57 protein-coding genes (2 of these 57 only partly in view) are annotated in these 55,917 nt (G+C 66.9%); 24 read left to right on the forward strand and 33 right to left on the reverse strand.

Annotation, left to right across the window (positions count from 1 at the left end; translation table 11 throughout):
• The 4 genes from LGY53_RS18335 to LGY53_RS18350 all read left to right on the forward strand — a co-directional run.
• Positions 1–421, forward strand: the 3' end of a protein-coding gene (locus LGY53_RS18335; RefSeq protein ID WP_225727989.1) for an MBL fold metallo-hydrolase. Its footprint begins 722 nt before the window's first position; the window shows 421 of its 1,143 coding nt (coding positions 723–1,143); its start codon lies off the left edge, out of view; its stop codon occupies positions 419–421.
• A gap of 33 nt (positions 422–454) precedes the next feature.
• Positions 455–703 (forward strand): antitoxin, encoded by a 249-nt coding sequence (locus LGY53_RS18340; RefSeq protein WP_225727865.1) that lies wholly within the window; start codon positions 455–457, stop codon positions 701–703.
• A gap of 52 nt (positions 704–755) precedes the next feature.
• A complete protein-coding gene (locus tag LGY53_RS18345; protein WP_225727866.1) occupies positions 756–3,014 on the forward strand; it encodes an ATP-dependent DNA ligase in 2,259 nt (752 codons plus the stop codon).
• Positions 3,015–3,104: 90 nt separating this feature from the next.
• Positions 3,105–3,284, forward strand: coding sequence for an antitoxin (locus LGY53_RS18350; protein WP_167471879.1), 180 nt, complete (start codon positions 3,105–3,107; stop codon positions 3,282–3,284).
• On the opposite strand, the gene LGY53_RS18355 is transcribed toward LGY53_RS18350, so the two are convergent.
• Positions 3,274–3,912 carry a cysteine hydrolase family protein gene (locus LGY53_RS18355; protein WP_225727867.1) on the reverse strand — a complete coding sequence of 213 codons (639 nt, stop codon included), beginning with the start codon at positions 3,910–3,912 and terminating at the stop codon, positions 3,274–3,276. The genes LGY53_RS18350 and LGY53_RS18355 overlap by 11 nt on opposite strands.
• Positions 3,913–4,122: 210 nt before the next feature.
• On the opposite strand from LGY53_RS18355, the gene LGY53_RS18360 reads away from it, so the two are divergent.
• The gene (locus tag LGY53_RS18360; protein WP_225727868.1) at positions 4,123–5,331 is read left to right on the forward strand and encodes a lipase family protein; all 1,209 of its coding nucleotides are present in this window, start codon (positions 4,123–4,125) and stop codon (positions 5,329–5,331) included.
• Positions 5,332–5,519: 188 nt separating this feature from the next.
• Here the strand turns inward: LGY53_RS18360 and LGY53_RS18365 are convergent, their stop codons facing one another.
• From LGY53_RS18365 to LGY53_RS18385, 5 genes are all read right to left on the reverse strand, one after another.
• Positions 5,520–6,263, reverse strand: coding sequence for an ammonium transporter (locus LGY53_RS18365; protein WP_308102922.1), 744 nt, complete (start codon positions 6,261–6,263; stop codon positions 5,520–5,522).
• Positions 6,264–6,454: 191 nt separating this feature from the next.
• Positions 6,455–7,132, reverse strand: coding sequence for a hypothetical protein (locus tag LGY53_RS18370; protein WP_225727869.1), 678 nt, complete (start codon positions 7,130–7,132; stop codon positions 6,455–6,457).
• Positions 7,133–7,178: 46 nt separating this feature from the next.
• Positions 7,179–7,916, reverse strand: a complete 738-nt coding sequence (locus LGY53_RS18375) for an energy-coupling factor transporter transmembrane protein EcfT (protein ID WP_225727870.1) — start codon at positions 7,914–7,916, stop codon at positions 7,179–7,181.
• Positions 7,913–10,030, reverse strand: a complete 2,118-nt coding sequence (locus LGY53_RS18380) for an ABC transporter ATP-binding protein (protein WP_225727871.1) — start codon at positions 10,028–10,030, stop codon at positions 7,913–7,915. The genes LGY53_RS18375 and LGY53_RS18380 overlap by 4 nt, the downstream gene beginning before the upstream one ends.
• Before the next feature lie 70 nt (positions 10,031–10,100).
• Positions 10,101–11,564, reverse strand: a complete 1,464-nt coding sequence (locus LGY53_RS18385; protein ID WP_225727872.1) for an NAD(P)/FAD-dependent oxidoreductase — start codon at positions 11,562–11,564, stop codon at positions 10,101–10,103.
• An 84-nt stretch (positions 11,565–11,648) separates the two neighbouring features.
• Between LGY53_RS18385 and LGY53_RS18390 the strand changes: the two genes are divergently transcribed.
• The gene (locus LGY53_RS18390; protein ID WP_225727873.1) at positions 11,649–12,719 is read left to right on the forward strand and encodes an AraC family transcriptional regulator; all 1,071 of its coding nucleotides are present in this window, start codon (positions 11,649–11,651) and stop codon (positions 12,717–12,719) included.
• Between the two features lie 17 nt (positions 12,720–12,736).
• Here LGY53_RS18390 and LGY53_RS18395 read toward each other — a convergent pair whose 3' ends face one another.
• Positions 12,737–13,516, reverse strand: a complete 780-nt coding sequence (locus LGY53_RS18395) for a metallophosphoesterase (protein WP_225727874.1) — start codon at positions 13,514–13,516, stop codon at positions 12,737–12,739.
• Between the two features lie 159 nt (positions 13,517–13,675).
• Positions 13,676–14,110: a MarR family winged helix-turn-helix transcriptional regulator gene (locus LGY53_RS18400; protein ID WP_225727875.1), complete on the reverse strand. Its 435-nt coding sequence runs from the start codon at positions 14,108–14,110 to the stop codon at positions 13,676–13,678.
• Positions 14,111–14,160: 50 nt separating this feature from the next.
• Between LGY53_RS18400 and LGY53_RS18405 the strand changes: the two genes are divergently transcribed.
• On the forward strand, positions 14,161–14,772 hold the full coding sequence (locus LGY53_RS18405) for a TIGR03086 family metal-binding protein (protein WP_225727876.1): 612 nt from the start codon (positions 14,161–14,163) through the stop codon (positions 14,770–14,772).
• A 70-nt stretch (positions 14,773–14,842) separates the two neighbouring features.
• Here the strand turns inward: LGY53_RS18405 and LGY53_RS18410 are convergent, their stop codons facing one another.
• Positions 14,843–15,610 carry an RNA pseudouridine synthase gene (locus LGY53_RS18410; RefSeq protein ID WP_225727877.1) on the reverse strand — a complete coding sequence of 256 codons (768 nt, stop codon included), beginning with the start codon at positions 15,608–15,610 and terminating at the stop codon, positions 14,843–14,845.
• Between the two features lie 21 nt (positions 15,611–15,631).
• Positions 15,632–16,639 (reverse strand): adenylate/guanylate cyclase domain-containing protein, encoded by a 1,008-nt coding sequence (locus tag LGY53_RS18415; protein WP_225727878.1) that lies wholly within the window; start codon positions 16,637–16,639, stop codon positions 15,632–15,634.
• 59 nt (positions 16,640–16,698) lie between these two features.
• Here LGY53_RS18415 and LGY53_RS18420 point away from each other — a divergent pair, with 59 nt between their 5' ends.
• Positions 16,699–17,535, forward strand: a complete 837-nt coding sequence (locus LGY53_RS18420; protein WP_225727879.1) for an alpha/beta fold hydrolase — start codon at positions 16,699–16,701, stop codon at positions 17,533–17,535.
• A gap of 4 nt (positions 17,536–17,539) precedes the next feature.
• On the opposite strand, the gene LGY53_RS18425 is transcribed toward LGY53_RS18420, so the two are convergent.
• Together LGY53_RS18425 and LGY53_RS18430 are read right to left on the reverse strand one after the other, a co-directional pair.
• The gene (locus tag LGY53_RS18425; protein ID WP_374111200.1) at positions 17,540–18,208 is read right to left on the reverse strand and encodes a hypothetical protein; all 669 of its coding nucleotides are present in this window, start codon (positions 18,206–18,208) and stop codon (positions 17,540–17,542) included.
• 123 nt (positions 18,209–18,331) lie between these two features.
• On the reverse strand, positions 18,332–18,937 hold the full coding sequence (locus tag LGY53_RS18430) for a PadR family transcriptional regulator (RefSeq protein ID WP_225727881.1): 606 nt from the start codon (positions 18,935–18,937) through the stop codon (positions 18,332–18,334).
• A gap of 120 nt (positions 18,938–19,057) precedes the next feature.
• On the opposite strand from LGY53_RS18430, the gene LGY53_RS18435 reads away from it, so the two are divergent.
• The 4 genes from LGY53_RS18435 to LGY53_RS44440 all read left to right on the forward strand — a co-directional run bounded on the left by LGY53_RS18435 (position 19,058) and on the right by LGY53_RS44440 (position 22,434).
• Positions 19,058–19,516, forward strand: coding sequence for a hypothetical protein (locus LGY53_RS18435; RefSeq protein WP_225727882.1), 459 nt, complete (start codon positions 19,058–19,060; stop codon positions 19,514–19,516).
• 151 nt (positions 19,517–19,667) lie between these two features.
• Positions 19,668–20,393, forward strand: a complete 726-nt coding sequence (locus tag LGY53_RS18440) for a ParA family protein (protein ID WP_225727883.1) — start codon at positions 19,668–19,670, stop codon at positions 20,391–20,393.
• Positions 20,393–21,244 carry a hypothetical protein gene (locus LGY53_RS18445; protein ID WP_225727884.1) on the forward strand — a complete coding sequence of 284 codons (852 nt, stop codon included), beginning with the start codon at positions 20,393–20,395 and terminating at the stop codon, positions 21,242–21,244. The genes LGY53_RS18440 and LGY53_RS18445 overlap by 1 nt, the downstream gene beginning before the upstream one ends.
• A gap of 278 nt (positions 21,245–21,522) precedes the next feature.
• Positions 21,523–22,434, forward strand: coding sequence for a C40 family peptidase (locus LGY53_RS44440; RefSeq protein ID WP_374111198.1), 912 nt, complete (start codon positions 21,523–21,525; stop codon positions 22,432–22,434).
• 100 nt (positions 22,435–22,534) lie between these two features.
• Here the strand turns inward: LGY53_RS44440 and LGY53_RS18455 are convergent, their stop codons facing one another.
• A complete protein-coding gene (locus tag LGY53_RS18455; protein ID WP_225727885.1) occupies positions 22,535–23,053 on the reverse strand; it encodes a helix-turn-helix domain-containing protein in 519 nt (172 codons plus the stop codon).
• Between the two features lie 76 nt (positions 23,054–23,129).
• Between LGY53_RS18455 and LGY53_RS18460 the strand changes: the two genes are divergently transcribed.
• Positions 23,130–23,555 carry a nuclear transport factor 2 family protein gene (locus LGY53_RS18460; protein WP_225727886.1) on the forward strand — a complete coding sequence of 142 codons (426 nt, stop codon included), beginning with the start codon at positions 23,130–23,132 and terminating at the stop codon, positions 23,553–23,555.
• 127 nt (positions 23,556–23,682) lie between these two features.
• Here the strand turns inward: LGY53_RS18460 and LGY53_RS18465 are convergent, their stop codons facing one another.
• The gene (locus LGY53_RS18465) at positions 23,683–24,426 is read right to left on the reverse strand and encodes an ABC transporter permease (RefSeq protein WP_225727887.1); all 744 of its coding nucleotides are present in this window, start codon (positions 24,424–24,426) and stop codon (positions 23,683–23,685) included.
• Positions 24,427–24,484: 58 nt separating this feature from the next.
• Entirely contained in the window at positions 24,485–24,907 is a 423-nt protein-coding gene (locus tag LGY53_RS18470) for a nuclear transport factor 2 family protein (protein ID WP_225727888.1), read from the reverse strand.
• Between the two features lie 134 nt (positions 24,908–25,041).
• Between LGY53_RS18470 and LGY53_RS18475 the strand changes: the two genes are divergently transcribed.
• Positions 25,042–25,914: a LysR substrate-binding domain-containing protein gene (locus tag LGY53_RS18475; protein ID WP_225727889.1), complete on the forward strand. Its 873-nt coding sequence runs from the start codon at positions 25,042–25,044 to the stop codon at positions 25,912–25,914.
• Between the two features lie 6 nt (positions 25,915–25,920).
• On the opposite strand, the gene LGY53_RS18480 is transcribed toward LGY53_RS18475, so the two are convergent.
• Complete coding sequence (locus LGY53_RS18480; RefSeq protein WP_225727890.1) at positions 25,921–27,552, reverse strand: FAD-dependent oxidoreductase; 1,632 nt, start codon at positions 27,550–27,552, stop codon at positions 25,921–25,923.
• 136 nt (positions 27,553–27,688) lie between these two features.
• Here LGY53_RS18480 and LGY53_RS18485 point away from each other — a divergent pair, with 136 nt between their 5' ends.
• The gene (locus tag LGY53_RS18485) at positions 27,689–28,315 is read left to right on the forward strand and encodes a TetR/AcrR family transcriptional regulator (protein WP_225727891.1); all 627 of its coding nucleotides are present in this window, start codon (positions 27,689–27,691) and stop codon (positions 28,313–28,315) included.
• Here LGY53_RS18485 and LGY53_RS18490 read toward each other — a convergent pair.
• From LGY53_RS18490 to LGY53_RS18535, 10 genes are all read right to left on the reverse strand, one after another.
• Entirely contained in the window at positions 28,312–28,995 is a 684-nt protein-coding gene (locus tag LGY53_RS18490; RefSeq protein WP_225727892.1) for a GntR family transcriptional regulator, read from the reverse strand. The genes LGY53_RS18485 and LGY53_RS18490 overlap by 4 nt on opposite strands.
• Positions 28,996–29,059: 64 nt before the next feature.
• The gene (locus LGY53_RS18495; RefSeq protein ID WP_255664934.1) at positions 29,060–30,415 is read right to left on the reverse strand and encodes an amino acid permease; all 1,356 of its coding nucleotides are present in this window, start codon (positions 30,413–30,415) and stop codon (positions 29,060–29,062) included.
• Positions 30,416–30,506: 91 nt separating this feature from the next.
• The gene (locus LGY53_RS18500; RefSeq protein ID WP_225727894.1) at positions 30,507–31,508 is read right to left on the reverse strand and encodes a proline racemase family protein; all 1,002 of its coding nucleotides are present in this window, start codon (positions 31,506–31,508) and stop codon (positions 30,507–30,509) included.
• The gene (locus LGY53_RS18505) at positions 31,508–32,950 is read right to left on the reverse strand and encodes an FAD-dependent oxidoreductase (RefSeq protein WP_225727895.1); all 1,443 of its coding nucleotides are present in this window, start codon (positions 32,948–32,950) and stop codon (positions 31,508–31,510) included. Before LGY53_RS18505 ends, LGY53_RS18500 begins: the two co-directional genes overlap by 1 nt.
• Positions 32,951–33,050: 100 nt before the next feature.
• Positions 33,051–33,374 (reverse strand): (2Fe-2S)-binding protein, encoded by a 324-nt coding sequence (locus LGY53_RS18510; protein WP_225727896.1) that lies wholly within the window; start codon positions 33,372–33,374, stop codon positions 33,051–33,053.
• 95 nt (positions 33,375–33,469) lie between these two features.
• Positions 33,470–34,768: an FAD-binding oxidoreductase gene (locus LGY53_RS18515; RefSeq protein ID WP_225727991.1), complete on the reverse strand. Its 1,299-nt coding sequence runs from the start codon at positions 34,766–34,768 to the stop codon at positions 33,470–33,472.
• 38 nt (positions 34,769–34,806) lie between these two features.
• Positions 34,807–36,261: an aldehyde dehydrogenase (NADP(+)) gene (locus tag LGY53_RS18520; RefSeq protein ID WP_225727897.1), complete on the reverse strand. Its 1,455-nt coding sequence runs from the start codon at positions 36,259–36,261 to the stop codon at positions 34,807–34,809.
• Positions 36,262–36,288: 27 nt separating this feature from the next.
• A complete protein-coding gene (locus LGY53_RS18525; RefSeq protein WP_225727898.1) occupies positions 36,289–37,185 on the reverse strand; it encodes a dihydrodipicolinate synthase family protein in 897 nt (298 codons plus the stop codon).
• Positions 37,186–37,336: 151 nt separating this feature from the next.
• Positions 37,337–37,732 carry a hypothetical protein gene (locus LGY53_RS18530; RefSeq protein WP_225727899.1) on the reverse strand — a complete coding sequence of 132 codons (396 nt, stop codon included), beginning with the start codon at positions 37,730–37,732 and terminating at the stop codon, positions 37,337–37,339.
• Between the two features lie 39 nt (positions 37,733–37,771).
• Positions 37,772–38,200 (reverse strand): DUF2231 domain-containing protein, encoded by a 429-nt coding sequence (locus LGY53_RS18535; protein ID WP_225727900.1) that lies wholly within the window; start codon positions 38,198–38,200, stop codon positions 37,772–37,774.
• Between LGY53_RS18535 and LGY53_RS18540 the strand changes: the two genes are divergently transcribed.
• A complete protein-coding gene (locus LGY53_RS18540; RefSeq protein WP_225727901.1) occupies positions 38,187–38,570 on the forward strand; it encodes a hypothetical protein in 384 nt (127 codons plus the stop codon). The genes LGY53_RS18535 and LGY53_RS18540 overlap by 14 nt on opposite strands.
• Before the next feature lie 5 nt (positions 38,571–38,575).
• Here LGY53_RS18540 and LGY53_RS18545 read toward each other — a convergent pair whose 3' ends face one another.
• The 3 genes from LGY53_RS18545 to LGY53_RS18555 form a co-directional block, all read right to left on the reverse strand.
• The gene (locus tag LGY53_RS18545; protein ID WP_167471913.1) at positions 38,576–38,800 is read right to left on the reverse strand and encodes a ferredoxin; all 225 of its coding nucleotides are present in this window, start codon (positions 38,798–38,800) and stop codon (positions 38,576–38,578) included.
• A gap of 11 nt (positions 38,801–38,811) precedes the next feature.
• Positions 38,812–40,014 (reverse strand): cytochrome P450, encoded by a 1,203-nt coding sequence (locus LGY53_RS18550; RefSeq protein ID WP_225727902.1) that lies wholly within the window; start codon positions 40,012–40,014, stop codon positions 38,812–38,814.
• Between the two features lie 78 nt (positions 40,015–40,092).
• A complete protein-coding gene (locus tag LGY53_RS18555; RefSeq protein ID WP_225727903.1) occupies positions 40,093–40,716 on the reverse strand; it encodes a TetR/AcrR family transcriptional regulator in 624 nt (207 codons plus the stop codon).
• 496 nt (positions 40,717–41,212) lie between these two features.
• Between LGY53_RS18555 and LGY53_RS18560 the strand changes: the two genes are divergently transcribed.
• From LGY53_RS18560 to LGY53_RS18575, 4 genes are read left to right on the forward strand one after another with little or no spacing between them, the layout of a single operon-like run.
• Positions 41,213–43,108, forward strand: coding sequence for an SCO2524 family protein (locus LGY53_RS18560; RefSeq protein ID WP_225727904.1), 1,896 nt, complete (start codon positions 41,213–41,215; stop codon positions 43,106–43,108).
• Positions 43,109–43,112: 4 nt separating this feature from the next.
• Positions 43,113–44,027, forward strand: coding sequence for an SCO2523 family variant P-loop protein (locus tag LGY53_RS18565; RefSeq protein WP_225727905.1), 915 nt, complete (start codon positions 43,113–43,115; stop codon positions 44,025–44,027).
• Positions 44,028–44,029: 2 nt separating this feature from the next.
• Positions 44,030–45,076: an SCO2522 family protein gene (locus tag LGY53_RS18570; RefSeq protein WP_225727906.1), complete on the forward strand. Its 1,047-nt coding sequence runs from the start codon at positions 44,030–44,032 to the stop codon at positions 45,074–45,076.
• Positions 45,073–46,104, forward strand: coding sequence for an SCO2521 family protein (locus tag LGY53_RS18575; protein WP_225727907.1), 1,032 nt, complete (start codon positions 45,073–45,075; stop codon positions 46,102–46,104). The genes LGY53_RS18570 and LGY53_RS18575 overlap by 4 nt, the downstream gene beginning before the upstream one ends.
• Positions 46,105–46,112: 8 nt before the next feature.
• Here LGY53_RS18575 and LGY53_RS18580 read toward each other — a convergent pair whose 3' ends face one another.
• The gene (locus LGY53_RS18580) at positions 46,113–46,976 is read right to left on the reverse strand and encodes a hypothetical protein (RefSeq protein ID WP_225727908.1); all 864 of its coding nucleotides are present in this window, start codon (positions 46,974–46,976) and stop codon (positions 46,113–46,115) included.
• Between the two features lie 173 nt (positions 46,977–47,149).
• Here LGY53_RS18580 and LGY53_RS18585 point away from each other — a divergent pair, with 173 nt between their 5' ends.
• From LGY53_RS18585 to LGY53_RS18600, 4 genes are all read left to right on the forward strand, one after another.
• Entirely contained in the window at positions 47,150–47,518 is a 369-nt protein-coding gene (locus LGY53_RS18585) for a hypothetical protein (protein ID WP_225727909.1), read from the forward strand.
• A gap of 5 nt (positions 47,519–47,523) precedes the next feature.
• Positions 47,524–51,756, forward strand: coding sequence for a type VII secretion protein EccCb (eccCb, locus tag LGY53_RS18590; protein ID WP_225727910.1), 4,233 nt, complete (start codon positions 47,524–47,526; stop codon positions 51,754–51,756).
• Positions 51,757–51,855: 99 nt separating this feature from the next.
• Entirely contained in the window at positions 51,856–52,758 is a 903-nt protein-coding gene (locus tag LGY53_RS18595) for a TIGR03620 family F420-dependent LLM class oxidoreductase (RefSeq protein ID WP_225727911.1), read from the forward strand.
• A gap of 98 nt (positions 52,759–52,856) precedes the next feature.
• Complete coding sequence (locus LGY53_RS18600; RefSeq protein ID WP_225727912.1) at positions 52,857–53,603, forward strand: alpha/beta hydrolase; 747 nt, start codon at positions 52,857–52,859, stop codon at positions 53,601–53,603.
• Positions 53,604–53,757: 154 nt separating this feature from the next.
• Here LGY53_RS18600 and LGY53_RS18605 read toward each other — a convergent pair whose 3' ends face one another.
• The 3 genes in view from LGY53_RS18605 to prpD are tightly spaced (each overlapping or abutting the next) and all read right to left on the reverse strand, a layout consistent with a single transcriptional unit that may run on beyond the window.
• Positions 53,758–54,867 (reverse strand): bifunctional 2-methylcitrate synthase/citrate synthase, encoded by a 1,110-nt coding sequence (locus LGY53_RS18605; RefSeq protein ID WP_225727913.1) that lies wholly within the window; start codon positions 54,865–54,867, stop codon positions 53,758–53,760.
• Complete coding sequence (gene prpB, locus LGY53_RS18610) at positions 54,867–55,781, reverse strand: methylisocitrate lyase (protein WP_225727914.1); 915 nt, start codon at positions 55,779–55,781, stop codon at positions 54,867–54,869. Before prpB ends, LGY53_RS18605 begins: the two co-directional genes overlap by 1 nt.
• On the reverse strand, positions 55,778–55,917 hold the final stretch of the coding sequence (prpD, locus tag LGY53_RS18615; protein WP_225727915.1) for a 2-methylcitrate dehydratase PrpD. It continues 1,366 nt past the right edge of the window; only the last 140 of its 1,506 coding nucleotides appear in the window; its start codon lies off the right edge, out of view; its stop codon occupies positions 55,778–55,780. Before prpD ends, prpB begins: the two co-directional genes overlap by 4 nt.

A 55,917-nucleotide genomic window follows, 5' to 3' on the forward strand; every position in this document is an offset into this window, starting at 1 on the left:
GCGCAACACCACGCTGTGGGCGTCCTGGTCCATCGTGGGGCCGGCCAAGCGGGTGTACTTCGGCGGCGACACCGGATATACCAAGGCCTTCGCTAAAGCGGGCGCAGCGCTCGGGCCGTTCGACCTGACGCTGCTGCCGATCGGCGCGTACGACGACCGCTGGCCGGATGTGCATATGAATCCGGAGGAGGCGGTGCGCGCGCACGCCGACCTTTGTCTCGGCGAGGCGGGCTATGGGCACCTGGTGCCGATTCATTGGGCGACGTTCAACCTGGCCTTCCACGGTTGGTCCGAACCGGTGCGCCGAATGGTCGCGGCCGCCGAATCCGCCGGGACGCGGGTCGCGGTGCCGATGCCGGGTGAGCGGGTAGTCCCCAATGGCCTCCCACGGCGGGAATCGTGGTGGGAGGATGTGGGGTGAATAACCTAGTTCGGCGACAGGAAGGAATAAGGGATGAGCTTCGCGGATACCCTGAAGGGCCTGGTCGGCAAGGGTAAGGACGCGGCGGCCAAAAACGCCGACAAGATTCATGACGCGGTCGATAAGGCCGGCGATTTCATCGACGAGAAGACCGGGCACAAGTACACCGACAAGATCGAGCAGGGCAAGCAGGCGGCCAAGAACGCGGTACCCGGCGAACAGCCGGGTGAGTCGCAGCCACCGGCGCCCGAGCCGCCCGCCGAAGGTGAACCGCAGCCCTGATCCGCGCGGCGGGGACCGCGAGTTTGTCGGTCCCCGCCATTAAAATCCAGATATGGTGGTGCGCCGGAAATTCGGCGATATCGAGGTTGAGCTGAACAACCTCGATAAAGTGCTGTACCCGGCAACAGGTACCACCAAGGGTGAGGTGATCGCCTATTACACCGCGATCGCACCGGCCATGCTGCCGCATATTGCGGACCGCCCCGTCACCAGGAAGCGCTGGCCCAACGGGGTCGACGAATCGTCCTTCTTCGAAAAGAATCTCTCCGACCACGCGCCGTCATGGATTCCGCGGCGCGCCGTCGAACATTCGCGGGGCAAACAGGTCGTTTATCCGCTGATCGATTCGGTGGCCGGACTGGCCTGGATCGGGCAGCAGGCGGCGTTGGAAGTCCATGTGCCGCAATGGCGTTTCGACGGTTTGGCGCCCGGGCCCGCCACCCGGCTGGTTTTCGATCTCGACCCGGGGCCGGGCGCCGGGTTGGCCGAATGCGCGGCCGTCGCGCTGGCGGTCCGGGATATGGTCGAGGACATCGGCCTGCACGCATTCCCGGTGACCAGCGGCAGCAAGGGAATTCACATCTATGTTCCGTTGGACCGGGTGCTGAGCCCGGGTGGCGCGTCGACGGTGGCCAAACAGGTGGCCACGAATCTCGAGAAGCTGCGACCCGATCTGGTGACCGCGACGATGGCGAAGTCGGCACGCGGCGGCAAGGTGTTCCTCGACTGGAGCCAGAACAACCCGTCGAAGACGACCATCGCGCCGTATTCGATGCGCGGCCGAATGCACCCGAATGTGGCGGCGCCGCGCACCTGGGCCGAGATCGAGGACCGGAAACGGCTGCGACACTTGGCCTTCGACGAGGTGCTCGCGCGCTTCCGAGACGATGGCGATCTGCTTGCCGAACTGGACACCGCGCCGCGACCCGATGCGCTCGCCAAATACCGTTCGATGCGCGATCCGGCGCGCACGCCCGAGCCGGTACCGGCCGCGGCTCCGCCGGCCGGGCCGGGCAATCGCTATGTGGTGCAGGAACATCACGCCCGCCGCCTGCACTGGGATGTGCGGCTGGAACGCGACGGTGTGCTGGTCTCGTGGGCGGTGCCGAAGGGGCCGCCCACCTCGTCGGATCAGAACCGGCTCGCGGTGCACACCGAGGATCATCCGCTGGAGTATCTGGAATTCCACGGCGCGATTCCCAAGGGGCAGTACGGCGCCGGGGAGATGACGATCTGGGATTCCGGGACCTATGAGACCGAGAAGTGGCGCGACGACGAGGTGATCGTCGAATTCCACGGGCAGCGGCTGAGCGGACGGTACGCGTTCATCCAGACCAACGGCAATCAATGGCTGATGCACCTGATGCGGGAACAGGTCCGTCCCGAACCGGAAGGTAATGGGACACAAGAGGTTTCACGTGGTTCCGCGCCGTTCCCGCGCGGGTTGGAGCCGATGCTCGCGACGCAGGGTGAGGTGGCCGAACTCGGCGACCGCGACTGGTGTTTCGAGACGAAGTGGGACGGGTTCCGGCTGATCGCCGAGATCCAGTCCGGCACGCTGACTTTGCGTAGCCGCAGGGGCAATGTGGTGACCGATCGCTATCCGGGCATCGGTGCGTTGGCGCGCGAACTCGCCGGGCACGATGTGGTGCTCGACGGCGAGGCGGTGGTGTTCGACGACCACGACGTGTCCATGCTCGGCCTGCTGCAGGCGGATGCGGCGCGGGCCGTCTTCGTGGCCTTCGACGTGCTGTATCTGGACGGCACTTCGCTTGTCCGCAAACGGTATTCGGACCGGCGGCGGGTGCTGGAGGCACTGGCGGCCAACGCGCCATCGATGCGGGTGCCGCCGCGGCTGGACGGGCCGGGCGAGCGGGCGCTGCGCTACAGCCAGGAGCATGGGCTGGAGGGCGTCGTCGCCAAACGCAAGGATTCGGTGTATCTGCCGGGCAAGCGCGGACATTCGTGGGTCAAGCAGCGCAACTGGCGCACCCAGCGGGTGGTGGTGGGCGGCTGGCGGCGCAGCGACGCACGGGAATTCAAATCGCTGCTGATCGGGATACCGCACGAGGGGCGGCTGTACTACGTCGGCCGGGTCGGCACCGGATTCGACGATTCCGATATGCGGGATCTGGCCAAACAGCTGCGCCGGCTGGAACGCAAGACCAGCCCGTTCGACAACGACCTCACCAAGGAAGAGCGCGAGGCGGCCGTCTGGGTTTCGCCGAAAATCGTTGGCACCGTGCGATTCATGAACTGGACCGAGGCCGGTCGGCTCTGGCATCCGGCCTGGCTCGGCACGGTCGAATAGCGACTGTGACCGGGCTCGCTGGTGGCGAGCGGGATTGCGGCCCCATTCGCTCGGTAGGGTGCGTGCAGATTCGAGAACGAGGAGCGCGCAGTGGATTTCAAGAGCCTGGCGAACAAGGCGTTGGACCTGGCCCAGCAGAACGCCGACAAGCTGGATGTCGTCATCGAGAAGGCGGGCGATCTGGTCGACAAACAGACCGAGGGCAAGTTCGCCGACAAGATCGAGACCATCGAGGAGGCCGCCAAAAAGGCGCTGCGCGCTAAGGATTGAGCAGCGGCGTGATGGTGGCCGTATCGGTGACGATCGCATTGCCCTGGAATGCGAAATCGTCGTAGGCGCGGGCCATCGCGGCCGCGTCCCGGCCGTCGCAGGCGTCGCGCACCACGATCGGGATGAAGCCCAGATCGGTAGAGTGTGTGACGGTCGGCGCGATACCGATCTCCAGCGCGACACCGGCGATCGCGTACGCGCCGATACCGAGATCGCGCAGCGTCGAGGCCAGCGGGGTGCCCTCGAACGCCGACATCGAGGTCTTGTCGAAGACGATCTCGTCGCCGCGCGGCCGCAGCTCGGGTATCAGCTCGAAGCCCGGCGTATCGCGCAGCAGGATCGGCTTCAGATCGTCGACCGAGTCGACCTGCTGCCAGGACATCGCCATCCGCAGCGCGAATACGCCGCTGAGCCGGCGCGGCAGGAAGAAGTGCCGCAGGAAGATCACCGGATAGCCGCCGCGGCGCGCCGACTCGACCAGGTGGACGACGTTGTCGACCACCGGCTTGGTGTCCTCGAGCTGAGCCAGCACGCCGACCTGCATGTCGTAGACGATCACCGCGAGTCGGTGCGGTGCGCACACGTCGGCGAGTTCCTCGGGAATTTCCAGTCCGTTGCCACGTCGCATGGTGGGCTCGTCTCTCCTCGGCACCGATCACCGTCGGGCGGCGATTCGGTTGCGCAGCGGGCACTTTCGGAACACTCTAACTCTCGATTCCGCGGAAAATCGGCGACGCCGGGGGTTACCTTCGGATAGCCATTGCCTATCCATTCCGACCGGCAGTAATGTTATGGCCTCGAGGCCGGGGGCGGGCCTCATCGAACACTGGAGGCCCGGATGCGGCACAGTGCATTCATACGAGTATTGGCCGTCGCGGCCTTGCTGGCGTTCGGTTCGATATCCCCGGCGCATGCGCTGCCGTACCCGGATGACGACCCGTTCTACGCGGCGCCCGCCGATATCGGGTCCTATTCGAACGGCGCGATCGTGCAGGCCAGGCGGATCGCGATGTTCGGTCTGCCGCTGCCGGTTTCGGCGTGGCAGGTGAAGTACCGGAGCACCGACTCGTCCGAGCGGCCGGTGGCGGCGGTGACGACGGTGCTGACGCCGCTGCTGCCGTGGTTCGGGCCCGGCGCCCGGCCGCTGCTGTCATATCAGATCGCGGAGGACAGCCTCGGGACCCGGTGCGCGCCCTCGTACGGGCTCGGCGGCGGCTGGGATCTCGGCGGGATCAACACCTACATCGACACCCCGTTCATCGCGACGGCGCTCGGCCACGGCTGGGCGGTGGTGACCAGCGACTACGAGGGTCCGCAGTCCCGGTTCCTGGACGGCGTCGATTCGGGGCGGTTGGTGCTCGACGGCATCAGGGCGGCCCGCGCACTCGCGCCCGACGGTGTGAACGACGCGAGTCCCATTGGGGCATGGGGATATTCGGGCGGCGCATTCGCTACGCTGTGGGCCGCGCAGTTGCAGCCGCGATACGCGCCGGAGGTGCGGTTCGCCGGTATCACCTCCGGCGGTGTGCCCGCCGACTGGCCGGCGATAGCGCGCGGTGTCGACGGCACCGCCCAGGCCGGGCTGGCCATGCTGGTGCTCATCGCGACGGCCCGCAACGACACCGGCAACGGGGTGCTCGAGCTGCTCAACGATCGTGGCCGGGCACTGGTGTCGAACGAATCCGGTTCTTGCGGTGGGGATTTGGTTGCGAAATATGTCAACGCGCACGCCGACGACTTCGCGCGGGCGCCGGGTCTGTTCGCGAACCCGGTTTTCAAGGCGGCCACCGATATTCAAGAACTCGGCGCGGTGGCCCCGCAGGCGCCGCTGTACCTGTACCACAGCAACAGCGATGACGTGATCCCGGTCGCCGGGTATACGGCGCTGGTGAACCGCTACTGCGTGGCGGGTGCGAATATCGCCTACAAGCACTCGCCGATCCCGGGACACAACCCGGCCGCCGTCGGCGAAGCCCCCGGCGCATTCGGCTACCTGTCCGACCGGTTCGCCGGGATACCGGTTCCGGCGGGCTGCCGGGGCGATTGATCGAATTACCTTGGTGGGCGGCCCATTTCGCGAGTAGCCGGTTCGCGGACGCGGCGCCGATGAGCACGGGTTGCGCACAAGGCGGCGGCCACACACAAGGCAGCAGAAAAGCCAAGGCGCGCACCGAAATTCGGTGCGCGCCGCGGCTTCAGCTGGTGTTGGGCCGGGTTATGGGCGACCCGTGGCGATTACTTGCGGTCGCTCGGTTCCGACCATTTCGTGGTGCCGGGCGGCGCGGCGAGGGTGCCGATCAGGTCGATGCCCGCGATCAGCAACGTCGGGCCGCCGACAATGATGGTGCCGATGATGCCGCCGACCGCGGCACCGGCGATCACGCTGGCGATCACGCCGGGGCCGGCGACGATGCCGGTGAGTCCGACGAGGGCGCCGATCGCGGTGCCGATGAAACCACCGATGGCGGTGGCGATGCCGAACTGCGAACTGAACGCGTTCATCGCGCGCTGGTTCTCGGCGTTCGAGGCGATCGGCGCCGCGGTGGCGGGCCGGGCCTGCGTGTAATCCTTGACCGCGGTGAGCTCGAGTACCCTGCCGTCATCCCGTACCGCGTGCGGTAGCGGGAATTCGAGCCCATCCTGCCGGAAGGACAGCGGGAGGGTAACGACAGTGTTGCCCGCCTCGTCCTTGATATCGACGTTGTTGCCGGACATTTGGAAATGTCCGTTGGTCAGTGTGGTGACGACGGTGTCGCCGACCAGCTGTGCCTGGTACCCGATCTCTGGGGTGGTTGCCGGCTCGGCGTGCGAGACGCCCGCGCCGACCGCGACAGCGGCCACGAGCGGGGCGGCAACCGCAGTGATCTTGCGGAGTATCATCGGGTGTTCCAATCTAGATTCATCAGGTCGTGCCAGATTTAGCGAACGCTTCGCCCGTCGGGTTTTCTTCCCCCAGTTTCGAATTCCCCCCGGTTCCAATTACCCAGTGTGCATATGTCCGGTGGCCATATGTCCAGTGCCCATGCGAAGCGTGATCTGATCCCAGCAACCAGCTGCTGCGGTGCTCAACTCTACCCCGATGTGAAACGCCACTCACTCGATTTCGTGTGGTGTCGTCCAGTTCGACCGGGCCGAAAGATGTTATAGCCGTTCGGTATACGTGCAGCGCGTCACTTCAGGACGTTGATCGCGCGGGCGATGACCAAGGCGGCGAGTACCAGGGACGTAGCGGATTGCAACATCATCGAGAGCTTGGCCCAGCGCGACATCGGCATCACATCGGTCGGGCTGAAGGCGGTCGCGTTGGTGAATGCCAGATAGAGGTAATCGGTGAACTCTGGTTCCCAGTCCGGCCGGGTCAAATCGGGATTCTGCATCTGGGCGAACAGGAAGTCCGGCAATAGTTTCCTGGCATGTGCGCGGGCCGCCGGGCCGCCGCGATCGAATTCCCAATACAGCAGGGCGAAGACCAGCACATTGGTGATCCAGATGGACCCGCCGGAGCCGAGCAGCTTCGCGGGTTGATTGCTGAGCACGCCGGTGAGCAGCCCGTCCACCAGCAGAGCCGCCGACCACACATTGGCCAGGCCGAGCAGACCGGTCAAGACCAATCCGAGGGCGCGCAGCAGATCCGATTGGTGATTGATGCGCACCGGGTTCGCGGCGAACAGAATGATCAAGAGCAGCAGTTCCAGCGTCGGCAGCGGCCACCATGGATCCATGCGGAATTCGCGAGGCAGCGCCACCTGCAGCGCCACCATGCATACGACGGCCAGCGTCGCCACGATCCGCGATTCGCCCGCGGTCTTCCGCTGCCAGGCCGGTACGTCGTCGTCGGCGCTCGTCATAGCGCCAGTATCGTCCGTATTGCGGTGTGTCGCAGCCGGACACCCCTCAGAGCAGCAGCGTCGACGTCACCGCCACGAGGCAGACCGCGATCACCAACCCCAGCGCGATCGCGTCGGCGCGGCCCGGCGTCGTCGGATGCGCGGTGAGCTGGCCGGTGCCGCCGCGCGCGGTGATGGCCTCGCCGAGTTCGCCCGCGCGCCGCGTCGATACGGCCATGGCGGCGGTGAGCAGGTCGATCATCGGATTGTCCGCGGCGCGGTAGAGGAAACTGTCCTTGGGCCGGAGCTTGCGCGCGGCCCGCAGCACCCGCATCTCCTCCAGCAGCAGCGGCAGCCCGCGCAGGGTGAGCGCGATGACGACGGCCCATTCATCCACCGGCACACGGAGTTTGCGCAGCGGTGCGCCGAGAGTGGCCAGGGCGGGCGCGATTTCACCCATAGGGGTGGTCCAGGCGACGATGAACGACGCGGCCACCATCATCAATCCGAAGAGCACGACCTGCACATAGCGGATCACCGCGTCCACGCCCGCGGGAGCGGTGGTCAGACCGCTGAAGATCAGCAGACCCCAGAACCACAGCGGCGGCCGCGGCAGCGTGCCGAGCGGCAGCCGAGCCGTAAGGCAAACGGCCGCAAGGAAAATCACCATCAGCCCGAGCACCGGCCAGGACGGAAAGAACATCAGCACCAGGCTGATCAGGAAAACCGCGATCATCTTGGTGCCCGCCCACAGGCTGTGCACCGGGCTGGCGACCGGAACCTCCCGCAGCAGCACGGTATTCATCGGCGGCCTCCCTGATCGATGTGCAGCGCGGAATCGATGGCCGGACGCGCCGTGGCCCTGGACGAATCCGGTTGGCGCACCGGATCTTTGGCTGCCTCTCGGACCGGCTCGGCCTCCAGGATGCGCCCTTCCTCCAGGTGAACGGTGCGGTCGCACACCGCGGACATATCCGCGACATCGTGCGAGATGACGATCAGCGTGAGACCGGAATCCCGCAGGTGCGCAAGCAATTCCACGATATCGGTGCGGCCCGTCGGATCCAGGCCCGCCAGCGGCTCGTCGAGCACGACAACCGGCGCGTGGCTGGCGACGATGGCCGCGAGCACCACCCGCTTGGCCTGCCCGCCGCTGAGTTCCTCGATCGAGCGCGCGGCCAGCGCCCGATGCAGGCCCACCGCGTCCAGCGCCCGGCCGACCGCGCCGGATCCGGTGGCCCGGCCGCCCCAGTCGGCGATTTCCGCGCCGACCGTCTCCTTCTGCAGCTGCAGGCGGGAATGCTGGAAGGCCAGCTCCACCCGGCCGATCTGTTTCGCGACCGGTTTGCCGCCGAGTTCGCAACGGCCGGAACTCGGTTCGAGCAGTCCGGCGATGATCCAGGCCAGAGTCGACTTGCCGGAGCCGTTGCCGCCGACCACGAGCAGTGCCTCACCGCGCCGCACCGACAGCTCGACACCGTGCAAAGCCGGTGCCTCCCAAGGGGTTCCGCGATTGTAGGTGTAGCGGACGTCGTGCAGCCGCAGGATCGGATCACCCATCGGCCTGCGCCGCTGGGCGCGCACCGGCTGCGGCCATGCGGGCAGCTGGGTGACGGTGCGCCCGTTCGCCAGATGGATCACCCGGTCGGCGGCGGCCGCATCGGCCTCGTGGTGGGTGACCAGCACCACCGCCATCGGATGCCGCCTCGGCAGCTCGGCGAGCAGGGCGACCAGGTCGCGGCGGCCCTCCGGATCGATCATCGAGGTGGCCTCGTCGGCGATGAGCAGCGCGGGCCTGCGGGCCAGCGCCGCCGCCACCGCGAGCCGCTGCTGCTGGCCGCCGGACAGCGTCGCGGTCTCCTTCTCGCCCATGCCGTCCAGGCCGACCTCGCGCAGCAGCCCGTCCACATCGACCTGCCCGGCCAACTCCAGCGGCAGACCCCAGACGACGTCGTCGGCCACCCGCACGCCGAGCGTCTGGCTCTCCGGCCGCTGCAACACCATCGCGGTGCCGCCGAGATGGCCGAGCCCGGCCGAACCGGGCCGGTCCACCGCGCCCCCGGTGGGCGGCAGACCGGCGAGCAGCCTGGTCAGCGTGGATTTACCGGAGCCGTTGTGCCCGACCACCGCGACGAATTCGCCGACGTCGACGCTCAATTCGATATCCCGCAGCGCATCGGTTCTGGCGCCCGGATAGCGGAAGGACGCGCCGCGCAAGGTGACCGGCAGCGGCGCGATGGGCCGGTCGTCGGGCGGTGCGTCGAGCCGGTCGGCGCCGGGCAGCCAGGTCAACCGGTCCAGCACCGCGCCGAGCACGTACCAGGAGAACATCGCGGTGGTCACCACACCGAATGCGACGCCGCCGCCGACGAAGGCCCACCACCAGTGCAGCACGGTTTCGGCGGCATCCATCGCCGCTCGGCCGAGCGGCGCCAGCTGCGGCTGCTTCGCCGCAAGCTCCTGAATGCCGCGCGCGGAGTTGCGGATGTTGTCGAAAAGCAGGTTACGGGCCCGCGCGAGCACCAGCAGGCCGACGATGGACAGCGCGGCCCAGGCCAGCGCCGTCAGCGCGGAGAGCCCGGCCACCGCGATCACGCCGCCGCGTCTGCGTTTGACGATGCCGACAACGCCGGCGACGGTGGCCGCCGCGACGATGCCGGTGGCGGTCAACAGCCCGGCGACCACGAAGGAGACCAGGGTGGCGGCCATGGTCGTGGTGACCAGCGCGCGCAATCGGTGCCGGTAGGCGAGTAGTCCGAGCGGGACGGCGGCGACCAGATTGAGGCCGGCCGCGATGGGGATCACCGAGCCGACGGTGACCAATCCGATGGTGACGCCGCCCAGTACGGCGCCGGTGGCCAGCTCGATCGGACGCAGCGGTCCATGCTCGATCGGTCCGGTTCTGGGCAGTGCACTCACGGAACAAGTCTGCCAGCTCGCGTCGTCCGGCACTCGGGCGTTGGGGTTTACCGGATCTTGTCCGCGAACCTCATGCGGCTCGGGTGATGGCGAAGTCTGCGGGGTCGAGCCTGCGGGTCCGGCGCCGGTAACTCAACTGGGAGCCCGGCCAGTTGTTGGTGATCCGGCCTGCGGAGTTGCGATACCAGCTGGTGCAGAAGTTCCACGGGGTGCGGTTCAGCCGTTGCTGCAGCGCGGTATTGAACCGCTCCTCGGGTTCCGGCCGCACCTCCAGCGTGTGACCCGGGCGGTCGGCCAGCAGTCGCACGGCCTGGCGGATGTAGCGGGCCTGCGATTCGATCATGTAGATGATCGAGCCGACGCCGAGGTTGGTGTTCGGGCCGTAGACAAGGAACATATTCGGGAAGTTCGGCACCGTGATACCCAGGTGCGCGTGCGCGCCGTCCTGCCACTCGTCCGAGAGTTTGCGCCCGCCACGGCCGTAAATGGCCATGGGCCAAAGGAATTCGGTGCCCTTGAAGCCGGTGCCGTAGATGATCACATCGGCCTCGTGCACCGTGCCGTCGGCGGTGCGCACGCCCGCCGGGATGATCTCGGCGATCGGGGTGGTCTCCACCTCGACGTTCGGCTGGGTCAGCGCCGGGTAGTAGTCGTTGGAGAACAGCCCGCGTTTGCAGCCGATCGGATAGTCGGGGGTGAGTTTCGCGCGTAGCTCCGGATCGGTCACCTGGTCGTGGAGGTGGTGGAGCGCGATCGCGGCGACCCAGCGGGTGATCACCGGGAATTCCACCAAACCCAGCGAGACGAATTCGGCGATCGCCCACCAGCCGAAGCGCTCGACCAGTAGCGCGCCCGGCACGCGGGCGAAGAGTTTGTGCTGGATCGGCTTGTAGTCGGTATCGAATTTGGGCAGCACCCATGCCGCGGTGCGCTGGAACAGGGTGAGCTGGGCGACTTCCGGCTGGATCCGCGGGACGTATTGGATGGCGCTCGCGCCGGTGCCGATGCAGGCGACGCGTTTACCGGTCAGGTCGATGTCGTGATCCCATTCGGCCGAGTGGAAGGATCGTCCGGCGAAGGTTTCGATGCCGGGCAGGTTGGGCAGCGCCGGGCGGGAGAGCTGGCCGACCGCGGAGATCAGCACGTCGGCGATATGGGTCGCGCCGTCGGCGGTGCGGACCGTCCACTGGCCGGTCGGATCGTCGAATTCGGCGTCGGTCACGTCGGCGCCGAAGACGATATGGTCGAGCAGCCGGTGCCGCTCGGTGACCGTGCGCAGGTAGCCGAGAATCGCCTGCCAGTCCGAATACCGTTGTGGCCAATCCGGTTTCGGCTCGTAGGAGTACGAGTAGAGCGGGGACGGCACATCGCAGGCCGCGCCGGGATAGGTGTTCTCCCGCCAGACGCCGCCGAGCGCGGTCGACCGCTCCAGGATGGTGAAGTCGGTGAAACCGTTGCGCTGCAATTCGATCGCCATACCGATGCCGCCGAATCCGGCACCGATGATGATGATCGATGGATGCCTGCCCGTCATGTGGCACTCCTCACATCGCTTGGCTGAGTTCCACTGTAGGTGCGCATGCACGGATCAATAGAGATATTCGGCCATAATGACCTGGTGGTCCGGGCAGATACCGAGCGGGTGCTCGATCCAGGGATCCGCGATTGGAACTTCAGTCGCGGTATAGCCAGCGTCGCTCTGATGGTCGGCTACGCGGCGGAATACGGGGTGCCACCGGCCAAGATGCTCACCGGAACCAAGCTGACCGAGGCGCAGCTGCACGATCCGGACCTGCAGATCGACGCGTCGACCGAGCTGGCCGTCATCCGCAACCTGGTGCGCGAACTCGGCGCCCGGCCCGCGCTCGGCATGGAACTCGGGCAGCGCTACCGGATCACCACCTTCGGCATCTTCGGCTTCGCCTGCGTCAGCAGCCCGACCCTCGGCGAGGCCATCTCCTTCGCGCTGCGCTATCTGGAGCTGAGCTTCACTTTCTGTCTGCCGGTGGCCGAATGGCGGTCCGGCGAATTCGTCGCCGCGATCCATGACGAGCTGATTCCGGCCGATGTGCGGCAGTTCCTGGTGGAGCGCGACGTCACCGCCATGTATCAGGTGATGACCGATCTGCTGGGCAGGCCGCTGCCGCTCACCAGCGCCGAATTCCGTTTTCCGGAACCGGATTACGCGGATCGGATCGAGGCGGTGATCGGGGTGACGCCGCGCTTCGGCCGGCCGCGCAACCTGTTCGCCTTCGATCCCGCGGTGCTGGATCAGCCGCTGCCGCAGGCGAACGAGCACACCTGGGCCATGTGCCTGGCCCAGTGCCGCGACCTGGTGCACCGGCGGCGGGCCCGCACCGGCATCGCCGCCGAGGTGCGCGAACTGCTGGTGCCGGGCAGCGACGGATATGGCGCTCCGCCCGGAATCGACAGTGTGGCAAAGCATCTCAATATGAGCACGCGCACGCTGCGGCGGCACCTCGACGCGGCGGGCACCAGCTATCGGGCGCTGCTGGACGAGGTGCGCAGGGCCTTGGCCGAGGAAATGCTTTCCGCCACACCGCTTTCGGTGAGCGATGTGGCGATCCGGCTCGGCTATGCGGAATCGTCGACGTTCATCTACGCGTTCAAGCGGTGGACCGGACTCACCCCGGCGGCCTACCGGCGGGATCGGTTACTGCGGCGCTGAACTGGTCGCTATCCCTGTCAACTCTGCGGGCTGTCTAGGCGGCCGCCCATCGGGACGCTGCGGAAATGGGTTGTCAGGCCGTGATTCTCGTCGATGATGTGCAGGGCGACGGCCGGATCCGGCGCGTAGTCCATGACGTGGTCGGGCAGCTCGAGCTCCCACATCGCGCCGAGCACGGAGGCGGTGCTCGGCGCGACCAGCAGCGGGCGGCCCGCGAAAGTCGTTGTGGCGCAGGAATGTGCGTGCCCGGTGAGCACGCCGATGATCCGATCGTCACCGGCGACGACGGCGGCCAGCCTGCCGGGATCGGCGAGTGCGATCTCGTCGACGACCGGGCTGAACAGATGCGCGGGCGGGTGGTGCAGTGCCAGCAGCACCGGGCCGTCGGCCGGTGCGGCGGCGAGGGTTTCGCGCAACCAGCGGTAGGTGTCGTCGGTGAGCCTGCCACTCGGCTCGCCGGGGATGCTGGAATCCAGCATGACGATGGTCAGCGTGCCGACCTGGTGCACCCGGTTGATCGGCTCGGCGGTGCCGGGCAGACCGAGCAGCACGCTGCGGAAATTGGTGCGATCGTCGTGGTTTCCCGGAATGGCGATGACCGGGATATCGCTGGCGAAAGTGGTTTCCGCTTGGGCATATTGCTCGGGTTTACCGGCATCGGCGATATCGCCGGTCACCAGGATGACATCGGGCCTGCGGCGCAAACCGGCGAGGAAGTCGAAGACGCGTTTCGCGCGCGCGGCGTTTCGCGCGCCGAGATCGAAATGGGTATCGCTGACCTGAGCCACCAGGATCATCGGCGTTCGCTTTCTCTGGGGGATCGCTCCATTGCGTCAGAGTGTGCCGGATCGGGTGTGCGGCACGCCTTTCAGGCTAGATGACCTGCGTGTTACGCGTCGTCATGAGGCTCGCCACCGGGCGGAACCCAATGACCGGTCTGTGTCGGTGGGCACAGCTCATTCCTGCTGGTTGACGATGTCGTGCAGGGTTTGCAGCGCGCGCAGGAAGGCGCGGCGGTCCGCGGCGGGAAGATTCGCGAGCAGCACTTCCTCCTGCTCCTGGATTTCGCGCTGGGTGCGGTCGCGCAGTACGCGACCCTCCGGCGTCAGGGAGACCATATTGACCCGGCGGTCGGCCGGATTGGGTTCGCGGCGGATCAGCCCGCGCCGCTGCAGGTCGTCGAGTATCGCGATGATCCGGGTTTTATCGGCGCGGGTGGCCTTGGCCAGGGCGGCCTGGGTGTAGATCGGGTCGTCGTCGAGCCGCAGCAGCACGACATAGGCCCACATGGACAGGCCGTTTCGGTCGAGTATGGGCTGCTCGGCCACCATCAGCGCGTGGCCGAGCGGCGCGATCATCGCGGCCAGGTCGGGTCGGGTCACTTCAGGCATGGGTCGAAAATACTGCTTGCATTTAATAAGCTCATGCTTATGATAAGCGCATGAGTACGATTACGGATGCGGATCTCGTCGCCATGCACGCCAGGTCCCTGCGACTGACCACCGACCTGGTCGAGACGGTGACCCCCGATCAGCTGAACAACGAAACCCCCTGCGCCGGTTGGAATCTACGCGACCTGCTGACGCATATGACCATCGAGAACCACGGCTTCGCGGAGTCGGCCCGTGGCCGTGGCGGAGACATTTCCCTATGGCAGACAAGGGAACTCGCCGACCCCATCGGCGAATACCTCACCGTCTCCGCGGACCTGCTCGACGCGTTCGCCGTCGATGACATCTCCGAGCGCGAGTTCCTGCTGCCGGGAATCATGCCGGGCGTCCCGTTCAAGGCCGAGCACGCGGTGCGGTTCCAGCTGGTGGACTGCGTGGTGCACGCATGGGATGTGGCGCGATCGATCGGGAAGAACATCGAGCTCGACTCCGATCCCGAAATGGCCGACGAGACGCTGGCGATCGCCAGGATCGTGCCCGGCGGTGCGGATCGGTTGAAGGAGGGTGCGGCGTTCGGGCCGATACTGGAGGTGCCGGAGGGGAGCGGCAAGCTCGACGAGATTCTGCTGCTGTTGGGCCGGGATCCTAAGTGGGGCAATTGATTTAGGGCTGGATAGGGGTTCTCCCCGGCCCGGGGGGTGTTGGGGGTTTGTAGCGGCAACCAGGCGTCGACTACCGGGCGAGCAGTGCCGCACCCTGCTCGAGTAAACCGGCAGCCTCGTCGGCTCCGACCCCTACCGGCGTCCAAAAGTCCTCTCCCGGAACGGCTTCCATATCCAACACCGGCGGCGTGCGCCAGGAAGCGGTGAGGCCGAGCCGCCAGGAATGCAGGTGGGTGCGGGGCTGCGTCCCGGTCCGGTCGAACAGCGGATCGCCGACGATCGGGTGGCCGATCCAGGCCAGGTGCACCCGGATCTGGTGGCGGCGACCGGTGATCGGGCGCAGCGCGAGCACGGTGCGGGACTCGGTGCGCAGCAGCGTCGCGAATTCGGTGATCGACGGATAGTTCTTGCCGCTCAACAGATCCGATTGCCGAACGAACCAGCGGTCGTCTTCGGTGCGGATCGACTCGCGGGGCGCGGCGATACGCACCCGGTTCTTGCGGCCGACGCTCAGCGGCAGATCGATCACCCCGCGGTCCGGCAGGCCGGTCGAATCCACAACCGCCAGATACGATTTGGTCGCCGTCTGCTTGTTGAACTGCCTGGTCAGCTCGCCGTGTGCGGGTAATTCCTTGGCCAGCAGCACAAGACCGGATGTCACCTTGTCGATGCGGTGCACGGGGTAGAGGGTTTCGCCGCTGGCGGCGGCCAGCTCGACGATATCGGTGTCGTGCCGCTCCCCGGTGACCGAGATCCCCGCGGGTTTGTTCAGCGCGAGTACGCCCGCGTCTTCCAGCAGCAGGCAGCGGGCGCGCAGCTGTGACCAGTCGATATCCACTCGGTGGAGTTTATGGGCCCGCTACTTCTCGTCGGCGCGCAGCAGGTGTGGGCGCAGGCGGCTGAAGCCGCGGACCCGGACGCTGCGCAGATTGCGAATGGTGAATTCGGGCTCGTTCGCGAGTTCGGCGGCGGCGTGGTCGTCGACCAGGATGGTGCCGGGGCGGGCGACGCCGGTGAGCCGCGAGGCGATATTGACCACCGAGCCGTACAGGTCGCCGAAGCGCTGCAGGACCGGGCCGTACGCGATGGCGACGCGCAGCTCCGGGGTGCCCGCGACCATCATGGTCGACTCCTGGATGGCCAGCGCGATCCGGGCCGCGTCGATGGCGTGCTCGGCCGCGAACATCACCTCGTCGCCGACGTTCTTGATCACCCAGCCGCCGTTCTCGGTGATCGCGGCGGTCGTGGTGGATTCGAACGCCTCGAGCAGCATGGATAGCTCGTCCGGGTGCAGATGCCTGGTGAGCCGGGTGTAGCCGACCATATCGGCGAAGCCGACCGCCAGCTCCCTGGTGGAATCCTCGGCGATCACCGCACCGTCGAAGGAACGGGCGAGCGCCGCGGCCAGATGCCGCCGCCACGCGTAGGTCTGGAGTTCCTCCAGCACCGCGATGGTCGCCTCGGTCGCGGTTCTGGCGATCTCGGCCGGATCGCGGTCGGGTTCGGCGGCGCGGGCCGAGGTGATCCTGGTTTCGATCTCGGCGAGCACCAGGTCGGCCTGCCATTCCGCGAGCCGGGCCATGCTCTGGCCGAGGGTGCGGGCGGCGGCGGACTGCTGGCGGATATCCGAGGACGCCACCACGTTGAGGCTGCGGAAGTCCCGCACCGCAACCACATCGGCATCGGTGTAGTCGTCGGTGTCGTCCGGATTCGCCGGGAAGCCGAGTGCCATCCACAGCCGCTTGGACACCTCCGGCGATACGCCCGAGCGCTCGGCCACCCCCGCGCGGTTGTACCGGCGCGTGCCGCCCAGCAGATACGACTCCACCACCGACTGCACGAGCTCGGCCATCTGGTTGTCCACCATGGTCGGTACCTTACGACCAAGGCATGACGCACAGGCGATGCTCGGATGGAGGTGGCGCGATGCCGGGTTCGGCGCAGGCCGTGACGACAGGGGAGATGAATGTGCGCTCCGACGGTCCGGCGGATGCCGCGACCGTGCTGCTGATCCACGGGTTCGCCGCTTCGCTGCACTGGTTCGACCGGGTCACCGAATTGCTGGTGCCCGCGTACCGGGTGCTGCGGGTCGATCTGCGCGGGCACGGCCGGACCGGCGGCCGGTTCGGGTTCGATCCCGAATCACAGTCCCGCGCAATAGTTTCCGTACTCGACGCGCTCGATATCCGGGATGCCGTGGTGCTCGGGCATTCCTTCGGCGCCGATGTTGCGCTGGCCGTCGGGCGGCGCAGCGAGCGGGTGAGCGCGGTCGGAATCATCGGTCAGGCACCGGATTTCAGCTATTCGAAGCTGCCCGCCGCGGGTGTGCTGCTGACGCTGCCGGTGCTCGGGACGCTGGTACACCGGATCACGCCCGCCGCCGCGATCCGCTTCGGCATGCGGACGGCCTTCGCGCGCGGCTTCCGGGCGCGTGATGTTTTCGATCGGCCGGACCGGCCGGTATTGGATTACCGCGCAATGCATCCCGGAATGTTCCGCGAGGTGCTCGTCGATCGGCCCGCGCGGTTGCGGGGCGAACCGCTGGACGCGCAGCTGCGTGCGATCGGCAAGCCCGCGTTGGTGATTCACGGCAGTGACGATCAGTTGTACGACACCGCGCGTACCGTCGCCCGGTATGCGGCGGCGGGCGCGCGGGTCGAGGTGGTCGACGGGGCCGGGCATTCGCCGAATATCGAGCGGCCCAACGAGTTTGCTCGTCTTGTCGGTGAATTCCGCACCGAGACCGGGTTGCGGGCCGGCTAGGTGCTCAGCTGCCTACGAATTCGCGGTCGCCGTATCGAACGTCCGCCACATTCCAGTCGCCGCCGAGTTCGGTGACGAACCGCTGGGCGAGTGCGTAATCGGCGATATCGGCGACCAGGATCAGCCGGTCGTCCTCGGTGACCGAGCCGCCGACGAGCCGCTGCCTGGCGACCGGGTCGGCGACCAGTGCGTCGTGGAAGCGCCGCACATCGATACCGGGCACGGTTGCGGTGAATGCGTCGACGCCGGGCGCGTCCGCGGGCAGCGGTTCGAAGGTGAGCACCGACTCCTGCCGGAATTGCGCACGCACCTGATCCGCGAGGTTGTGCAGGTCGGGCCCGGTGACGCAGGCGAGATGGAATTCGCGCGAGCGCTCATAGGTGGTCTGCCGCTGGTCCTCGGACCAGAACACGCCGCTGACCAGCGTGGAGCCGACGGGCAGCGCGACATTGGCCGCGACGATGCCGTCCACCTGCAGTTCGAAGCCGTCCAGGCGGGTGCGCAGTCGCTCGTCGGCCGGATCGGTGATGGTGCTCGTATTGTCGGTGGCGAACAGTTCCGCGGTGGGGCGCAACGGATTTCCCGCGGCACATGAGGCGGGCCCGGCCTGGGCCTGCGCCTGCGTGGCCACCGGGACGAGCACCAGAGCGGCCACCGCCGCGATGCGGGACAGCACAGTCGAACGGACACTACCCATGCGCGGATCTCCGTATTCTCGGACCTGCCAAGCCGATTCGACGGTCGATTATGCGTTACCGGCGCGCTTTCCGCAGGGGTTTCGGTCCGCTGAGCGGACTCACGAGTTCTGGTACTGCGCAAGGGATTCCCAGGACCAGGTCAGCTCGCCGGATGCCAGATCCGCGACTACCCCTTCCAGCCAACGCAATTCGGCCTCGATGACGGTGCGGTTGTATTCGTCCTCCAACATGGTCACCCGGGGCAGACCCATCGCGGTGGCCTGTGCGGCGGCGTCGTCCAGCTCGGTGAGCATGGCGCGCAACGCCTTTGCCCGGCGGTCCAGTTCGACCCGCGCGGCGTCGGGGCCGAGCAGCATCACGAACGAGAGGGCCGCGGGGAATTCCGGGAATTCGTAGCGGGGTTCGCCGATCATCTCGGTGATCCAGCCGAGGCATGCGGCGCGGCCCGCATCGGTGATCTCGTACACCGTCCGCTCCGGGTACTGCTGGTCGCGCCCGGTCTCGCGGACGGCGACGAGCCCGGCCTCCTGCAGCCGGGTAATCGTCTTGTACAGCGCGGCGCGCTGGGCGACGTTGACGACCTTGTCCTTGCCCCACTCCTTGATGCGCCGCTGGATCGCGTAGGGGTGCATGGGCTCCAAGTGCAGGATGCCGAGCAGTGCCATGGCCAGGGGGGAGCGCTTGAACTGCGTCGATGCCGTCATACCCGCATTCTACTGGTTGCTCAACTACTAGGGCTTCAGAAACTAGTTGCAAAGCAACTAGTAGTTGTGCCACTATTGGTTCATCGGCGGGAACCACCCCGCGAGTGAGAGGAACCGGACATGACCACTGAGACCGTCAAGATCCACGTCGACCACGAGACCACCAAGCGGCTCGGCGACTGGACCAGCGCCACCGGCTTCGACGTCAAGGCCCGCTACGGCAGCGTGGTGATCGATCTGCGCTCGCCGCGGATCGAGGGCGACGACCCGATCGAGGTGCATGTGAACCTGGACCACGCGATGGTCAAACTGCTCGTCCCGGAATACGCTGTGATCGACCAGACCGAACTGGAATGGACCGGCCGCGGCAAGGTGAAGGATTTCGCCCGCCCGCAGCAGGCCGCGGGTCGGGTCATCCGGCTCACCGGCGCCAGCGCGAAGAGTGAATTCCGGGTGCACCGCGGCGGCATCGCCATTCTGTCCGCACTGTTCTCGCGGGAGTTCCTGGAGGACGCGCGCCGGGCGAATAAGGAGGGCCGCACACCCACCCTGCTCGACCCGGAAAACGCGCCGCGTTGAACCGGATACGCATCGAATTCGGCGGTCCCGCAGTGTGTCCAATTGGACACACTGCGGGACTCGCGGTGTCATGCGAGCAATGACAGGTCGCGGCCGGTAGCCGTGTAAAACTCTCCACCACACGGTATTCCTCAGCATCGGAGGACGGTCCATGACGAATTCTGTTGCGCAACTCGATCTGCCGAAACCGCTCGTCATCACGCTCGGGAATCTCAAAGGGGGCGTTGGCAAGACGACCTCGGCCTTCTTCCTGGCCTCGTATTTCGCGCTGGTACACGAACTTCGCGTGCTCGTCATCGACGCCGACCCGCTCAGCCAGACCGGATATTCCTGGTATCGGCGGCTGCAGAAGGGTGAGGTCGAGGTCCCGTTCGAATTGATCGCCTTTCCGTCCCGGCACGTGAACGACTGCATCACCGACAATTCGGCAAAGTTCGATGTCATCATCGTCGACGCGGGCGGTGAATCGGCGGAGATCTTCAAGGCCGCCATACCGCAGAGCGATGAGCTCATTCTGCTGACGAGCGTCAGCCCGTCGGAGGTCAAGCGGGTGCCGAGTACCTATAAGGCCGCCGAGGAGGCGGCCGCGGGCAGCGGCCGGGAAATCCGGGTGCGCGTCCTGATGACCAAGGTTCCGGTGACCATGAAGAACGGCGTGAACGTCTCCACCGAATATCGGGTGCAGCGGGCGAATCTGGAGGATGCCGGATACGACGTTTTCGATTCGTATCTGAGCGCGTGGAAGTGGTACCGCGAGGCGGCCGACGGCGAGGTCGGCGACGGCGCCGAGAATCCGATCGCGGACCTGGGGGAGTATCGGCAGGTCGGTGACGAATTGCTGAGCCCGTACCGGGCGGTGATGGAGGTGTCGGCCTGATGCCTCCACAACGCAGGAAGGGTTCCATCGGTGGCGCGCCGAATTCGGCCGCGCGCACCGTCAATCCGTTGAGCGACAAGGCCGAGCACACCCCACCGGTTTCGCCGCTGCGCGACGCCGAATGGCGGCCCGCGAAAATCACGCCCGCCGCCGAGGATGCGATATTCACCGGTGTGAACGTGCTCACGATGCCATTGCCCGCGGCGGGCGACGGACCGCTGAGCGATCAGGAGCAGGCCCAGCTTTCGGCGTGCGAATCCTCGATCGATAAATTGCGGATGGCGTTCTGGGCGGCGGGCCGGGCGCTGCAGATCGTGCGCGACGGCCGGCTCTACCGGCAGAGCCACGGAACCTTCGACGATTATGTGGAGCAGCGCTGGGATATGCAGCGCTCGTACGCGCACAAGCTGATTCGCGCCTGGCCGCTGGCGGCGCGGCTGCATCCGGTCGCCCCTGCGATAAACGAGGGTCAGGTGCGCGAATTGCTGCCGGTGGCCGCCGAATACGGCGAGGATGCGGCGGTGACGGTTTACACCACCATCGCGAATTCCGGGGATGCGAAGGTCACCGCGAGTAAATTGCGCGCGGCCGTTTCGGTGCTGCCGGATCATTTCGACGAGGCCGAGGTGGTCGAGCGGCTGCGCGCATGGCTGCGCGGCGATCTGGTGGACGAACCGCGCGGCGAATCGGGTGACCGAGTGCTCGATCTGTTCTCCACCGTCGAATCGCGGCTGGCCGCGCTGACCCGACGGGTGGTGCGAGGATCGAGTAACGACCCGGCGGCGGCCCGCGAATTCGCGGCGAAACTGCGTACGCTGGCCGAGCAGATCGAGGAGCAGATCACGGCCTGAATCGGCGAAAACAGACGCCCCGCAGCGGAATAGGACGCTGCGGGGCATCTTTTTGCCCAGGATTAGTTATTGATTCGTTACCACGAGAACGTGTGTCGAAACTTTGTGCGCCCCTGAATGTGTCGAATGATGACTGGCTGGATCCGCTGGACTGCACGAGATCTCCGTGATGGTTTTCGAAATCGTTTCGAGGTCGAGGTGGGAAGTCCCGCGACGCCACGCACCTGCGGCGCCACGGCCTGCCGCGGCCATCGATGTGAGCATCGGAGGACCGCATCATGGCATCAACCGAAGACGTCCGATTATCGAGGTTCCTGCATCAGCTGCTGCTCTGGGTCTTGGCGGCCGGAGCGTTCGTCGCGGCGCTGTTCCTCGCATCCCTCATGACCAGCGGGCACGCATCGGCCCAGCCGCCGATACTGCCCGGTATCGGGATCGTGAAGCCCGCCATTATCGAAATCCCGGCCATCGAAACAACTCCCGTTGTCATCACCGATGCGTCCGCTGTCCCGGCTCCGAACATCGAGAGCCACAGCTCCGAAAGTCGGGTCGATGTGCCCGCTGTTCCGGCTCCGATCACCGAGAGCCGTGGCTCCGAAATTCCGGTCATCGCAACGCCTCCGGTGGAGCTGCCGGTCGCGGCCGCACAGAATGTGCCCGGCCTGCCCGGATCCCCGCTCGCGCTGCCCGGCATCGAACTCTCGGTGCGCGCAGGCGTGCCGGGCATCGAATTCACTACGCCCGTACGGATTCCCGGACTGGAGCTGGCGCCGGGCCAGCGGATCGAACTGCCCTTCCTCTCCGGCGCTCCCGGCTTGCGGCAGCCCGCGCCCGCGGTGGCGCCGAAGTCGAGGGGTGAGCGCGCCGTCGAGGCCGCGCGCGGCAAACTCGGCGCGGCGTACGGCACCGGCTCGGCGGGACCCGATTCTTTCGACTGCTCGGGTCTGGTCCAGTGGTCCTATGGGCAGGCGGGTGTCGAGGTGCCGCGCACCAGCTACGACCAGTTGGCCGGCGGTACCCCGGTGGGCCTGGACGAACTTCGGCCCGGCGATGTCGTCTCGTTCTACGGCGGCGGACACTCCGCGCTCTACGCGGGTGACGGCAAAGTGATCCACGCGTCGACGCCCGGCCGCGGCGTCGAGCTCTCGCCGATGTCCGAGATGCCCGTCGCGGGCGCCTGTCGGTACTGAATCACCCGGTGGCCGAATCGCTTCGGTTCGACACCGCACGAAAGACGCAGTGGTGCACCCTCGGTGGGGAAGCCGATCGTGCCGCAGCAGGTAGCTGGTCTCAGGTTCGTGTTGTGCTGGAGTTCCGCGGGTCGGTGAGGAATTCGCCGATCAGTGCGGTGCCCGGTCCCGGCCGGGCGCCTGGTCCGGCTGTCGCATAAGTGTTCTCGTGGTTCAGTTCGCCGCCGCATTCGGCGCACACCATGCGCGCGCTGGTGTGCCGTCCGCAGTCGGTGTGCGTGATGAGCGCGGGCGGACCGTCCGGGGCGGCCCATTTGTCGCCCCAGGCGAGGATGGCCGCGATGACCGGATAGAGGTCGTAACCCTTTGCGGTGAGCACATATTCGTGACGCACCGGAGCGGATCGGTACTCGCGTCGCTCGACTATGCCGTTGCGCTCCAGGGTTTCCAGGCGGGTGGACAGCACGTTGGTCGCGATGCCGAGGTCGCGGCGCAGATCCTCGAACCGGGTCATCCCGGCGAAGAGGTCGCGCACGATCAGCGGGGTCCAGCGCTCGCCGATGATGCCGGTGGCGCGGGCGATCGAACAGGCGATATCGCCGAACGGTTGGCGGGGCATGGGCCGATCCTAGTCGATTGCTTTTTGAAAGTGACTAGGTAAAGTTGCTTGCAAAAAGCAACTCATGGGAGTGGTGATGGTGACGGAAACCGATGTGGTCGCGGCATTCTGTGCGGCGGCGCGGCGCAACGATGTGGACGGCATGGTCGCGGAGCTCACGCCGGACGCCGAACTGGTGTCACCACTGTCCAGCCGGATCGTCATCCGTGGGCGGGACGATCTGCGCATCGCGCTCGGGGTGATCTACGGATCGCTGACCGATCTGCGCTGGACCGAGTTCATCGGTTCGGGAAGTACCCGGGTCGCGGTGAGCGAGGCCGGGATCGGCCGCTTCGGCATCACCGACGCGATGATCATCGAGCTGGCCGAGGACGGCCGTATTCGGCGCATTCGTCCGCATTTGCGCCCGTGGCTGGGTACGACGGTGTTCGCGTTGCGGGGCGCGGCGAAGCTCGGCAGGTATCCGGGGCTGATGCGTCGCGCGTTGCGGCCTGCTGGGTAGTGAAAACTGTTGCAACACAGTTTAACTGGAAAGATTAGCTAGTGATATATACGAAATATGTTGTGGCAAAATGTATTTGGCAGAATAAGTCTGCCTAGGCTCGGCCGAGCTCCTGCGAGGTGCGCGCCTAGCGGTGACGGCGGACCTTGGTACGGGCGACGAGTTCGATCGTGACCGCGACGGAACAGGATTGAGCGAGCAGAAGTCCGACCAGCACCAGGATCTGCACGGCGCCCGCCTGGTAGGCGGAGCCGCTTGCGACCAGCACGCCGACGAAAGCGCCTGGGAGCGTGACCAATCCGACGGTCCGGGTCTGATCGATGCCGGGTAGGAGCGCATCGGCGGCGGTGCGGCGGATGACCTCCATACGCGCGTCCCGGTCGGTGAGGCCGAGGCTCAGCGCGGCCTCCACCTCGCCCCAGCGCTGTTCGATCGCGTCGAGCGCGCGGCGGGCGGCCAGCGAGGTCGCGGTCATCGCGCCGCCGAGGACGATGCCGCCGATCGGCACCAGCGCAACGCCCTTGATCGGAACCACCCCGCTGGCCAGCATCATCGGCAGCACCGCCGCCATACCCGCGGCGAGCGCCAGCGCGAGCCACACCGCGGTGCGACCCGAACCGGAGCGCCGCGCCGAGGTGAATACCGCCGCGACGAACATCACCGCGAGCACCAGCAGCGAGGACCACAGGTGCGCGAGCGCGGCGGCAAGTATCAGCGCGACCGCCGCCAGCTGCGTCGCGCCGCGCGTGGCGGCCCGCGGCGGCACCCAGGCCGAGTCGAGTTCGGCGAACCAGTAGACCGCCGCGGCGGCGGCGACCAGCACCGTGCACAGCGCCGCCAATGCGATGCCGGGCGTCGCGACCGAATTCACCGCGCACTCACCTCCGTGCCTCGGAATCGGGTCTGAACCGGGCAATCGTAGGCAGTGGTCAGGCCTGCGGATCGCGCAGTGCCCGCTCCCAGTTCTGGGCGTTGGCGTATTCGCGCACGGTGACGATCTTTCCGTCCGCGACCCGGAACACCGCAATGTTCTTGTTGTGGTACGGGTTTCCGTTGCGGACGGTGCCCCACGAGCTCCATTCGACCGTCACCTGGTCGTCGGCGGCGAAGAAATTCGTCACCTCGATCCGAACCTCCTTATCCGGATCGAGCAGGGCGAATGCGGTACCGAGGAAGCCGTCGACGATCTGGTCACGCCCCGTCCAGGTGCCCGAGATCGGCAGATCGCCCGGGTACCAGAAGGTTGCCTCATCGGCGAAGCTGTCCCGGACGATATCGTTCTCGCCCGCCTTCAGCGCGTCGAAGTAACGGCGAACGACCTGCTCGGCGCCGAGGATCTGCGTGGTGGTCATGGTCTTACCTCCCTTTCGAGGGCTTGTTGCCCGGTGTTTGTCGCTGAGACCAGTTCACCTCGGCGGGCGGTTGTGAACAATGAGCACTCCACTTCTAGACTCATCAGCATTCGTGATCAATGCGAGGAGTTGGTATGGAGTTGCGTCAGGTGCGGTACTTCCTGACCGTCGCCGAGGAACTGCATTTCGGGCGGGCCGCGCGGCGGCTGCACATCGTCCAGCCCGCGGTGAGTCAGCAGGTGCGGCGGCTGGAGCGGGAACTCGGGCTCGACCTGTTCGACCGCACCACCCGCACCGTGACGCTCACCCCGGCCGGCCACGCCTTCCTGCCGCACGCGCGCACCATGCTTGCCGCGGAACAGGCTGCGCTGGAAGAGATTTCGTTACTCCGATCGGATGCGGTGCTGCGCATCGGCACGAATGTCGGGCTCGGTTCCCGGCTGGACCGGGTATTGGCCACGCTGGCCGAACGGGAACCGCGGCTGAGCGTCGAACTGGTCAGCGCGTCGCCCGCGGCCCGGCTGGATCTGGTGCGCAGCGGTGAGTTGGATGCCGCGTTCATCCGTGGCACGACCGCCAGCTCCGGCCTGGATCTCCTTCCGGTGTGGGAGGATTCGCTGGTCGCCGCGCTGCCCGCGGCGCACCCGCTGGCCGAAGGGGAATCCGTCGCGCTGGCCGAGCTGGCCGCATTGCCGCTGCGCATCGTCACTCGCGAACAGAACCCGTACCTGGTGGACCTGGTGGTCGAGGCCTGTCGCGCCACGGGCTCCGAACCTGTTCTCGGACCGGCCTTCACCACCGATCAGGACACCCTGGCGGCCATCGGCAATGGCAAGCCGAGTTGGACCGTCTTCTACGCGGCGAAGGCCGAGGTGTTGTACGCGCCGCGAATCGCGTTCCGCCCCATCGTTTCTCCGGCCCTGACCATCCAGACCTATCTGGCGGTCCGGCCCTCGGCCGCCGCGAGTCGGCTCGCCCCGCTGCTGGCCGCCTGCGACCTCGCCTGAGCCGATTCACCCCACCTCGGCGTTCTCCCTGGCGAGGATGGCGAGCAGCACCTGTCGCAGTGCGTTTTCCGGATCGGTGACGGATTCCGGGGCGCGCCAAGCGACGAAACCATCGGGCCGGATGAGGGTTACGCCGGTGGCGGTGATGCCGAAGCTGTCGAGGAAACGGCCTTCCGGGTCGGCGGCATCGACGCCGACCCGGACGATGTCGAGTTCGATACCCGTTGCCGCGGCGACCTTTTCGGCCGTCGCACGCCAGTCGGCGCCGTCCTGGCCGATGAGCACGCTGAAAGTGCCCGTGCACAGTTCGGTAGTGGAAAACCGGACACCGTCACGTTCGAGCCAGACATGTGGAGCGCGCAGACCGGGGCATCCGCTCGGTATGCGCGGATCCCAGACCGGCTCGTCCGAGATGGATTGCTCGGCGGCGACGGCGGTCGAGTTGTACCGGTAACCGAAGATCAGCAGGATGTTCTCGCTTTCCGAGATATCTTCCTGACCGGCCGTGAACCGGCTGTGCAGCAACTGGATCGCGGTGGACAGGGTGAGCCGCGCGACCGGGCGGCGCTCGTCCTCGTAGGTGTCCAGAAGTTCCGGTCCCGCTTGGCCTTTGAGCACCGCCGTGAGCTTCCATGCCAAATTGTGCGCATCGGCGATGCCGGTGCTCGCGCCGAATGATCCGGTCGGCGGGACGATATGGGCGGCGTCGCCCGCGAAGAACACCCGGCGGTCGCGGTACCGGCGGGCGACCCAACCGCCCATGGTGGTGAGCGAAACCTTTTGCGGCCAACCGGGAACCGGTGATACGAGGGTGAGTTCGAGCTCCGGGTCGCCGATCGCGGCGCGGACCGACTCGATGCACCGCTCCTCGGTGAATATGTCTGTCCAGTCTCCGGTTTCGGATTCGTATGGCAAAGCGAGCTGCCACCGGCCCTCCTGCCGCAATGGCAACAGCGCGGAGCCCCGCGTGGGTGCGTCGAAGTAGCCGAGGGTGAACCGGCGACCGCGCAGGTGTGTGGTGAGGTCGGCGTCGAAGACGATGAATGCGAGGCGCATCGACGGCATGGATTCGTCGACGCCGATGCCGAGCCGGTTGCGAACCCCGGCGTGGCTACCGTCCGCGGCGATCAGATAGTCGGCATCGATCGCGTACTCGTTTCCGGTGGCGCGATCGCGGACGACGGCCCTGACCTCGGCGTCGGTGACCTCGAACGAGGTCATTTCGCTGTGGAACCGCACGTCGGCACCGTCGCGTTCGGCGTGGGCGCGCAGGATGATCTCCAACTCGTCCTGGTCGATGTGCGCCCATTGGGCCGGGCTGACCTCGGGGTCGATCCGTGCGCCGGCGGCCATATCGATGCGGAACCGCTCCGGGCCGACCAGCGTCTCGGCACCGATCATTTCCGGGAACTGCAACAGAATCGACTGGTGTGCAAGGATTTCCGGCTCCAGGCCGAGTGCGCGGTAGATCTCCATGGTGCGCGGGTTGAACGCGCGGGCCTGCGGCATTATCGCGGTGCTCGGATGCCGTTCGACCAGGATGGGGCGGATCCCCTGCCTGGCGAGGAATAGTGCGGCGGATAAGCCGGTGACGCCGCCGCCGACGATGAGGACGGCGGTTTTCTGGGTTTCGGTCATTGGGATGCTCCTGATCAAGGTTTCGGCGATCAGCCGAGTGCTCCAATGATCATTCGATTAGTCCGCAGTGTCAACTGTTTGTTTGATTAAGTTGTGTGACTGATTGAACTTGTCAGGTGAGGTCTATACTCTCGTGGTGCCCCCGTCGAAACCACGCCGATCCCCCGGTCCGCAGGACCGTCAGCGCGATCCGGAACGCACCCGCAAGCTGATCATCGATGCGGCGGTCGCCGAATTCGCCGCGCACGGTTTCGCGGGCGCGCGGGTGAGTGCGATCGCGGCACGGGCCGGGGTCAATCAGCAGCTGATCTCGTACTACTTCGAGGGCAAAGAGGGCCTCTACCAAGCCATTTCGGAGAAATGGTGGGAGCGCGCCGGTGAGTTGGCCGCGCCGGATATGACATACGCGGCGAAACTGCGCGCCTTCGCGCTGGAGCAGCTGCACAATCCGGACGGCGTGCGCCTATTCGCTTGGGGCGGCCTCGAATACGCCGGTCCGGCGGACGATCCCGATCATGAGACACGGTCCGAGCGGCTCCGGTCCGATATCGATGACCTTCGTGACCGGCAGGCGGCGGGCAAGCTGCCCGCGGAGATCGACCCGGTCTGCCTGAACGTCATGCTGATGTCCGCCGCCATGGCGCCTACGCTGCTGCCGCAGGTGATCGAGGGTACCGGCGGCGTCGATCCGCGCTCGCCCGAATTCCTGGCGCATTTCGCGGACCAGGTCGCGCTGTTCGTCCGGTTGCTCGGACTCGATTAGCTGCCGCTCGCGGCCCAGATGCCGCGCACATGTCCGATATGGCGGCGGATCAGCTCCTCGGCCCCCGCCGCATCGCCTCGCTCGATCAGGTCGAGCACCTCGACATGCTCGTGCGCGGACGGAATCAGCTTGCCCTGTTCGGCGAGCGGGCGGACACCGTAGAGGCGGGAGCGGGCGCGCAGCGAGCGCACGGTTTCGACCAGTTCGTTATTGCCCGCGAGACCCAGTAAGCGGCAGTGGAATTCGGTGTCGATGGAGATGTATGTGATGAAATCCAGCTCTATCGCTGCCTTTTCGATGCCATCGGCGAGCGCGCGCAGCTCGGCGAGTATCGGTCCGGGGATACCGGCCTCGGCGACCTTGCGCACCGTCGGCGCCTCGATGAGCAGGCGGATCTCGGCCAGGTTGTCCAGCTCCTGATCGGATGGCTCACGAACGCGAAAACCCTTGTTGCGCAGGGTTTCGAACAGGCCCTCCTTGGCGAGATCGATCATCGCCTCGCGCACCGGGGTCGGCGAGACGCCGAACTGCTCGGCCAGGCCGGGTGCCGAGTAGACGACCCCGGGGCGCAGTTCGCCGGTGATCACCGCGCCCCGGAGCTTCTCGATGATCTCGTCGCGCATGTTCCGCCGCGGCAGGAACGACGTCAGCATCGAGACCGGTGTATCGGTGGCGGACATCGTGACTCCTCGTGGCAGACGGAATTCGGTTGCAATGGTACAAGCGCGTCGAGCAGGTGATATGTCACATTTCGGTGTGCAGACGGGAGTGTCGGTAGCTGAAGCCCACGTACACCGCGAGCCCGAGCACCAGCCAGATCAGGAACCGCAGCCAGGTCACCCAGGTGAGATGGGCGACCAGCCAGATCGAGAAGCCGATGCCGATCAGCGGCACCACCGGCACCCACGGCGTGCGGAACGCGCGTTCGGCGTCGGGCCGGGTGCGGCGCAGCCGCATGACGCCGAGCGCGACGACGATGAAGGCCATCAGAATGCCGACGTTGGTGAGCTCGGCCGCCTCCCTGATCGGCAGGAAGCCCGCGATGAGCGCCGAGACCACGCCGACCGGCCAGATCACCCGCGACGGCACCCGGCGACGGCTGGACTTGCCGAAATAGCTGGGTAGCAACCCATCCCGGCTCATCGCGAAGCCGACCCTGGTCACCGCGAGCATATTCGCGAAAGCCGAAGTGGTGACGCCGATTACCGCGCCGACGGCGATCACCAGCCCGAGAATGCCGAGGCCGATACGGTCGAATGCGCTGGAAAACGGTGCGGAGACCGCGATATCGGTGTAGTTGACCATGCCGACGATCACCAGGCAGACCAGCAGGTAGACCAGCGAGGCGATGCCGAGGCTGATCATGATGGCCTTGGGCATCAGCCGCTTGCCGTCGGTCGATTCCTCGGCGGCCGCGCTCATCGCGTCGTAACCGTAGACCGCGAAGAAGGCAAGTGCCGCACCGGATACCGCGCCGCCCATGCCGAACGGGAAGAACGGTGTGTAGTTGCCCGCGTTGATGTGCAGCGCACCGGCCACCACCACGATGGCGACGATGACCATCTTCAGCGCGACGAGTCCCGTTTGCACCCGGGCGGATTCGCGGGTGCCGCGAGAGAGCAGGAAGGCGAGCAGCAGACACAGCAGCGCGGCGAAGAGATCCACTCGGTGGCCGGAACCGGTGCCCGGGGCGCCGAGCGCCCAAGTGGGCAGGTCGAATCCGAAGTAGTGGGTGATGTAGTTGAGATAGCCCGATACCGCGATCGCGACGACGGAGACGATGGCCGTGTATTCGAGCAGCAGATCCCAGCCGATCATGAAACCGATGACCTCGCCGAGGGCCACATAGGAATACGTGTATGCCGAACCGGAACGCGGCACCATGCCCGCGAATTCGGCGTAGCAGAGTCCGGCGGCGCCCGAGGCGACGATGGCGATCGCGAAGGAGATCAGCACGGCGGGACCGGCGATCTCATTGGCCACCACGCCGGCGAGGGAGAACACACCCGCCCCGACCAGCCCGCCCAGGCTGAGCGCGACCAGCTGCCATAGGCCCATACTCTTCTTGAAATCGGCGGATTCGGCGACGGTTACCGGCATCCGTCGCAGGGTATTGCGCCAATTGATCGGTGGGCGCTGGGTTTTGGTCACGGCGGTCACTTCGTTGTTTCCTTTCCGGGGTGACGGTGCGCTAGAAGGCGAAGCCCTCTTGGAACGGATCCGTCGGGTCGAGCAGATAGTTCGCGGTGGCGGTGAGCCAGGCGCGGCCGGTGATGGATGGGACGACCGCGGGATGGTCGCCGACGGTGGTGACGCCGACCGCCTTGGCGTAGAAGGTGGTGCCGATGAAGGAGTCGCTGCGCAGCACCTGGTCCGCGGTCAGCAGGCCGCGGGCGTGCTGACGAGCCAGCAGCGCGGAAGTTCCGGTGCCGCAGGGGGATCGGTCGAACCAGCCGGGGTGGATCGCCATGGCGTTGCGGGTGTGTGCGGGCGTCGAGGCCGGATCCAGGAACATCACGTGCTTGCAACCCGCGATGGCCGGGTCGACGGGGTGGACGGGACGGCGGGTTTCGTTGATGGAGTGCATGATTCGCAGTCCGGCATCGAGAATCCGGTCCTGCTCGGCGCGGTCGAACGGTATGCCGAGCTTGCCGAGATCCACTATGGCGTAGAAGTTTCCGCCGTAGGCCAGGTCGTAGCGGACGGCGCCGAGGCCGGGCACCTCGACCTCGCTGTCGAGGCTGTCGCAGTAGGCGGGCACATTGCGCAGGGTGACCGAATCGGCGTGGCCGCCGTGCACCGCGACCTCGGCGACCACCCGTCCGGCGGGGGTATCCAATCGGATTTCGGTGATCGGCTCGGAAATCGGCACCATACCGGCCTCGACCAGTGCGGTCGCCACGCCGATGGTGCCGTGTCCGCACATCGGCAACAGCCCACTGACCTCGATGAACAGCACGCCGTAGTGGCCGTCCGGCGTGGTGGCGGGCTGCAGGATGGCCCCGCTCATGGCGGCGTGGCCGCGCGGTTCGTTCACCAGCAGGCGGCGCAGGCCGTCCAGATGTTCGGCGAAGTAGGCGCGTCGCTCGGCCATGGTCGCGCCGGGTACGGTGCCGATTCCGCCGGTGACCACCCGGGTCGGCATGCCCTCGGTGTGCGTATCGATGGCGGAAATGATTCTGTCGCTTCGCATCAGGGCTGTCCTTCGGTGTCGAGTTCGGCGAGCTCACGCAGGCGGATCGGGGCGGCGAACGGGCGGAGAGCCGGGGTGGCCGCGGCGAGGCCGGTGACCGCCGCGCCGTCGGCGTATTCGGCGTCACGGCAATCGCGGTGCAGGGCGGCGATATTCGCGGCGCAGATCCGGCCCTGGCACGGGCCGAGTCCGGCTCTGGTCGCGAGTTTCGTTGGACGGTAGGCATTTCCGGCGGCCTGAGCCCATGCCGCGGTGAGCTCGCCTCGGGTGGTGCCCTCACAGCGGCAGATCACCGTTTCGGGCCGCGCCCAGGTGAGTACGCCGGGGCGGATCGGGTGGGCCGCCGCGAGGCGCGCGACGAACTGTCGTGCGGTGCGGTGCCGGGCCGCGAGCGCCCGCCGGGCGGCCGGATCGGCCCCCGCAGCGGCGAGTCCGGCGACCGCGCCCTCGACGGCGGCCACCTGTGCACCGCCGATGCCGGTGAGTTCTCCTGCCGCCCAGACTGATTCGTTGGTCGTGCGCTGCCGGTGGTCGACCTCGACGAACCCGTCGGCCGTCAACCGCGCGCCCGCGGCCACCGCGAGCTCATGCTGCGGGGTGAAACCGTGCGAGACCGCGACCGCGTCGACCGCGATGGTGGTGTGGCTGCCCGGAATCGGCATCCAGTTCGGGTCGAGCCGGGCGACGGTGGCCTCCTCCACCCGGTCGTCACCGGCCACCGCGACAACGGCGTGGCCGGTCCGCAACGGAATGCGGTGTCGCACACCGGAAGCGAGGTATTCGGCCAGCTCGATCGCCTTGCCCGCGCTGTGCCGCAGCTCCCATGGCCGAGCGGCCCAGTGCCGCAGGATGTTCCGGCCCTGATTGGCCTCCAGCACCCGCACCCGCGCGCCGCCGGTCACCAGCGACTTCGCGACCGGCAGCAGGAACGGTCCGGTGCCGGAGATCAGCACGTTCCGGCCGACCAGCACCCGCTGCGTCTTCGCCAAAGTCTGTGCGGCGCCCGCACTGTAGACGCCGGGCAGATCCCAGCCGGGGAACGGGCACACCCGGTCGTATGCGCCGGTGGCCAGTACGAGCGCGTCGCCTTGAATCAGCCGATGCGTCCGTTGCTCGCCCTCGATGCCGAGCAGTACCCGGACCGCCGGGCAGCCCGTGGTCGGTTCGATTCGGAAAACGGTTGCCCACGATAGGTATTCGCATCGTGGGTGGCCGGTCAGCAGCTGTGCCCGCCGGTCCGCCGCCCGATATCCGTGGCCGATCGTGAGCGGTCGCCGCACGCCGTAGGCCGCGGGTATCCGCCGGTTGTATTGGCCGCCAAGGGTTTCATTCGAGTCGATGAGGGTGACGAACGCGCCCGCGCTCAGCGCGGATTCGGCCGCCGCTGTGCCAGCGGGCCCGCCGCCGATGATCACCACATGTCTGCGTGCGGTATTCGTCATGACGGTGACCTCCGATGTGCGGTGCGAGGCCCGAGGGCGTCCATACCTGGTGAAGTTGCCGCGATTTCGGCACGCGGCAGCGGATTTACGAGCGATCGACTCATGCGGCGCCTCCGCCGGTATGCCCGGTGCGGGACTGCGTGATCACCGCGTCGCCGTCGCGGGCCGGACGACGGCAGAGCCGGATATCCGGAACATCGTTGACCGTGGCGACGCAGTCGAAGCAGATGCCGATGCCGCAGAAGACGCCGCGGTCGGTGCCGGTCGGCGCTGTGCGCCAGTGCTCGCGCCCGTTGGCGAGCAGCACCGTGGCGAGGGTCTGGCCGTGGACGCCGGAATATTCGGTGCCATCGACGGTGATGGTCAGCGGGCGGTCGTCGCGGCCTACGGGATCGCGGGCCGGGTCGATTGGATGCGGACTCATGGTGATCTGTTCCGTTGCGGTGGAATGGTTTACAAGTGCGCCGGCGATCGGCGGCGTTTATGGCACGGGCTGCGCTGCCGGACCCTGCGCATGGCTCATGGCGCGGACCGCTCCGCGGCGAATTCGGGGCGCTCGGAATCCTTTTCCGGCAGGCCGAGTACGGCCGGGCGGTCCACGGTGAACTCGGAAATACCCGGTTCGGTTGCGCCACCGGCGATCGCGGCGGCGATCAATTCGGCGGTGCCGATCGACAGGCCGATGCCCGCGCCCTCGTGGCCGGTCGCGTGCCAGAGGCCGGGGAGCCTCGGATCGGGGCCGATCACCGGGAGGTGATCGTCGACGTATGGGCGGAAGCCGCCGTATGCCCGCATGATCGCGACGTCGGCGAGCACCGGGTACAGGCGAATTGCCCTGCGGGCGATGGCGGCCAGGCTGTCGGAGTGCAGGCGATCGTCGAAACCGCATTGGCGGCGGGAAGAGCCGAGCAGCACCGGCCCGCCCCTGGTGGATTCGACAACGGCGGAGGCTTGCAGTGTCGCGTCCGAACTGCCGACGGCGCCGACGTAATCCGCGTCGTAGACCTTGTGGAAGACGGTCGGCGGCAGCGGCGCGGTGATCAGCACGTCGCCGCGGCGCGGTTTGACCGCGATCGGCGCGCCGAGCAGCGCGGACACCGGGCCGGACCACGGCCCGGCCGCATTGATGATCACGTCCGCGTACCGTGGACCCTTGCCGGTCTGTACGCCGATCAGCCTGTCGCCGTGCATGATCGGGCCGGTGATCGCGCATCCGGTCGCCACCGTCGCGCCCGCCGCGCTGGCGGCGGCGAGCAATGCCGTTGCGGCGCCTGCGGGTTGGACCTGGGCGTCGTCCGGGTAGTGCACGGCCATGGTGACGTCTCTGGTGAGCGCCGGTTCGGCGGCGGCGAGCTGGGCCGCGTCCATCTCGGTGCAGTGGACCCCGGCCGAACGCTGCCCGGCGGCGAAGTCGGCGAGGGCCGCCGCGCCATCGACGGTTGTCGCGACGACTATGCCGCCCTTGGGTTCCCATTCGACCGCGGCGGCGTGCTCGGGCACCCGGGCGTCGAGATCCGCGAGCACATCGGGCCACAATCGCCTGGACAACTGCGCGAGCCGCAACTCCGCGCCCGGACCCTTATCGGAGACGAGCACATTGCCCTCACCGTGCGCGGTGGTGCCCGAGGCGATGCCGCCGCGCTCACACACCAGCACCGCCGCCCCCGCCGAGCTGAGCCGATAAGCCAAGGCGCAGCCGATCATTCCGCCGCCGATGATCAATATGTTGATTCCACGAAGCTCTTCCGAGTCGATGAACGCCGACGTATCGGATCGCCCAGGCGCCACGCCGTCCGTGTCCGCGCCGGCGGAGTTCATCCGCACGTCAGCATGATCGGGAGAAATGTCCGGCTCGCTCATCGCGGTCGGGTTCCGTTCACCGAACGCGGTATCCCCAATGGGTTTTCGTCGCGCAATGGCGGCGGCAGCAGCGCGTCGGGCACCGACTGGTAGACCACCGGCCGGAGGAAGCGGGAGATCGCCGCGGTGCCAACCGAAGTCGTGGTCGGCGCGGTGGTTGCCGGGTACGGGCCGCCGTGCTGCTGCGCGTATGTCACCGAGACCCCGGTGGGCCAACTGTTCCAGAGCACTCGGCCCGCCGCCGCGGTGGCGGCGGTGAGCAGCGCAGCGGCGGTGTCGTCGGCCGCGTCGCCGAATATCGACACCGTCAGCTGTCCGTCGAGTGCTTCGGCCAGTTGGAGCAGTTCGTCGTAGTCCCGATAGGTGACGACAAGCGTTGCGGGACCGAACATTTCGTGCACGATCCCGCTATCGGCGAGCACCGCGCGGGCGGTGGTGGTCAGCAGGGAGACCTGGCCGGGGCCACCGCTGAGCACCGCGACCTCGGAGTGGCCGCGCACCCGCGCGACGGATTCGGCGAACCCGCGCTCGATCGCCTCGTTGAGTAGGTCGCCCGCCGGGACGGGACCGGCCGCGGCCAGCGCCGCCAACAGCGGTGAATCCTCCGGCACGACAACGAGGTTCGGCTTGGTGCACAGCTGCCCGGCATTGAAGGAGACCGAGGCGAGCAGCCCGGAGGCGATTTCGTCCGCCCGTGCGTGCGCCGCGGCGGCGGTGACGAATACCGGGTTGATCGAGCCGAGTTCGCCGTAGAACGGTATGGGCCTCGGCCGTCGACACGCCAGGTCGAACAGTGCCCGGCCGCCCGCGGTCGATCCGGTGAAGGCCGTGGCCGCGATCGACGGATGGGTGAGCACCCCGACCCCGGCATCGCGACCGAAGACCATGCCGAAAATACCTGCCGGAGCGCCGCATTCGGCGATTACTTCGCTGACGATCCGGCCGACCGCACGAGATAGCCGCGGATGCCCCGGATTCGCCTTCACGATCACCGGACAGCCCGCCGCCAGCGCCGACGCGGTATCCCCGCCCGCGACGGAGAACGCGAACGGGAAGTTGCTGGCCGCGAAGTTGACCACCGGCCCGAGCGGCACATTCATCCGCCGCAGATCCGGCCGCGGCACACCCATGGGCCATTGCGGATCCGCCGGGTCGATCCGCACGTCCAGGAAGCCGCCGTCCGTCACGACCTGTGCGAACAGTCGCAGCTGAAAGCTGGTTCTGGTGAGTTCGCGGGTCAAACTCGGCTCGGGCAAACGGGTTTCGGCGACGGCGAGCGCGATGAGTTCATCCGTCGCGTCGAGCCGGGCGGCGATGCGTTCCAGCACATCCGCCCGGACTACCAGATCCGTTGCGGCCCATGGGGTCGCGGCGGCCGCGGCCGCAGCGACAAGCTCGGCCACCTGTTCCGGCGTCGTTTCCGGAACCGCGTCGATTTCGGTGCGGGTCATGGGAGATACCTCGGAATTCCGTATCGCTTACCGGTAGCCCTTCGCGAGCACGTCGCGGGTGGCCGCGGTGATCTTCGCGGCCAGTTCCGGCGCGAGCGGCACCCGCGGCGGTCGGCACGCGCCGCCGGTGCGCCCGGCCAGATCCATCGCCAGCTTGATGGCGTGCACGAATTCGGTCTTGGAATCCCAGCGCAGCAGTTTGTGCAGATCGCGGTACAGCGGAAGCGCCTTGTCCAGGTCGCGATTGATGGCGGCGTTGTACAGCTCGACGGTCGCGCGGGGCAGTGCGTTGGTGTAGCCGGCCACCCAGCCGACCGCGCCCGCGATGCCGAGTTCGACGACCACGTCGTCGGATCCGATCAGCACGTCCAGATCCGGTGCGAGCTCCTGGGTTTCGTAGATGCGCCGGACATCGCCGGAGAATTCCTTGACGCCGACGATGAGGCCCTCGCCGTGCAGTTCGGCGAGGATTTCGGGTGTCAGATCGATGCGGGTGTCGATCGGGTTGTTGTAGGCGACGATCGGCAGGCCGACCTCGGCGACCCGGCGGTAATGGTCGATGACGACCTCGCGTCCACCGCGATAGGCGTTGGGCGGCAACAGCATTACCGCCTTGGCTCCGGCCTCGGCGGCCTGCTCGGCCCACCGGCGCGCCTGCAGCGCACCGTATGCCGCGATACCGGGCATGACGGTGCAGCTCGCGGGCGCGGCGGCGACGGCGGTGGTGACCACCCGCGCCCGCTCCTCATCGCTGAGGGTCTGGTACTCGCCGAGCGAACCGTTCGGGCTCACACCGTGGCAGCCGTTGTCGGTCAGCCAGCGCACGTGCTCGGCGTATGCGTCGTAGTCGACCGAGTAGTCCGCCGCGAACGGCAGCGTGGTCGCCACGATGACGCCGTGCCAGGGCTTGCCCGATTCCGACATGGATACCTCCATCAGGTGTAAAGGGGTTTACCTGCCGCATCGTCAGTGCGGTGTGACATTGCACTGAATGTTATGAGGCATGACCGGGATCACGCAAGACCTTGTGGGTGAGCGGCGTCACCGGCCGCTCACCCACAAGGTCGAGGCAGGGTCAGCTGTGGCCGACGCCCAGCGCGGTGAGGAACACCAGAACGAGTGTCACCACCGCCAATACCCCGTGACCGCCGACGACTGCCACCGGGAAGCTGCGCTCAGCGGGTTGGGTATCCATGCTCCGGTTGCGGTACACCGGAATCCAGCGGATCAACATCGCGAAGCCGAGCAGGGCGACGAGGACGAGGAGCGCGAAAGCGACCCAGGCCCAAGCGACTTTGTCGACGACGAGGTAGATGATCCAGAGGATCAGTCCGACCGCGGCGAGCAGGAAGTGGCCGAATACCACCGGCGCCGGCAGGTGGCTGTTCTCCGGCTGGCGCAGTGCGCCTTTCGCGATCCAGGTGCCGAGCAGGACGAAGCCGCCCGCCGCGGTGAGCAGCCAGGTGATCAATGCCGCGATGCCCGTTGTGGGATCTCCTCGTGAGAAGGGTCAGTGCTGAAATCCGTCGGCCTGTGTCGCCTCGTCGGCCACTCGAACGCCGAAGCGGTAGGCCAGTTTTCCGCCCAGATAGCCGGAAATGCTCAGGGCGGCAAGCGATATCGCCGATAGAATGACCGGCCCGATCGGCACGGCGCCGTGTGGGCCGCCGCCCGCGCGCCGCCACAGGAAGTCGATCGCGAAGGCGACGACCACCGCGAGATTGAGGCTCATGTGCAGCAGTCCGGTGCGGAATGCCGTTGTGCCCGTTGGTATTGCGAGTAGATCGAGAAATCCGACGGTGGCCGCGGCCAGTGCGCCGAGTACGCCGATGGCGATCAGCCACAGCGCACCCTTGGCCAGGAAGGCTGAGTCGTCGACCGCCGAGGGCGAAATCCGGGTCAGCATTCCGGAACGCCGATACGAGGTGTTGGCCGACATCCTGATGGCCGCCGTACTAGGTGAGACCGCGCGGGACGCCGCGCTGCGGGTCGCCGCCGAGCGCGGCCGGGAATTGGGTGGCGCCGAACGCGGACAGCGCAAACCCGGCAGGCTCGGCGCGGAACGTGCGCTCACCCTGCTACAGGAACTGCTCGTTACGCAGGGCTTCGAGCCCGGCCGGTCGGGGTCGGGCTGTATTCGCTTGCACAACTGCCCATTTCATCCGCTCGCCGCATCGGAACCGGAGCTGGTCTGCGGACTGAATCGCGCATACCTGACTGGCATGCTCGACGGGCTGGAGGCGGATGCGGTGGAGGCCGCGCTCGCCCCACGGCCCGGCGAGTGCTGTGTGGAGTTGCGCCTGAAATAGCCGGGTTACTGTTGCGGCGCGAGGATGGCGCCGGACTCGGCGGCGCGCACCAATATCGCCTCGACGGGGCATGATTCGGCGGCGTCGAGTACGGCGTCGTCCGGGGTCTGCGAGATGGGCGCGGATCGCCCGTCCACCAGGGTGAAGTGATCCGGGGCGATTCCGGTGCACATTCCCGAGCCGATGCAGGTGCCGCGATCGACTTCGATTCGCCACTGTTGCTGCGTCATTCGCCGCACTCCTACCAGCTCACCGGGAGGGCCACCGGCCCGCGCACCAAAAGCCCCTTCTTCCAAGGAACCTCGTCGATCGGTACGGCAATGCGTAGCTCCGGGAACCGGCGCAGCAGGGTGCCGATCGCGACCTGCAGCTCCAGCCGGGCCAGCTGCGCGCCGAGGCAGTGGTGCACACCGTGCCCGAATGCCAAGTGCGGGTTTATCTTCCGGGTGAGGTCGAGCCGCTCCGATGCCTCGAAGACGCGCTCGTCACGGTTCGCCGACTGGGTGTTGACGAATACCGCCTCGCCTGCGCGCACGGTGACGCCGCTCAGCTCGATGTCCTCGGTGGCCACCCTCGCGAAGCCGCCGCCGGAGCCCAGCTGGACGTAGCGCAGCAGTTCCTCGACGGCTTCCGGGACGAGATCCGGTCTGCCGCGCAGCAATTCCCACTGTTCCCGCTCCGAGAGCAGCAGATAGGTGAAGTTGGCGATCTGGTTGGCCGTTGTTTCGTGACCGGCGACCAGCAGGGTGACGCCCAGGCTGACCAATTCCTCCTCGCTGAGCCGATCTTCGTTGTCGCGGGCGGCGACCAGGGCGCTCATCAGATCGTCGGTGGGGTGTTCCCGGCGCTGCGCGACCACCTCCGCCAGATAGGCCTCCAGCGCGTCGCGCGCGTCGTTGATCTGCTCGCGGGTGTAGGCGGTGGTGGAGAGCACGGCGTCGGAGAAATCCCGGAACCGGTGCTGTTCTTCCGGTGGGATGCCGAGCATTTCGCAGATCACCGTGACCGGCAGCGGCAGCGCGAGCTGGCGCACCAGATCGGCGGGCGGGCCGCAGCGTTCGATCTCATCGAGCCGTTCGTCGACGATCTGCTGTGCGCGCGGGCGCAGCAGCTCCACCCGGCGGCCGGTGAATGCCTTGGCGACCAGCTTGCGCAGCCTGGTGTGTTCCGGCGGATCCATGCTCAGCAGCGATCCGGCCCGTGCCGGTTCCGGGGTGGTACGCGGAATGTCCTCGCGATCAACGGTTATCGCGCGGCTGAAGCGCGGATCGGCGAGTACCTGCTTGACGTCCTCGTAGCGGGTGACCAGCCAGCCGTCGCCGCCGTAGGGCAGCCGCACCCGGGAAACCGGTTCGTCGCTGCGGAGTTTCGCGTACTGCGGGTGCATATCCAGGCGGAACGGTTCGCCGAACGGGTATTGGCGCACCTCGGTATTCACGGTCATGCGAGCTCCCTTCCCCGGCGCGGAACTGCTGCGCCCACTGATGTAAGCGAGTGCTTACAACTACCGATGTTAGGGAGATCACATTGGCTCGTCAACGCCTGAATTCCGTTCGGGCGGTGGAAAATTCGTATCGAGCTCGGGGAGGAGCCGATTCGCGGCGCGCAGCACATGCCGGGCAACCGTCGCGGGATCGGCGCTGGCGAGCGGCTCCCTGTGGTGCACATGGCGCATCAGCGCGATGCCGACGACCCAGGCCAGCAACAGATCGGCGTACAGCTCGCCATCCTGGTCTTCGGTGAGTCCGGACAGCGCCCGGACGTACTCGTCACCCAGCTCACGCCGTATCGCGGCGCCGCCCTCGTCGTGTCCGCTGGACCGCAGCGCCGCCTGCAGCCAATATCCCTGTGCCGCAGTGCCGTCCGGCTCCAAGGCGCGGGCGAGCAGCCGGGCGAGCAGACCGCCGGCCGCGCCCTCCTCCAGTACCCGCCTGCCCTTTTCCGTGATGGCCGCCCGGAACAGTTCCTCTTTGCTGCCGAAATAGCGAAACAGCAATGCTTGATTCACCCCGGCCCGCGCCGCGATATCCCGCACCGTCGCCCGCTCGAAACCGCGCTCGGCGAACAATCCCTGTGCCGCCGTCAGCAACGCCGCTCTGGTCGCGGCGGAATCTCGCACCCGGCCCGACTCGTTTCCTCCGGACATGCGCCCTCCAGCCACCGTAATTTCCGAGCGTCAGCGTAAATCCTGCAAACCCCGGCGCGGTACCGGAATGGACGATGTCCGGAAAGTGTCACGGCCACCGGCACTTTCGGCCCGCGCCGGCTCCGGATGCCGGGACCGACCGCTTGTTGGTTTGTAATCCGAAGCTACGCAATGGTTTTGATCATGCAACCGCCGAGTCCCTGGAATGCCGGGGTAGTGGATCGGGTTCCGCTGCCCAGGAGGTTCGGATGGCAGAGAATAGAACTGTCGTCGTAACTCCCGTCGATGCGAACGGTGTTGTCCGCGAAGGGATAACGGTGCATAAATGAAACCGGGCGGTCTTCTCGTGATGGTCGTCCGTTCAGCGTATCCGGTGATTCGCGAAAGGATGTCTACCGTGATAATTTCCCGATGCCTCGAATCGTCGCCGCGAGCATCGGGTGGCTTCCATCGGCGCGGCACGCCCAATGACGAGCGGTGAAGGGGACGGCGTTCGATGAGAATCCAACCGAGACGGCAGATCCTGGATGTCTGGCGTTCCCTGCTGCGGGCGTGCTATCGCGACGGAAAGTGGAACTGGGGCGGTCGCGATGGCTCCAACTCCATCAGCGACGCGGAGCAATTGCTCTGCCTGCTCTACCCGGCCACCGAGGTCAGCAGCTTCAATATCGTCAACCCGGACGATATCCCCGACGACGTGCTCGCGGTGCTCGCGCCGCTCGGGCGCGGCGGGCGGGTGGTTGTGACGCTGCTCGACATATTCGAGGACTACCTCAACAGGTACACCAGCGTCCCGGACGGGCGGCCGATCTTCTCCGGCGGCAGCTATCTTCGCTCCGGCGACCAGATTCCGGTGACCGATGCGCAGCGCGAACTCGACGTCGTCGACTCCTATTCCATGTCGCTGACGCTGTGCCTCGCCGGACTGAAACTGTTGCGCGGTTTCCGTCGCTGGGTGGTCGGGCAAGAGCTGCGGGATCTGGAAAAACGAATCATCGAGCTGGACGCGCGAACCAGCGCCAGGCTCACCGCCGCCATGACCGGACTGGTCCGCAGCTTCGTGATCAATACCGTTACGCCGGAATCGGAAACCGGCCGGATCATGCTGACCATGTTCAACCAGACCGGCGCATCGATGGAGGCGGTCGCGCAGGGCGTGAGCAAGCGGCTGGAACGGGTCCGCGGCCGGCTGAGCCGAGACATCACGCTCAGCCGAACCCCCGATGTCGACCTCAGAAGTGAGGGTCTGCTGTTCGAATGCGGCTGGACCTGGGGAATTGCCCAGCAGGCTCCGTCGTCGGAGGAGGTCGTCGACGTGCCGATCGCGACCCAGCCGGGCTATGCGGCCGGACGGCCCTACGTGTATTTCACCGTGATCGCACTCGACGGCATCAACGACCTGACCTCCGCCCGCACCCGCGAACTGGACCTGCTCAATGCCGACCAGCGCCGACTGGCCGACGCGCTACAGCTGCGCGGTGATCTGGCGCAGCGCTATTGGTCATCGATGGCGCGCTACGGCGAGGGCCGGTGGCCGCTGGAGGACATTCCGTGGCGTACCTCCGATGGTGAGGAATCCGATTACTTCAGTCTCTGCGTCTCCGCGGTACTGATCCAGGATCTGATCAACCGGGAAGCCAGCGATGACGATCTCACAAGGGCCACACCGGTTTTCGACGAGTTGGCCCGGCGCGGCCGGATCATCCGCCGGGTGACCGAGAACGATACCGCGCGCGATCTGCACATCCCTGGCGTCCGGCTCTCGTTGGTAGGCAGCGAAACTGTCGACGGCGGCCCGCAATTGCGCTGGAACGCCTCGGATTTCGCGCCGGTGCTGTTGAAGCGGACCTTGCAGGCGGCGCGACTGTCGAGCACGCTCACCACCCGCGACCGACTTCTGGAACTTGCCCAGTCGGCGATGGATCACCTGGAACGACGGGCTTTCCCGGACGGTCCGGCCATGGGACTGTGGGACGATGCGGAGCGGGTTTTCACGGTCCGGCGCCCGACCGGTGACGAGGAGCCGCCGCGAACCTCGCGCGGCAACGGAAACGGCGGGCCCTCATGGTATTTGACCGAGCGCGTCATCGAATGCCTCGTCGTGGCGGATACGAGTTACCGGGAGCCGCCGCTGCGGTCGTCCACCTCGGCCATGCGGGCGCTGGAGCTGTTGCACGAGGCCGAGCATCTGCTGAACCAGCAGTATCTCGAGCTCAGCGAAAAAGACAATTCACCGAACCGCACCGCGCTGGAACATGTCGAACAACAATTACAACGTGCCAGGAAACTGCTCGACGAGCGGCCCGGCACCGCACACAGCCTGTGCGCGGAGGCGATGCGTGAGTTGGATGAGCTGGATTTCGCCGGTCTCGACGCCATGAGGAATGGGTAACTGCATGCTCGTATTCTCGACATCGGATAAGGGTGGCACCGGCCGTTCGGTGACCAGTTGCAATATCGCGTACCGGCTGAGCGTCCGGGGCCGCAATGTCGCATACCTGGATTTCGATTTCGGATCTCCCACGGCGGGTGCGCTTTTCGAGATCACCCGGGTGGATCGCGGCACGTCGAACAGCGACGGGATGCACTCCTATCTGCACGGCGAGAACAGCTCGATCGGTGCGTGCAATGTGCGCGTCGAGACCAGCCGGGACGAACTGCGCGCGCCCCGGCACCCGTACAAACTCATGCTGTATCCGGGCGATCGCGGCGGCGCCGAATTCAAGACGGTGGACGACGAGATGGTCAAGCGGTGCGTGGAACTGCTGGTGACCTGTGAACAGGAATTCGACGTCACCATAGTGGATCTCAGCGCGGGGCGGTCGGTGGCCCTGGAGATCGTATTGCGGGCGACGGCCCGGTCCCAGCTGCGCGACGCGGTGACCCGCTGGCTGGTTTTCCACCGCTGGACGCGCCAGCACATCGTCGCCGCGAATGGTTTGGTGCACGGACCGTTCGGGCTGCTGCAGACCGGTGCGGAATGCGGGCACGAGCCGAGTCCGCTGCTGGGTTCGCTGCGCTATGTGCGGACCGCCGTGCCGTCTATGAGTGAGTCGGCGCCCTCCGGTCGCGGCGCGCAATGGGCCTGGCTGCGAAAGCAGAACGAGGCGCTCAAACAGCTGGCCTCGGCCAATCTCATCGGACCGACCGTATTGCTCGGCGCGACGCCGATGGAACCCGTACTGCAATGGCGCGAGCAGGTGATCCTGGATACCGATGTCACCAAGAAAATAGCCAATATCGAGACGGTGCAAGCCTTCCAGGAATTGGCCGACAAACTTGTCGACCCGGCGATGTGGGAGAGGCTCTGACAATGGAAACCGAGACCGCATACAGTGAGGTCACCGAGCAGGTACGGGCCTCCGGCGTCAAGTTCTCGCATCTGTCCATCGAAACCGGTCATTTCTATATGAAGGATATGACCAACGGCCGGGACCGGATCCGCGCCCAATTCCGCAAGGTCGCCCGGCTGGTGAAGCTGTACACCGAGGCGGCGGCCGAGGAGTTGGAGCTCGCCGAGGCGCGGGTGAGCACCTGTTTCCTGATCGACGATTATTTCGGCCCGAATACCGACCCCACCGAGATCATCGAGAAATTGCTGGACGCGGCCGACGAATGCGATCTGCGCATCGATTACCTCGTGCGCGAGGCGGGTTGCTGGGAAACCCCGCTGTACCACAACGGCGCGCCGACCGGGCAGCAGATCGAGTTGGCGCGGATGGTCGCCTCCCGATTGGTTGCCGAGCCGTTGGAGGATACGACCGGGCGACGCCCGCCCGACGTCGAGTCCGGCTGGATGTGCAACGGCCGCCGGTCCTCCGACCACGATTCGATCCAGGCGATGCGAGTGCCGGAATACCGGCCGCCGGTCGAATACGGGGCCAGGGAACATTCCATATTTCTCGACGTGGAAATGTGGAAGAAGGAGATCGGCAAGGGCGGCGAAGAATATATCCGCTGGTCCTGCCCTTTTCTCGCCGCGGTCTGGCAGCTGTTGCGATTGGGTATGGTCCGCTACAAGGGCGAGGAAGTGGTGCAGCCCTATAAATGGCAGGCGGGCGATAGTTGGCCGGAGCAGTGGTGGGAAATGCCTTCGGTGGTGCAGCTGAATCCGCATGCCAAACCGTTCGCGGCGTATCGCGCGGTATCCATTCTGCCGCAGGAATACCTCAAGATCGAGAACGCGGTCCGGGTGATCCTCGACCATATCGACCTCGATCCGGACGTGGTGGATTTGACGGTCGAACGTGGGCGTCGCGAGCGGTTGGTGATTCCGCGAGAGGTCTCCCGTCGACTGTCACACGTAATTCTGGACGATGTCGCCAAATATCGCGTCGATATGCTGCCGGACGGAGCATGACAATGGCCGCTGCCGCGCGCAATGCGGCCGAAACCCCGAAATCGGCCGCGACACCGGTGGCCGCATTCGGCGAGATACACACCTGCGTGCTGCCCTCGTCGAATGTGCTCGACAACTCGGCGGTGCTCGAACTGCTCGGCACGGTGAAGCCCGGCTCCGCCATGACATCGCGGGAACGCCCGGTGCCGCTTGTCATTTCACCGAATCGGGTGGAGGGCATCGACTGCGACCTGACCCAGTCGTCCGGCAAGGTGGTGCACGCCATCGGCACGGTGCTCACGCGCGTGGTCGTGGTCGGCGGCCGGATACTGCAGAGCTCAGCGCAGACTCGCGTCGCACCCGCCGCGGAGCGGACCCGTCAGCCGTGGTCGCACTATATGGGCAGGCCGGGGATCATCGAGGCGGTGACCAAACTCGGCGCCGACGCGGGCACCCGGCTGACCGACGGCTTCCTGCGCACGGACAATCCGGATCGCCCCGATCCGGCCGTCGCCAACAGCAGGCTCGATCTGGCCGCCATCGGCTGGCGGCTGCTGAAGCTGATCCGGGTGGACGACCGGCTCGATCAGCAGGTGCGGTTGCGCGCCGCGACGACACGGCTGCGCTGGGCTGTCGAGGTCGCGGCCGAGCCGGAACAGCGGCCGCGCTTCGGTTTTCGGCTCGACAACGAGACTCTGCGCTCGGTCCGGCTCATCGTCGCCGAGGAGGATATCGCCGCCGCACAGCGTTTCTGTGAGGATCTGGCCGTCCACGACTGGCTGCTGACCACCATCGGACAGGTGGCCGACCGATTCGACCCGGCCAACCACGAGGCCGCGACGTTGCTCGCGCCCGTGCTGGAACAGCTTGTGCCGCTGTGGATGCCGGGCGCGCACACACCGCCCCGGCTGCGCGAGGCGTGGACGGATCTGGAATCCGATCCCGGGTTCACCCGGCAGTGGACCGCACGCGTCGGGCAGCTGCGCGACCGGATCGCGACCGCGACACTCGAGGCGCTGCGCAATTCGCGGATCAGCAACGACTGGTGACGGCGGGCTCAGAGCCGGAACCAGCGACGCACCAGGAGCGCGAAGAACACCGACATCGTCACCGCACCCGCGTACGCCTCGACGCCGAACACCAGCTTCTGGGCGCCTTCCAGGCCCGCGGTATCGCCGGGACCGAGCGGGTTGAGGTAGTTGACCAGGCAGTCGTACACGATTTCGATCGTCGGCGCGTCCGACAGCTCGCGTACGACCGCGAAGCAGAGCAGGACCTGCAGCGCGATCCACCCGAGCATTCGGAACGGCCGATATCCGTAGCCGCACAACAGATCCGGGAACAGGCTGCCGACGCGCCGCCAGCGCACCGGCTGCGCGCGGCGGCGGGCCCGCGACAGATTGAGGCTGCAGCGGTCGTCGGCGTCGACATCCTCGTCCTGCCGGTACAGGCTGGCGGCCCGCCGGAAGGCCAGCGCGGCATGGCCGGGCAGCGCCCGCATCATGGTGTCGCCGATTCGCTCGTAGATCTCGGCGAGCTGCCGATTCTGGGTGCGGCTCAGCCGCAGCGGCCCGCGGAATTCGATCTCCGCGGCCAGCAGCGCGGCGAGCAGGTGCGGGGACACCGTCGGCTGGTCGCCGTCGGTGACCAAAGCAGTGTCGGAATAGCCGCTCGCATAGATGCGCCCGAAGACGAGGCTGTCGCTCTTGCGCCGGACGCCGGGCGGATCGTATTGCGCCAAAACAGATTCCACGTGCCCGGTGAACGAATCCAATAGTCGCTGCTCGCCGATGCGCCTGCGCTCGGCCAGCGGGCGGGCCAGGAACTGATCCACCGCGGCAGCGTATGCGGTGGTACGCCGATCCACTCGGGTGGACATCGAGCGCACGAAGGGTGACTCCTCTTGCTGCTCATCCACCATAGAAAGCCCCACCGATCGATCTCGAGCAATTCCAAGATAGCAATGGGGTACGACAACGGCAGGGTCTTCGCCGGTAGCGTTCGGACCGCGCCGTTTTCGCCGAACGTTCCCGCCGACGCTATTACAGTGGGGATATGGCCGCGAAATGCGGCGGATGGGGAGGACATCAATCCATGGCCGAGGTGTTGTTCATCGTCGGCTCGGGCCCGCGGAATCCGGAGCGGCTGGCCGAGTTGACCGACGAACTGGCCGATGATTTGCGGCAAATAGACGGCGTGCGGGCCAGAGTGGCCACCGCCGACGCCGATCCGGGCACCAAAACCGGTGTCGCACAAGAGATCGGGCAGCTCATCGTTTCGGGTGGCGCGCTGAGCGTCGCATCGCTGGCGATCCGCGACGTCGCCCTGCGCTTCCTGGAACGCACCAGGGCGGTGTCGATCACGGTGCGCAAGGGCAAGCGCGAGGTGGTGATCGAGCGGCCCGCGGACCGGCAGGTCGATCAGATCGTCGAACAGCTGCGGGACCTGTTGGGTGATGACTAGCCCCGATGACTAGTCCGCCGGGCCGCCGGATCGCCCTGTTCGTCGCCAACGACGTCTTCCACTCGCCCGATATCGCCCGGTTGTACGCACCGGTCTCGGACGCGAGGGAGCTGCGAAATCTATTGCGCGACCCCGAGATCGGCGCATTTCAACCGGCCGAGATGTTGGTCAACGAGTCCAAGGCGGAGATCGAGCGCAGCATCGAGCGGATGTTCCGCAGCGCGGGACCGCAGGATCTCGTCCTGTTCTACTACTCCGGGCACGGCTTCCGGACCAGCCGCAACCTCTACCTCGCCACCAGCAATACCGACCCGAATCTACCCAGCAGTTCCGCGGTTTCGTCCTCGTTCGTCAAGGAGCTGATCCGCGAGTCCGACGCCGCCGCCAAGATCATCCTGCTCGATTGCTGTTACAGCGGAGCGTTTCTCGGCAACGATGTGATCAAGGCGGCCGGTGGCGTCGATGACGGTGTCGGCGAGCACCTCGTCACCGGTGACGGCATCTGCGTGATGACGGCGTGCACCGGCGTACAGCAGGCCGAGGACGGAAATCACGGCGGCACAGGGTCTTCGCTGTCGGTATTCACGGCGGCGATCGTCAACGGCATAACCACCGGGCTGGCCGACACCGGGACCGGGCGGATCAGCACCCATGATCTGTGGACCTATGTCAGCGATGAGGTGCGTCGCAATACCGATCGCCAAACACCAAGCCTCTACGGCGTTTTGAACGACGAGGTATACCTCGCGCGGACCCGGCGCGAGACCTCCGGCGCCGGGGCGGGCGACCGGATCCGGCTCGGCGGCCTGCTCGGGCGGCTGGAGGAGGTGTCGGGTTCCGGTCTGCGTGCCGAAAGTTGGTGGGGTACCGGGAAATTGGCAGTGCCGATCGGGCGGCAGCGGCGCGCGGACGGCAGCAAAGGCGATATCGTGCGGCTGGATCTGGCGGGCGCCGACAACAATTTGCTCGTCGTCGGTCGCGCCGGATCCGGGAAAAGCACCATGCTGCGCACTTTGGTCGCCGCGCTCGTGCTCACCCATTCCACCGACGACGCGCGGGTGTACGTACTGGAATCGAGCAACCGGCTGGGTTCGATGCGGGAGCTGCCGCATATCGCCAGGGTGGTCGGCGACGATGAGCCGGATCAGGTGAACGAACTGCTCGGCACCATGGTTCAGGAGATCTTCCACCGGAAGCGGCTGTACCGGATGTTCGGGATCGACTCGCCGTCCAGCCTGCGCGCCGCCCGCCGGACCCTGCCGGAGGGGCCGGTGCCGGACCTGTTCCTGATCATCGACCGCTGGGGCGATTTCGCCGAACCGCATTCGGGGACGGCCGATCTGGTGCGGCAGATCGCCGATCAGGGGCGGGAATACGCGGTGCACGTGGTCGCGACCGCCAGGGATTGGAACGAGGTGCCCGGCTGGTTGGTCGACCTGCTGCCGGCCCATCTCGAACTGCGCCTGCACCGGCCGAACGAATCCCGGATCGATCCGGAACGGGCGCAGCGACTACCGGATGGGCCGGGGTGGGCGATGTTCGGGCAGCGGCTGTTTCGCGTCGCGGTGCCCGATATCCGGGAGCCACCGGCGGATTCGGTGCTCGACGACGAAATGACCGACGGCGCGGCCGATCTCGTCGCCCGGCTGGTCGGCCGGATCTCGGTGGATGCGGCGCCGGGCCCGGCGGCCGACGGTATCGACGCCGATTTCGCCGCGCTGTACGGCATCAACGACGCGTTCGACGTCGGTAGCTGGTGGCGGGACCGGCCGATGCGCGACCGGCTCCGGATCAAGATCGGCCGGACCGGTGCGCGCGACCCGGTCGAACTCGATCTCAAACCGGCGGCCGACGGCGGTATGGGCTCGCACGGGCTGGTGGTCGGCGCGATCGGATCTGGCAAATCCGAGCTGCTGCGGACCATCGTTCTCGGCCTGGCCCTGACACATTCGCCCGCTCAGGTGAACTTCCTCCTGGTCGATTTCCACGGTGGCGCGACATTCCAACCCTTCGCCGGGCTGCCGCATATCGCCGGTCATGTCCGCGATGTCGAACAGGATCTTTCGCTGCCCACCCGGCTGCAAGAGGTGTTGGAGGGTGAGATCGAACGCCGCGGCGAGCTGCTGCGTGCCGCCGGGCATCTGACCACCATCGACGAATACGAACGGGCCCGTGCGGCCGGCGCACCGCTGGACCCGCTGCCGACGCTGTTCGTCGTCATCGAGGATTTCGTCGAATTGCTCTCGGGCACAGCGACATTCGCCGACCTACTGATCCAGATCGGCCGGATCGGCCGCTCGCTGGGCCTGCATCTGCTGCTCGGCGCCCAACGTCCGGACGAATGGCGACTGCGCGGGTTGGACAGCTATCTCTCCTATCGCATCGCGTTACGCACGTTCTCCGCGGCGGAATCGCGGCTGGTGCTCGGCACCACCGACGCCTACCACCTGCCCCGCACGCCCGGATACGGCTACCTCAAGACCGCAGCGGGCACGACGACCCGCTTCCGCGCCGCCTACGCGTCGGGACCGACGGACAGCGGTGCGGGCCAGGTGGATCGGCCGCTGACGGAATCGGTCGCCGCCGCGCTGAGCGGGTTCGGCCCGCGGGCGCATCGACTGTGGCAGGCGCCGCTCGATACCGCGCCGACGCTGGGAATGGTGCTGGCCGAGGCGGATTCGCCGCCGCTGCGGGTGCCGGTCGGGGTGGTGGACCGGCCGCGTCTGCACCGTCGCGACACGCTGCTGGTCGATCTGGACGCGGGGCAGGTCGCGGTGGTCGGCGGACCGCGGTCGGGTAAGACCACCGCGCTGCTGACCCTGATCCTGGCCGTCGCCGCAACTCGGACGCCGGAGCAGGCGCAGTTCTACTGCCTGGATTTCGGCGGCGGCTTATCCGCGCTCACCGATCTGCCGCATGTCGGTTCGATGGCCGGTCGCCGCGACGCCGACCGGGTGCGCCGCACCGTCGCCGAGCTGGACGGGTTGTTGCGCGAGCGCGAAAAGTCGTTCCGCGAAATGGGTTTGGAATCGATGGCGGAGTATCGGCGGCTCGGGCCGGTCGACCGCTACGGTGACGTATTCCTCGTCGTCGACGGGTTCGATGTGGTGCACCAGGACTATCCCGTGCTGGAGCAGACGATTACCACCGTTGCGGCACAAGGGCTTCCGTATGGCATCCACGTCATCGTCACGCTGTCGCCGTGGAGCAGGGTGCGGCTGGCGCAGCGCGGCGTCGTCGGCACCAGAATCGAGTTGCGGCTCGGTGATCCGGCCGATTCGCAGCTGGATCGACAGGCGGCGGGCCTGGTTCCGGCGGACCGGCCGGGTCGCGGGCTCGCCCCCGAGAAGCTGCATATGCTCATCGCGCTGCCGCGGCTGGACGCGGTCACCGATCCGCAGCAGTTGTCCGGCGGCGTCGCGGCGGCGGTGCGGCAGCTGTGCGCCGAACACGGCGCGCGGCGGGCGCCGCAGGTGCGGCTGCTGCCCGCGGCGATATCCCGCGACGAGGTGCTGGCGCTGGCGCATGACGTCGAACAGGATGCCACGCATGTGGTCATCGGTCTGGACGACACCGAATTACGGCCGGTAGCACTGGATTTCGACGCCAGATCGCATCTCATGGTGTTCGGTGACGCGTTCTGCGGTAAAACGACCGTGCTGCAGGACATCGTCGCCGGGATCACCGAGAATTCGACTCCGGCACAGGCCCGCATCCTTTTGATCGACTACCGGCGCACCCTGCTCGGCGCGGTGGAACAGGATCGTTTGATCAGCTATTGCGCCGCGGCGTCGGCGGTGCCGAGCGAGATCAGGGAGCTATCCGCCTTTCTCGCCAAACGTGTTCCCGGAGCCAGCATTACGCCGGACCAACTACATGAGCGGGACTGGTGGCACGGACCCGAAATCTATGTATTGGTCGACGATCACGACCTGGTTGCCTCGGGCGGCGACGATCCGCTGGAACCGTTGCTGGAATTCCTACCGATGGCGCACGATATCGGCCTGCACCTGGTGATCGCCCGCCGCGCCACCGGACTGTCCCGCGCGCTCACCGGCAGCGTCCTCGGACGGTTGCGCGATATCTCCGCCGATATCCTGCTCATGAACACACCCGCCGACGAAGGCAAGGCGCTCGGCGAATTCCGGCCCACCCCGCTCCCACCCGGCCGCGCTGTGCTGCTCACCCGCGCCAGGGATCCGCAACTGATCCAAATCGCGCAGCCTCCGGCACCCTGATTTCCCCTTGGCTCGCGGCCGATTTCCGCCGATCGGGCATAGCGGAATGGATGGCGTTGTTGGTCTCCGGCGATAGACCCACATTTTCTGGAGGTATTGGTGAACCCATCGGCCGGCGAGCTCGGGGCAATTCGCAAGCGGCTCGGGTCATTCGGCGTGTGGTTCGCGCCGATGACGCTGCTGGCGACCCCGGTGGCGGTGCAGCGCGAACAGTTCGCCCGCATCGAGGAACTCGGCTTCGGATCGCTGTGGAGCGGTGAGCCGCCCGCGGATTCGCCGATGGGTGGCCGCGAGGCGTTCGCCGAGCACGGGCTGATGCTGGCCGCGACAAGCCGGATGGTCGTCGGCATTGGCGTCGCCAACATCACCCGCCGTGATCCGATCGCCATGCACAGCGGCGCGGCCACCCTCGCCGAGGCGTATCCGGGCCGGTTCATCCTCGGCATCGGCGGGCAGACCGGCCGTCGCCCACTCGCGCAGCTGGGCGAATACCTCGACGGTATGGATGCCGCGGCCGAGCGGGTGCTGCCGGAGGTCGCCTATCCTCGGGTGCTCGCCGCGCTCGGGCCGAAGGCGCACGAGATTGCCGCGCAACGGTTTCAGGGTGTCCACCCGTTCATGCAGCCGGTCGAGCACACCGCGAACGCGCGCGGTCTGCTCGGGGCGGAAGGTCTGCTGATACCGCACCAATTCCTGCTGCTGGACAGCGTCGCCGATTCGGCCCGCGGCGCCATCCGTGCCCTGTTCGGCGGTGGACGTGGGTTGCTGAACGGGTTCTACGCGAACAACTTCCGCAGGCTCGGCTACACCGACGCCGACCTGGGCGGCGACCTCAGCGACCGCTTCGTCGACGCCGTGCTGGCCTGGGGTGATCCGCAAGCCGTCGCCGACCGCTTGCGGGACCACCTGCGCGCCGGTGCTGATCATGTTCTACTGCACCCGATTTCGCACGATCTGGCCGGGGCCGTCGACCAACTGGAGCTGCTCGCCGCACACCTTTGACATCGATCGGCGCGGGCCGGTTTGCGCGAGTCGTGGCCGCCGACGGCCGCCGTCGGGCATGATCGGGTTGTCGTTTTCCAGTTGGGGTAAGGGAAGCCATGAGCGGGTCCGGCGAGCAGCCATCGGGGGAGGCGCGGGTCGAGGCGGGGATGCTGCGCGTCGACGGCGAACTGATCGCGTACGAGCGGCGGATCGGCGATCGGGCGGGCGGCTACGTCGTATTCCTGCACGGGGCGGGCACCGGGAGTATGGAGCGCACCACCCAGCTCGCGACCGAAGTCGTTGCGGCGGGGGTGAATACGGTGGCCTTCGACTTTTCCGGGCACGGCCGGAGCACGGGGACGCTCGCCGAATTGTCGTTGCGCCGCAGGGAGATTCAGGCCGCGGCGGTGATCGGGGCGCTGTGTGATCCGGGCGCACCGCTGGTGCTGGTCGGATTCAGCATGAGCGGTCAGACCGTCTGCGACCTCATCGGTTCGGTGGGGGCCGATGCCGTATTCCTGTGCTGTCCCGCGGCCTATCGGCCAGATGTGGCCGAATTGCCGTTCGGCGACCCGGAGTTCACCAGGATGATCCGGGAGGAGGGCGCTTGGTCGGCGTCGACGGCGTTCGGCGCGATCGCCGCATTTCCGGGCGCGGTCGCGTTTGTCATCCCGGACCAGGACGAGGTGATTCCGCCCGCGCTCACGCGCACCTACCTGGACAGCAGGCCCGACTCGCTGCTGCTCACGCTGCCCGGCTGCCCGCACCGCATCGCGGGTTGGCTGCGCAACAAACCCGAACAGCGGCAGCGGCTGGTCGCCGCGATGAGCCGCGCCGCCGACCCCGGTCAGCCGATGGTCTGAACCGGCGAATTCATCGAATAACCCACCGGCACAACACCTCTCATTCACGTCGACAGCGCGGGTTCACTGACCGGACCGGCGTCGGCGACTAGGCGTACCTCCGCATCCGCTCCGGCCGTGCGCGGGCTGGGGACGACTTCGTCGACAGCGCCCGTCAGGCGACAACGGAACGCTGTGGCACGCCGACATATTCGCTCAGCGGCCGGATCAGCGAATTGGACGCGCACTGTTCGATGACGTGCGCCGTCCAGCCGGTGATGCGGCTGATCACGAAGATCGGCGTGAACAGTTCGATATCGAAGCCGAGCAGGTAATACGCGGGGCCGGTGGGGAAGTCGACGTTGGGTTTGATGCCGGTGGCCTCGAACATGGTGCGCTCGAGTATTTCGTACATGCGCACCCATCGCTGTCCGCCGGTGGCCGCGGCGATATCGTCGAGCGCCCGCTTCATGATCGGCACCCTGGAATCGCCGTTCTTGTACACCCGGTGGCCGAAACCCATGACCTTTTCCTTGCGCGCCAGCTTATTTCGCAGCCACTGTTCGGCCAGCTCCGGTTCGCCGATCTCCAGCATGTCGTGCATGACCGCCTCGTTCGCGCCGCCGTGCAGTGGACCCTTGAGCGCGCCGATGGCGGCGGTGATCGCGCTGTAGATATCCGAGAGCGTCGAGGTGACGACGCGGGCGGCGAAGGTGGACGCGTTGAAGCTGTGTTCCGCGTACAGGATCAGCGAAACCTCGAACGCCCGCACCAATTCCGGCGAGGGCACCTCGCCGAAGCACATGTTCAGGAAGTTCTCCGCGAAGCCGAGATGTTCCTGCGGCGCAATGGGATCGAGGCCCCTGCGGCGGCGCTGATCGGCGGCCACGATGGTGGGCAGCACCGCCGTCATGCGCAATGCCTTGGCGCGGTTCGCCTTCGGCGAATTATCGTCCTCCAGTGGGTCTTCCGCGCCCAGGTAGCTGATCGCGGTGCGCACCACATCCATCGGGTGGCAGTTGTCCGGCAGCTTGGCCACCAGCGCGAGCATCGACCGGTCCGCGCGTCGGGCGGCCCGTTCCTGCTGGCAGAATTCCGCCAACTCGGCATCGGTCGGCAGTTCGCCGTGCCAGAGCAGATAGGCGACCTGCTCGAAACCGCAGTGCGCCACCAGATCCTGCACGGCATAGCCGTGATAGGTCAGCGAGTTGGTTTCCGATACCACCTTCGAGATCGCGGTGGTGTCGACGACGACGCCCGCGAGGCCTTTGTTGACGGTCTCCATTACTGATCCCCTCCCAGGGTGAAATTGAATATCTCGGAATCGAATTCGTTGTAGCGCTGGTACTGCAGCAGTTCGTACAGCCTGCCGCGGTGCTGCATCCGGTCCAGCAGGCCCGCCTGGGTGCCCTGCTCATAGATTTCGCGCAGCCCGGTCTCGGCCGCCCACATCGCCAACCGCAGCGTGGACACCGGATAGATGACGGCGTTATAGCCGATCGATTCCAGCGTGCTCGCCGAAAGCAATTCGGACTTGCCGAACTCGGTCATATTGGCCAGCAACGGAATCGGTACCGCGGCGCGGAACCTCTCGAAGTCGGCCGCGTCGCGCAGGGCCTCGGTGAAGATCAGGTCCGCGCCCGCGTCGGCGTATGCCTTCGCCCGCTCGATCGCCGCGTCGATGCCCTCGATCGCGGCGGCGTCGGTGCGCGCGCAGATCACGAAATCCGGGTCGCGCCTTGCGGATACGGCCGCCCGCAGCCGGCGCACCATCTCCTCGGCCGGTACCACGGCCTTGCCATCGAGGTGCCCGCATCGCTTCGGATTCACCTGATCCTCCAGGTGGCACCCGGCGATCCCGGCGTCCTCCAGCACGGTGACGGTCCGCGCCGCGCTCATCGGCTCACCGAAACCGGTATCGGCGTCGATCAATACCGGCAGATCGGTGACCCGCGCGATCTGCTGCCCGCGCCCGGATACCTCGGTCAGCGTGGTGAGCCCGATATCCGGCAACCCGAGGTCCGCCGAGAGCACCGCGCCCGAGACGTAGACCCCCTCGAAGCCGATCTCCTGAATCAGCTTGGCCACCAACGGATTGAACGCGCCGGGAAATCGTTGGATGCGATTCGAGGCCAGGCCGGCGCGGAATGCGGCGCGTTTGTCGGCGGCAGGGGTCGCGGCGGCGAGCAGACCGGTCATCGGAAAAGTCCCTTCGGCAGTCGCGGTGTGCGCGCGAGCACTTCCTCGGCGACGGTGAAATTCAGCTGTGGCAGTTCGCCTTCCGACAGTTCGGCGGTGCGCTGCGCGACCTCGAGGAACCGGTCCTGCTCCGCGG

Source organism: Nocardia sp. JCM 34519.1 (assembly GCF_020361265.1).
Lineage (GTDB): Bacteria > Actinomycetota > Actinomycetes > Mycobacteriales > Mycobacteriaceae > Nocardia > Nocardia arthritidis_A.

What these genes read in the sequence shown, in the direction of transcription:
- LGY53_RS18340 (WP_225727865.1), top strand. Translation starts at nt 455, where the DNA reads ATGAGCTTCGCGGATACCCTGAAGGGCCTGGTCGGCAAGGGTAAGGAC.
- LGY53_RS18345 (WP_225727866.1), top strand. Translation starts at nt 756, where the DNA reads ATGGTGGTGCGCCGGAAATTCGGCGATATCGAGGTTGAGCTGAACAAC.
- LGY53_RS18355 (WP_225727867.1), bottom strand. Translation starts at nt 3,912, where the DNA reads ATGCGACGTGGCAACGGACTGGAAATTCCCGAGGAACTCGCCGACGTG.
- LGY53_RS18360 (WP_225727868.1), top strand. Translation starts at nt 4,123, where the DNA reads ATGCGGCACAGTGCATTCATACGAGTATTGGCCGTCGCGGCCTTGCTG.
- LGY53_RS18370 (WP_225727869.1), bottom strand. Translation starts at nt 7,132, where the DNA reads ATGACGAGCGCCGACGACGACGTACCGGCCTGGCAGCGGAAGACCGCG.
- LGY53_RS18375 (WP_225727870.1), bottom strand. Translation starts at nt 7,916, where the DNA reads ATGAATACCGTGCTGCTGCGGGAGGTTCCGGTCGCCAGCCCGGTGCAC.
- LGY53_RS18385 (WP_225727872.1), bottom strand. Translation starts at nt 11,564, where the DNA reads ATGACGGGCAGGCATCCATCGATCATCATCATCGGTGCCGGATTCGGC.
- LGY53_RS18395 (WP_225727874.1), bottom strand. Translation starts at nt 13,516, where the DNA reads ATGATCCTGGTGGCTCAGGTCAGCGATACCCATTTCGATCTCGGCGCG.
- LGY53_RS18400 (WP_225727875.1), bottom strand. Translation starts at nt 14,110, where the DNA reads ATGCCTGAAGTGACCCGACCCGACCTGGCCGCGATGATCGCGCCGCTC.
- LGY53_RS18405 (WP_225727876.1), top strand. Translation starts at nt 14,161, where the DNA reads ATGAGTACGATTACGGATGCGGATCTCGTCGCCATGCACGCCAGGTCC.
- LGY53_RS18415 (WP_225727878.1), bottom strand. Translation starts at nt 16,639, where the DNA reads ATGGTGGACAACCAGATGGCCGAGCTCGTGCAGTCGGTGGTGGAGTCG.
- LGY53_RS18420 (WP_225727879.1), top strand. Translation starts at nt 16,699, where the DNA reads ATGCCGGGTTCGGCGCAGGCCGTGACGACAGGGGAGATGAATGTGCGC.
- LGY53_RS18430 (WP_225727881.1), bottom strand. Translation starts at nt 18,937, where the DNA reads ATGACGGCATCGACGCAGTTCAAGCGCTCCCCCCTGGCCATGGCACTG.
- LGY53_RS18435 (WP_225727882.1), top strand. Translation starts at nt 19,058, where the DNA reads ATGACCACTGAGACCGTCAAGATCCACGTCGACCACGAGACCACCAAG.
- LGY53_RS18440 (WP_225727883.1), top strand. Translation starts at nt 19,668, where the DNA reads ATGACGAATTCTGTTGCGCAACTCGATCTGCCGAAACCGCTCGTCATC.
- LGY53_RS18445 (WP_225727884.1), top strand. Translation starts at nt 20,393, where the DNA reads ATGCCTCCACAACGCAGGAAGGGTTCCATCGGTGGCGCGCCGAATTCG.
- LGY53_RS44440 (WP_374111198.1), top strand. Translation starts at nt 21,523, where the DNA reads ATGGCATCAACCGAAGACGTCCGATTATCGAGGTTCCTGCATCAGCTG.
- LGY53_RS18455 (WP_225727885.1), bottom strand. Translation starts at nt 23,053, where the DNA reads ATGCCCCGCCAACCGTTCGGCGATATCGCCTGTTCGATCGCCCGCGCC.
- LGY53_RS18460 (WP_225727886.1), top strand. Translation starts at nt 23,130, where the DNA reads ATGGTGACGGAAACCGATGTGGTCGCGGCATTCTGTGCGGCGGCGCGG.
- LGY53_RS18470 (WP_225727888.1), bottom strand. Translation starts at nt 24,907, where the DNA reads ATGACCACCACGCAGATCCTCGGCGCCGAGCAGGTCGTTCGCCGTTAC.
- LGY53_RS18475 (WP_225727889.1), top strand. Translation starts at nt 25,042, where the DNA reads ATGGAGTTGCGTCAGGTGCGGTACTTCCTGACCGTCGCCGAGGAACTG.
- LGY53_RS18480 (WP_225727890.1), bottom strand. Translation starts at nt 27,552, where the DNA reads ATGACCGAAACCCAGAAAACCGCCGTCCTCATCGTCGGCGGCGGCGTC.
- LGY53_RS18490 (WP_225727892.1), bottom strand. Translation starts at nt 28,995, where the DNA reads ATGTCCGCCACCGATACACCGGTCTCGATGCTGACGTCGTTCCTGCCG.
- LGY53_RS18495 (WP_255664934.1), bottom strand. Translation starts at nt 30,415, where the DNA reads ATGCCGGTAACCGTCGCCGAATCCGCCGATTTCAAGAAGAGTATGGGC.
- LGY53_RS18500 (WP_225727894.1), bottom strand. Translation starts at nt 31,508, where the DNA reads ATGCGAAGCGACAGAATCATTTCCGCCATCGATACGCACACCGAGGGC.
- LGY53_RS18505 (WP_225727895.1), bottom strand. Translation starts at nt 32,950, where the DNA reads ATGACGAATACCGCACGCAGACATGTGGTGATCATCGGCGGCGGGCCC.
- LGY53_RS18510 (WP_225727896.1), bottom strand. Translation starts at nt 33,374, where the DNA reads ATGAGTCCGCATCCAATCGACCCGGCCCGCGATCCCGTAGGCCGCGAC.
- LGY53_RS18515 (WP_225727991.1), bottom strand. Translation starts at nt 34,768, where the DNA reads ATGAACTCCGCCGGCGCGGACACGGACGGCGTGGCGCCTGGGCGATCC.
- LGY53_RS18520 (WP_225727897.1), bottom strand. Translation starts at nt 36,261, where the DNA reads ATGACCCGCACCGAAATCGACGCGGTTCCGGAAACGACGCCGGAACAG.
- LGY53_RS18525 (WP_225727898.1), bottom strand. Translation starts at nt 37,185, where the DNA reads ATGTCGGAATCGGGCAAGCCCTGGCACGGCGTCATCGTGGCGACCACG.
- LGY53_RS18535 (WP_225727900.1), bottom strand. Translation starts at nt 38,200, where the DNA reads ATGTCGGCCAACACCTCGTATCGGCGTTCCGGAATGCTGACCCGGATT.
- LGY53_RS18545 (WP_167471913.1), bottom strand. Translation starts at nt 38,800, where the DNA reads ATGACGCAGCAACAGTGGCGAATCGAAGTCGATCGCGGCACCTGCATC.
- LGY53_RS18550 (WP_225727902.1), bottom strand. Translation starts at nt 40,014, where the DNA reads ATGACCGTGAATACCGAGGTGCGCCAATACCCGTTCGGCGAACCGTTC.
- LGY53_RS18555 (WP_225727903.1), bottom strand. Translation starts at nt 40,716, where the DNA reads ATGTCCGGAGGAAACGAGTCGGGCCGGGTGCGAGATTCCGCCGCGACC.
- LGY53_RS18560 (WP_225727904.1), top strand. Translation starts at nt 41,213, where the DNA reads ATGAGAATCCAACCGAGACGGCAGATCCTGGATGTCTGGCGTTCCCTG.
- LGY53_RS18565 (WP_225727905.1), top strand. Translation starts at nt 43,113, where the DNA reads ATGCTCGTATTCTCGACATCGGATAAGGGTGGCACCGGCCGTTCGGTG.
- LGY53_RS18570 (WP_225727906.1), top strand. Translation starts at nt 44,030, where the DNA reads ATGGAAACCGAGACCGCATACAGTGAGGTCACCGAGCAGGTACGGGCC.
- LGY53_RS18575 (WP_225727907.1), top strand. Translation starts at nt 45,073, where the DNA reads ATGACAATGGCCGCTGCCGCGCGCAATGCGGCCGAAACCCCGAAATCG.
- LGY53_RS18580 (WP_225727908.1), bottom strand. Translation starts at nt 46,976, where the DNA reads ATGGTGGATGAGCAGCAAGAGGAGTCACCCTTCGTGCGCTCGATGTCC.
- LGY53_RS18585 (WP_225727909.1), top strand. Translation starts at nt 47,150, where the DNA reads ATGGCCGAGGTGTTGTTCATCGTCGGCTCGGGCCCGCGGAATCCGGAG.
- eccCb (WP_225727910.1), top strand. Translation starts at nt 47,524, where the DNA reads ATGACTAGTCCGCCGGGCCGCCGGATCGCCCTGTTCGTCGCCAACGAC.
- LGY53_RS18600 (WP_225727912.1), top strand. Translation starts at nt 52,857, where the DNA reads ATGAGCGGGTCCGGCGAGCAGCCATCGGGGGAGGCGCGGGTCGAGGCG.
- LGY53_RS18605 (WP_225727913.1), bottom strand. Translation starts at nt 54,867, where the DNA reads ATGGAGACCGTCAACAAAGGCCTCGCGGGCGTCGTCGTCGACACCACC.
- prpB (WP_225727914.1), bottom strand. Translation starts at nt 55,781, where the DNA reads ATGACCGGTCTGCTCGCCGCCGCGACCCCTGCCGCCGACAAACGCGCC.